44 protein-coding genes and 1 pseudogene (1 of these 45 only partly in view) are annotated in these 49,674 nt (G+C 47.8%); 7 read left to right on the top strand and 38 right to left on the bottom strand.

All coding sequences use genetic code 11. The features are described from left to right. The 14 genes from DHL47_RS00220 to DHL47_RS00155 all read right to left on the bottom strand — a co-directional run. Window positions 1–3,101, bottom strand: the 5' end (the start) of a protein-coding gene (locus DHL47_RS00220; protein ID WP_209550478.1) for a ZmpA/ZmpB/ZmpC family metallo-endopeptidase. The gene continues 6,100 nt to the left of window position 1, outside the view; the window shows 3,101 of its 9,201 coding nt (coding positions 1–3,101); the start codon lies at window positions 3,099–3,101; its stop codon lies beyond the left edge, outside the window. A gap of 205 nt (window positions 3,102–3,306) precedes the next feature. Then, the gene (locus DHL47_RS00215; protein WP_209550477.1) at window positions 3,307–4,380 is read right to left on the bottom strand and encodes a hypothetical protein; all 1,074 of its coding nucleotides are present in this window, start codon (window positions 4,378–4,380) and stop codon (window positions 3,307–3,309) included. Further along, window positions 4,367–6,850, bottom strand: a complete 2,484-nt coding sequence (locus DHL47_RS00210; protein ID WP_209550476.1) for a phosphoenolpyruvate synthase — start codon at window positions 6,848–6,850, stop codon at window positions 4,367–4,369. Before DHL47_RS00210 ends, DHL47_RS00215 begins: the two co-directional genes overlap by 14 nt. Further along, window positions 6,850–7,749, bottom strand: coding sequence for a UbiA family prenyltransferase (locus DHL47_RS00205; protein WP_061423395.1), 900 nt, complete (start codon window positions 7,747–7,749; stop codon window positions 6,850–6,852). Before DHL47_RS00205 ends, DHL47_RS00210 begins: the two co-directional genes overlap by 1 nt. Next, window positions 7,734–8,606 (bottom strand): phosphatidylserine decarboxylase, encoded by an 873-nt coding sequence (locus DHL47_RS00200; RefSeq protein WP_128837194.1) that lies wholly within the window; start codon window positions 8,604–8,606, stop codon window positions 7,734–7,736. The genes DHL47_RS00205 and DHL47_RS00200 overlap by 16 nt, the downstream gene beginning before the upstream one ends. Then, window positions 8,599–9,231, bottom strand: coding sequence for a CDP-alcohol phosphatidyltransferase family protein (locus tag DHL47_RS00195; protein ID WP_209550475.1), 633 nt, complete (start codon window positions 9,229–9,231; stop codon window positions 8,599–8,601). The genes DHL47_RS00200 and DHL47_RS00195 overlap by 8 nt, the downstream gene beginning before the upstream one ends. Further along, window positions 9,218–11,713 carry a PEP/pyruvate-binding domain-containing protein gene (locus DHL47_RS00190; protein WP_209550474.1) on the bottom strand — a complete coding sequence of 832 codons (2,496 nt, stop codon included), beginning with the start codon at window positions 11,711–11,713 and terminating at the stop codon, window positions 9,218–9,220. The genes DHL47_RS00195 and DHL47_RS00190 overlap by 14 nt, the downstream gene beginning before the upstream one ends. Window positions 11,714–11,727: 14 nt before the next feature. Continuing rightward, complete coding sequence (locus DHL47_RS00185; protein WP_209550473.1) at window positions 11,728–12,318, bottom strand: CDP-archaeol synthase; 591 nt, start codon at window positions 12,316–12,318, stop codon at window positions 11,728–11,730. 448 nt (window positions 12,319–12,766) lie between these two features. After that, window positions 12,767–13,912, bottom strand: a complete 1,146-nt coding sequence (locus DHL47_RS00180) for an FtsX-like permease family protein (RefSeq protein WP_209550472.1) — start codon at window positions 13,910–13,912, stop codon at window positions 12,767–12,769. A 3-nt stretch (window positions 13,913–13,915) separates the two neighbouring features. After that, complete coding sequence (locus DHL47_RS00175; protein WP_209550471.1) at window positions 13,916–14,596, bottom strand: ABC transporter ATP-binding protein; 681 nt, start codon at window positions 14,594–14,596, stop codon at window positions 13,916–13,918. A gap of 1 nt (window position 14,597) precedes the next feature. Beyond that, window positions 14,598–15,170: a TetR/AcrR family transcriptional regulator gene (locus DHL47_RS00170; protein WP_209550470.1), complete on the bottom strand. Its 573-nt coding sequence runs from the start codon at window positions 15,168–15,170 to the stop codon at window positions 14,598–14,600. A 108-nt stretch (window positions 15,171–15,278) separates the two neighbouring features. Next, window positions 15,279–16,280: a UDP-glucose 4-epimerase GalE gene (gene galE / locus DHL47_RS00165; RefSeq protein ID WP_209550469.1), complete on the bottom strand. Its 1,002-nt coding sequence runs from the start codon at window positions 16,278–16,280 to the stop codon at window positions 15,279–15,281. Window positions 16,281–16,322: 42 nt separating this feature from the next. Next, entirely contained in the window at window positions 16,323–17,804 is a 1,482-nt protein-coding gene (galT, locus tag DHL47_RS00160) for a UDP-glucose--hexose-1-phosphate uridylyltransferase (RefSeq protein WP_209550468.1), read from the bottom strand. Window positions 17,805–18,030: 226 nt separating this feature from the next. Continuing rightward, window positions 18,031–19,209 carry a galactokinase gene (locus DHL47_RS00155; RefSeq protein ID WP_209550467.1) on the bottom strand — a complete coding sequence of 393 codons (1,179 nt, stop codon included), beginning with the start codon at window positions 19,207–19,209 and terminating at the stop codon, window positions 18,031–18,033. 124 nt (window positions 19,210–19,333) lie between these two features. On the opposite strand from DHL47_RS00155, the gene DHL47_RS00150 reads away from it, so the two are divergent. Then, window positions 19,334–19,471 (top strand): hypothetical protein, encoded by a 138-nt coding sequence (locus DHL47_RS00150; RefSeq protein ID WP_209550466.1) that lies wholly within the window; start codon window positions 19,334–19,336, stop codon window positions 19,469–19,471. A gap of 119 nt (window positions 19,472–19,590) precedes the next feature. Here the strand turns inward: DHL47_RS00150 and DHL47_RS00145 are convergent, their stop codons facing one another. Further along, entirely contained in the window at window positions 19,591–21,756 is a 2,166-nt protein-coding gene (locus DHL47_RS00145) for an alpha-galactosidase (protein ID WP_209550465.1), read from the bottom strand. A gap of 102 nt (window positions 21,757–21,858) precedes the next feature. Here DHL47_RS00145 and DHL47_RS00140 point away from each other — a divergent pair, with 102 nt between their 5' ends. The 3 genes from DHL47_RS00140 (at window position 21,859) to birA (ending at window position 24,749) form a co-directional block, all read left to right on the top strand. Further along, window positions 21,859–22,716 carry an AraC family transcriptional regulator gene (locus DHL47_RS00140; protein ID WP_209550464.1) on the top strand — a complete coding sequence of 286 codons (858 nt, stop codon included), beginning with the start codon at window positions 21,859–21,861 and terminating at the stop codon, window positions 22,714–22,716. 82 nt (window positions 22,717–22,798) lie between these two features. Continuing rightward, window positions 22,799–23,800, top strand: coding sequence for a LacI family DNA-binding transcriptional regulator (locus DHL47_RS00135; RefSeq protein WP_209550463.1), 1,002 nt, complete (start codon window positions 22,799–22,801; stop codon window positions 23,798–23,800). A gap of 13 nt (window positions 23,801–23,813) precedes the next feature. Further along, window positions 23,814–24,749, top strand: coding sequence for a bifunctional biotin--[acetyl-CoA-carboxylase] ligase/biotin operon repressor BirA (gene birA / locus DHL47_RS00130; RefSeq protein ID WP_209550462.1), 936 nt, complete (start codon window positions 23,814–23,816; stop codon window positions 24,747–24,749). 237 nt (window positions 24,750–24,986) lie between these two features. Here birA and DHL47_RS00125 read toward each other — a convergent pair whose 3' ends face one another. The 7 genes from DHL47_RS00125 to DHL47_RS00095 all read right to left on the bottom strand — a co-directional run bounded on the left by DHL47_RS00125 (window position 24,987) and on the right by DHL47_RS00095 (window position 31,055). After that, window positions 24,987–25,178 (bottom strand): DUF3272 family protein, encoded by a 192-nt coding sequence (locus DHL47_RS00125; protein ID WP_128837205.1) that lies wholly within the window; start codon window positions 25,176–25,178, stop codon window positions 24,987–24,989. A gap of 38 nt (window positions 25,179–25,216) precedes the next feature. Next, on the bottom strand, window positions 25,217–26,887 hold the full coding sequence (gene dnaX / locus DHL47_RS00120) for a DNA polymerase III subunit gamma/tau (RefSeq protein WP_209550461.1): 1,671 nt from the start codon (window positions 26,885–26,887) through the stop codon (window positions 25,217–25,219). Beyond that, entirely contained in the window at window positions 26,887–27,384 is a 498-nt protein-coding gene (locus DHL47_RS00115; RefSeq protein WP_128837207.1) for a GAF domain-containing protein, read from the bottom strand. Before DHL47_RS00115 ends, dnaX begins: the two co-directional genes overlap by 1 nt. A gap of 572 nt (window positions 27,385–27,956) precedes the next feature. Further along, window positions 27,957–29,066: an alpha/beta fold hydrolase gene (locus DHL47_RS00110; protein ID WP_209550460.1), complete on the bottom strand. Its 1,110-nt coding sequence runs from the start codon at window positions 29,064–29,066 to the stop codon at window positions 27,957–27,959. Beyond that, entirely contained in the window at window positions 29,063–29,488 is a 426-nt protein-coding gene (locus DHL47_RS00105; protein WP_128837209.1) for a helix-turn-helix domain-containing protein, read from the bottom strand. The genes DHL47_RS00110 and DHL47_RS00105 overlap by 4 nt, the downstream gene beginning before the upstream one ends. 108 nt (window positions 29,489–29,596) lie before the next feature. After that, on the bottom strand, window positions 29,597–30,220 hold the full coding sequence (locus DHL47_RS00100; protein WP_209550459.1) for a Type 1 glutamine amidotransferase-like domain-containing protein: 624 nt from the start codon (window positions 30,218–30,220) through the stop codon (window positions 29,597–29,599). 253 nt (window positions 30,221–30,473) lie between these two features. After that, window positions 30,474–31,055, bottom strand: a complete 582-nt coding sequence (locus DHL47_RS00095) for a GrpB family protein (protein WP_209550458.1) — start codon at window positions 31,053–31,055, stop codon at window positions 30,474–30,476. 198 nt (window positions 31,056–31,253) lie between these two features. Between DHL47_RS00095 and DHL47_RS00090 the strand changes: the two genes are divergently transcribed. Continuing rightward, window positions 31,254–32,030: a DNA/RNA non-specific endonuclease gene (locus DHL47_RS00090; RefSeq protein ID WP_209550457.1), complete on the top strand. Its 777-nt coding sequence runs from the start codon at window positions 31,254–31,256 to the stop codon at window positions 32,028–32,030. A gap of 74 nt (window positions 32,031–32,104) precedes the next feature. Here the strand turns inward: DHL47_RS00090 and DHL47_RS00085 are convergent, their stop codons facing one another. The 14 genes and pseudogenes from DHL47_RS00085 to udk all read right to left on the bottom strand — a co-directional run bounded on the left by DHL47_RS00085 (window position 32,105) and on the right by udk (window position 45,306). Further along, a complete protein-coding gene (locus tag DHL47_RS00085) occupies window positions 32,105–32,842 on the bottom strand; it encodes a DUF3307 domain-containing protein (RefSeq protein ID WP_209550456.1) in 738 nt (245 codons plus the stop codon). Then, complete coding sequence (locus tag DHL47_RS00080; protein WP_209550455.1) at window positions 32,839–33,504, bottom strand: SatD family protein; 666 nt, start codon at window positions 33,502–33,504, stop codon at window positions 32,839–32,841. The genes DHL47_RS00085 and DHL47_RS00080 overlap by 4 nt, the downstream gene beginning before the upstream one ends. A 238-nt stretch (window positions 33,505–33,742) precedes the next feature. Next, window positions 33,743–35,053, bottom strand: a complete 1,311-nt coding sequence (locus DHL47_RS00075; RefSeq protein ID WP_209550454.1) for an McrC family protein — start codon at window positions 35,051–35,053, stop codon at window positions 33,743–33,745. Next, on the bottom strand, window positions 35,040–36,362 hold the full coding sequence (locus tag DHL47_RS00070; protein ID WP_245335500.1) for an McrB family protein: 1,323 nt from the start codon (window positions 36,360–36,362) through the stop codon (window positions 35,040–35,042). Before DHL47_RS00070 ends, DHL47_RS00075 begins: the two co-directional genes overlap by 14 nt. A gap of 486 nt (window positions 36,363–36,848) precedes the next feature. Then, complete coding sequence (locus tag DHL47_RS00065; protein WP_128837218.1) at window positions 36,849–37,628, bottom strand: L-threonylcarbamoyladenylate synthase; 780 nt, start codon at window positions 37,626–37,628, stop codon at window positions 36,849–36,851. Window positions 37,629–37,726: 98 nt separating this feature from the next. After that, window positions 37,727–38,317: a 3-isopropylmalate dehydratase small subunit gene (gene leuD, locus DHL47_RS00060; RefSeq protein WP_128837219.1), complete on the bottom strand. Its 591-nt coding sequence runs from the start codon at window positions 38,315–38,317 to the stop codon at window positions 37,727–37,729. A gap of 68 nt (window positions 38,318–38,385) precedes the next feature. Then, complete coding sequence (leuC, locus tag DHL47_RS00055) at window positions 38,386–39,768, bottom strand: 3-isopropylmalate dehydratase large subunit (RefSeq protein WP_209550452.1); 1,383 nt, start codon at window positions 39,766–39,768, stop codon at window positions 38,386–38,388. 1 nt (window position 39,769) lies between these two features. Beyond that, window positions 39,770–40,036 carry a DUF1294 domain-containing protein gene (locus DHL47_RS00050; protein ID WP_209550451.1) on the bottom strand — a complete coding sequence of 89 codons (267 nt, stop codon included), beginning with the start codon at window positions 40,034–40,036 and terminating at the stop codon, window positions 39,770–39,772. After that, a complete protein-coding gene (leuB, locus tag DHL47_RS00045) occupies window positions 40,033–41,070 on the bottom strand; it encodes a 3-isopropylmalate dehydrogenase (protein ID WP_209550450.1) in 1,038 nt (345 codons plus the stop codon). The genes DHL47_RS00050 and leuB overlap by 4 nt, the downstream gene beginning before the upstream one ends. Window positions 41,071–41,086: 16 nt before the next feature. Then, window positions 41,087–42,649 (bottom strand): 2-isopropylmalate synthase, encoded by a 1,563-nt coding sequence (locus DHL47_RS00040; protein ID WP_128837222.1) that lies wholly within the window; start codon window positions 42,647–42,649, stop codon window positions 41,087–41,089. A gap of 352 nt (window positions 42,650–43,001) precedes the next feature. Further along, window positions 43,002–43,184: pseudogene (locus DHL47_RS13250) on the bottom strand (DUF2974 domain-containing protein); the annotation flags it as partial. A 30-nt stretch (window positions 43,185–43,214) separates the two neighbouring features. After that, window positions 43,215–43,889 carry a hypothetical protein gene (locus DHL47_RS00035; protein ID WP_209550449.1) on the bottom strand — a complete coding sequence of 225 codons (675 nt, stop codon included), beginning with the start codon at window positions 43,887–43,889 and terminating at the stop codon, window positions 43,215–43,217. A 73-nt stretch (window positions 43,890–43,962) separates the two neighbouring features. Beyond that, on the bottom strand, window positions 43,963–44,631 hold the full coding sequence (locus DHL47_RS00030; RefSeq protein WP_209550448.1) for a YoaK family protein: 669 nt from the start codon (window positions 44,629–44,631) through the stop codon (window positions 43,963–43,965). 39 nt (window positions 44,632–44,670) lie between these two features. After that, entirely contained in the window at window positions 44,671–45,306 is a 636-nt protein-coding gene (gene udk, locus DHL47_RS00025) for a uridine kinase (RefSeq protein WP_164828467.1), read from the bottom strand. 107 nt (window positions 45,307–45,413) lie between these two features. Between udk and DHL47_RS00020 the strand changes: the two genes are divergently transcribed. Together DHL47_RS00020 and DHL47_RS00015 are read left to right on the top strand one after the other, a co-directional pair. Continuing rightward, on the top strand, window positions 45,414–46,394 hold the full coding sequence (locus DHL47_RS00020; RefSeq protein WP_209550447.1) for a Gfo/Idh/MocA family protein: 981 nt from the start codon (window positions 45,414–45,416) through the stop codon (window positions 46,392–46,394). Next, a complete protein-coding gene (locus DHL47_RS00015) occupies window positions 46,384–47,472 on the top strand; it encodes a DEAD/DEAH box helicase (protein ID WP_209550446.1) in 1,089 nt (362 codons plus the stop codon). The genes DHL47_RS00020 and DHL47_RS00015 overlap by 11 nt, the downstream gene beginning before the upstream one ends. A 38-nt stretch (window positions 47,473–47,510) precedes the next feature. Here DHL47_RS00015 and DHL47_RS00010 read toward each other — a convergent pair whose 3' ends face one another. After that, window positions 47,511–48,908, bottom strand: a complete 1,398-nt coding sequence (locus DHL47_RS00010) for a polysaccharide deacetylase family protein (protein WP_209550445.1) — start codon at window positions 48,906–48,908, stop codon at window positions 47,511–47,513. Window positions 48,909–48,984: 76 nt separating this feature from the next. Next, window positions 48,985–49,371 (bottom strand): lactoylglutathione lyase, encoded by a 387-nt coding sequence (gene gloA, locus DHL47_RS00005; protein WP_209550444.1) that lies wholly within the window; start codon window positions 49,369–49,371, stop codon window positions 48,985–48,987. Window positions 49,372–49,674: the final 303 nt, after the last annotated feature.

The following is a 49,674-nucleotide window of genomic DNA, read 5'->3' as shown; positions in this document are numbered from 1 at the left end:
TGTGGCTTGGCCGTGCCGACCTTGACGACTTGCATCACTGGCGCCTGTGTTTCGACATTAGACAGCTCCTGACGGTCAACTTCCTGACCATTGGAGCTGTAGACGCGGGTCGTAATCGTCCGCTCGCCCTCTACGCCCGGAGTGGCAATCTCGCGGGCACCTTGCACTAACTCGTCGGTTTCCTCCTCACGAATAGCGAATGTGATTTTCTCTACACGCATTTCGTCAGTATAAGTCAGCGGGTACTCTGGCAGAGCGTCCGCTTGCGGTGCATCATTGGGCACCAGACTGGACTTGGCCGTGCCGACCTTGACAATCTGGGTCACAGGGGACAGCGTTTCGACATTAGACAGCTCCTGGCGGTCGATTTCCTGGCCGTTGGAATTGTAGACGCGGGTCGTAATCGTCCGCTCGCCCTCTACGCCCGGAGTGGCAATCTCGCGGGCACCTTGCACAAGCTCGTCCGTTTCCTCCTCACGAATAGCGAAGGTGATTTTCTCTACCCGCATTTCGTCAGTATAAGTCAGCGGGTACTCTGGCAGAGCGTCCGCTTTTGGTGCCTCATTGGGCACCATGTTTGGCTTGGCCGTACCGACTTTGACGACTTGCGTCACTGGTGCCAAGGTTTCTGCATTGGACAGTTCCTGACGGTCGATTTCCTGGCCGTTGGAATTGTAGACGCGGGTCGTAATCGTCCGTTCACCTTGCACGCCCGGAGTCGCAATCTCGCGGGCACCTTGCACAAGCTCGTCGGTTTCTTCCTCACGAATAGCGAAAGCAATTTTCTCTACACGCGTTTCGTCAGTGTAGGTCAGCGGGTACTCTGGCAGGGCGTCCGCTTGCGGTGCATCATTGGGCACCATGTGTGGCTTGGCCGTGCCGACTTTAACAATCTGGGTCACAGGGGGCAGCGTTTCGACATTAGACAGTTCCTGACGGTCAACTTCCTGACCATTGGAGCTGTAGACGCGGGTCGTAATCGTCCGCTCACCTTGCACGCCGGATGTTGCAATCTGGCGAGTGCCCTCAGCTAATTCATCAGTATATTGCTCTTCAATATCGAAAGCAATTTTCTCTACCCGCGTTTCATCAGTATAGGTCAGCGGGTACTCTGGCAGGGCGTCCGCTTTTGGTGCATCACTTGGTACCAGATTTGGTTTCCTTGTTCCAACTTTGATAATCTGATTGACTGCTGCAAGGATTTCTTCATCTGATAAAACTTGACGGTCAACTTCCTGGCCGTTAGAGGTATAGATGCGGGTTGTGATAGCTCGCTCCCCTTGTACTCCAGGTGTGACAATTTGGCGGGTCCCCTCAGGAATGTCATCTGTATACTGCTCTTCAACTGAAAAATCTATCTTTTCTCGTCTTGTTTCATCCCTTGCAGTCAGCTCTAATTCTGGCAATTCTTCTACTGGAGCAGTATCTGGAACAGCGCCATATTCAGTCGCTTCTGCTATTTCATGAACGGGTGCTGTATCAGGTGCGGTTCCATACTCGGTTGCTTCCGGAACTTCATGAACGGGTGCTGTATCAGGTGCGGTTCCATACTCGGTTGCTTCCGGAGCTTCATGAACGGGCGCCGTATCAGGTGCGGTTCCATACTCAGTTGCTTCCGGAACTTCATGTACTGGAGCAGTATCAGGAACAGTGCCATATTCGATCGCTTCCGCTATTTCATGAACGGGCGCTGTATCGGGCGCGGTTCCATACTCAGTTGCTTCCGGAATTTCATGTACTGGAGCAGTATCAGGAACAGTGCCGTACTCGGTTGCTTCCGGAATTTCATGTACTGGAGCAGTGTCAGGAACAGTGCCGTATTCGGTCGCTTCCGCTATTTCATGAACGGGCGCAGTATCAGGAACAGTGCCGTACTCGGTTGCTTCCGCTACCTCATGTACCGGGGCAGTATCGGGCGCGGTTCCATACTCGGTTGCTTCTGGTATTTCATGCACAGGCGCAGTGTCTGGAACAGTGCCGTAATTGGTTAATTCAGGCACTTCTTGGACAGGTGCTTCTTTTGGCACATAATTGGCCGCCGCAGTGCCGACCATGATGATTTCCGAAACAGGTTCGGCAGTGACTTGGTCAGAAATCAGCTCACTCTTCACAATTTGCTGACCAGCGCTGTAGTTGCGAGTCACGACTGTCCTCGTACCTGCAATACCCGCACGAATCACCTGAGACTTCCCCTGGGCCAGCTGATCCGAATATTGATACTCAGTTTGATAAGGCAAGCTCTGAGTCTGGGTGGTATCGTCACTTGTGATTTTCAGCTCGGGTACTTCATGGGTAGGAGAAAGCCGGGCAAACTGGCGTTCTTGAGCAGCAATAACTTCCTTTTCTTGCTCAGTCAGTTTTTCCGATTCATCAGTGACCGCCGTATTGGCCGTGCCAGTATTTTCTGGCTGGATAGCTGGCTGCTGATCCACTTCGACAGCTGACCATTCCTTTTGAACCGCAGGAAGCTGATGGCTTCCTGTTTGAGCTCCCTTGTCCTGCTCACCGCTCTTCAGATAGCCGATATATTCAAAGCCAGTAATATCCAAAGGCTCAGGCAGCTTGTCTCCCACAGCCAAATTCAGCCTTTGATTATAAGCAGCCAATTCAATATTGGTCACTGCAAAGACAGAAGGAGCCAGAAGGATCGAGCCCAGTCCTGTCACCAGCAAAATCGAAGACAGGTATCTCTTGCCATTTCTGCCTCTAGCGATGACCAGAACCGCCAAGGTCACTCCTGCAACTGCGAAGGTCGCTTCCCAAAGTCCTGAGTAGCCTGTCCGCGGCAGATTTTCCGATGAAATCCCCTGAGTCTTTGGACGGTAGACCAGATAATACGCATCCGCACTTTCCTCCACAAACTTTGGAAGTTCCTTCACAACTGCACTTTTCTCAGCTTCGGTCAGCTCTGACTCTACTACATAGTGATAATGGACTGGGACGGATTTATCAGCCGAAACTTCTGCAGCCTCGACAGTGCTGACATTCCCCCCTATGGCAGTGCTCAAAAAGAAGCTTCCAATCGTAGCGGAAACCAATCCTACTGATAATTTCCTAAAAGAATAGCGCTGGAGTGTATCGCCAGTGACTCTTTTTTCCATAAAATTCCCTTTTCTTTATAAAATAATCTCTTTCAAATTTTACTGGATTTTCACTCAAAATTCAATCCTTTTGCTTAAAAAAATATCTTTTATCCCTAAAAGTATTTCATTTTTGAACAGCTGAAAAACAACTGTTCATTTTTCAATACCAAAAAAAGATTCCGCAAAGGGAATCCGATGAAGCAATATTTTTTTCTCTCTGTAATCAGCTGTTTAAATCCTGTTCAAAAAGACCATACTCATGCTTCTTACCCTGCAGTTCTGCTGCATAATGGCGGGTGACTGTCTTTTGATGAATCAAGGCTCCGATAGCTGAAGCCTGTCGCTTCTGTGCTTCTTTAAAAATCGGATAGGCCAAGGCAGAGCCCAACCCCAAGAATTGCTCATCTACTCCTAGATACATAATCGTATAACGTTTTGCAAAACGCTTGGTCCAAAAAAGCTTGGCTAGGTTAAGCGGAGTCAGTTTTTGATAAACCAGAGAACCGTAGTCCGGCATGGCAATCAGAAAACCAGCTAGCTTGCCCTCCTTATAGGCCAGCTTAACCATAGAAAAATCAAGAATATACTGGTATTTTTGAAAAATCTGACTGAACTGCTGACTAGAAATTGACCGATAAATCGGAAAATCTTGATAGAGGCGATTGAGGAGCTCAAAAACCTGCAGCGAAGCTTCTTCCCACTCCTGCTTCTTTGGAGAGCAAATGGTGAAATCCGCTTCTTCAAAAGACTCAAAGCGATGAGCCAGCTTGTCCTGATGAGTTTGATTGCTGACCTTGGGATAAAAATTGGATAGATAGCGCTCCTTGATCTCAAAACCAGCTTCCTGCCATAGCTGAGGATAATAGGCTGGATTATGAGGCTCCCCTGTAAAAGGGAGCTCCTCTGTTCCAGTCAGCTGCATTCGATAACCCAGCCAAAAACTTGCCTGTACGGGACCGATAATCCTGCTAGCTCCGAGACTGCGAGCAAAACCTGCTAAATGCTCGATAAAAGCAGATGCAATCTGTTGATCATTGATCGACTCGAAAAATCCCAAGTAAGCAGCCTCATCATCTGGATAGAAGGTCAGAAGCCCTCGAATACAAGGCCGACTGTCCACATAGCCAATAAAAGCATAGGTTTCTAAGTCAGAACTCAGCGGGTGACTGCCCTCAATCAAAGCCAGCTCTTCCTCTTCCGACTGCATGAGGTGGTCTGGCTGGTAAATCTGTTTGGGCAGGGCTAGAAAATCGTCCAGCTCTGTCGTATTAGGTTTGACTGGTTTAATTTCCAGCATGGTCTTCCTCCTTGATCAGTCGAATCTTGCCAGTAAGGCCATCCATCTCAATCCAATCACCGTTTTGCAGCTGGCTGCAGGCACCTCTGACATTTACAATGGAAGGGATACCCAACTCGCGGGAAATAATAGCTGTGTGCGAGAGCAAAGACCCCTGTTCTGCAATGACACCCTTGGCTTGGGTCAGAAGATAAACCCAGCCCGGATCTGTCATCTTGGTCACGATAATCCGATCCTGAGCAGACTCAATCTCCTGCACATCTTCCACGACCAAAACCTGAGCCTTGACGCAGCCAGGTGAGCAGCCAATCCCTTGTAAGGCGTGATTAGCCGTATTATGACTGCTGGTGCGGTTTTGCGGTTTCAGGTATTTCTCAAAGACCTGTCCAGCAAAAACGTAGCGACTAAAGGTTGGAAGTTCCTTATCAGCCTCCATCTTTTCTCGACGCTCGGCTACCAAGCCACTAACATCTCTGGGCTTTCTGGTCAACTCAAACAATTCTTCCTTTGTCAGGTAAAAAACATCGTCAGGCGTAGCCAGCAGACCTTGCTCGACTAATTGCTGCCCAAGCGTTCGGAAAATCTGCCGCATCATGCCATAGATTCGTGTGCGGTTTAAGCGGGAGCTTTCCCGATATTTAACACCAGTCATGGCTCGCTTGCGAAGAAAATTCGTCCACCAGCCTGATTTTTGCACCTCTTCTTCAAGTTTCTGAGGTGCCAACTTCTTCTCCTCTTGCTGGCACATTTGCAGCAGGAGCTTGAGCAGACGCTCTGGGTGCGTTCGGAAGGTTGGAGTTTCTAACTTCAACTCTTCTGGAGCCCGATCACCAAATTCATGGATAAAATGGACTATTTCTTTGACCAAAGGATGCTGGCGACTTAGAAAGACTGCTGGACTTTCACTTGCCATGGCCTGTCTAATCGCTGCATTTTCTTCTGCTTTCAGCTGAGCTGTTAAAGCCTGCAGAGCCAAAGCCGGCCTCATACTTTCAATCTGCTCAATTCCTGCAATCTCAGCCTGAACAGCACCGCCACGACGCGACTTCTTCAGGAGTCCAGTATATACAAAAGCATAGAGATCATTGACCAGCGTAATGTCCCAGTGAGCCAGAATATCCTCTTTTAGCTTGCTGACCAAGCCAATCAAGGCCTCCGCATCTGCGTCGGGAGAAAAGCTCGCTTCGTATTCGCGCTGAATCTGGGCGAACTGCTCTTCCAATTGCCGCATTTGCTTGGGTGCTGTCCAAAATTCTCGGATGATACGGAGCATGATTTGCAGGCGTTTGAAAGCAGACAGGTGCACCGGCATCTGAGGTACCTCTGTCTCTCGAACGCCCAGCATATCCTGCCAGATAGGAATGATTTTCTTCGAAAAAGGCAGAAGCTGCAAGAGCTGATACCAGCTCTGAATCTGGTAATAAATCCGGCTGTTGACCGGCTGCAGCATATTTTGAAAGGTGGCTTCATAGGCAGCCAACTCAGGGGCATCCTTGCCAACCACGCGCTGGGCCAGACTTCGAAAAATGCTGGCATAAGCCTCTTGAATAAAGCTAATGGTCAGAGGACTGGAAACGCCCGGATAGCTCTCGACAATATTGCTGTTATCCAGAATAATCTGCTGTCCCTCTGGCAAGGTGGTAATAGGTCGTGCCTGCAAGAGATAGAGCTGACCATTTGCGAAGGTGAACTCCATATCCATATAAGGTCCGAAAAGCTGACTCACCTGACCAGCCAAGGCCTGTAACTCCGCAAGTTGTTCCTGTGATAATTCTGGTGAGTCCTTCGTCTGCTCTGTATAAAAGAGTTGGTCCTTGGGATGAAGCGTCACCATGGTTGTAGGAATCTTATCCTCGACAACCTTGTTGCCCAAGCCCCGACCGATGACAATGATGTGCTCGTTCAGAATGCCCTTGGGATTAGCTGTGAAGTAAATCCCAGACAAGCCTCCCTCCTGCATGACCTGCACAAGGCAAATCATCTGCGCTTGCTTCAACGATAGTCCTTGCTCAAATAGATAACTAAGAGTCGACTCCTGATAAAGAGAGAGCAAGGTCGCTTGGATAGCTTCTTTAAGTCCATCTGGCTTCACATTGAGCTGGCTCTCAAACTGACCGGCAAAGGAGGAGGCCTTCCCATCCTCAATGGTTGCTGATGAGCGAACCGCAAAGCGACAGTCTGTCTGAGAAAACTCCTGCCGAATCCAGTTTTCTGCTGCTGTCAGATCTTCCTGCGCAAACTGCTCTTTAGCCCAATCCTGCAATTGCTGACTGAGTTGGGACAAGTCCAACTCTCCAGACCGATAAGCTTCTTCCATCCGCTCCAAGTCAGCAGAGCTGGCAGATTCTTGAAAAAAGTCAAAAGCAAACACTGCAAAGTCAGGAATCGGCAAACCAGCAGCCTGCATTTTCAGCAAATGATAGGCCTTGCCTCCGACCTGGTCAAGCCCTGTCTGCTTGATTTTTTTCATCAAAGTACCCCCATCAAGAGATAAACAGCAACGGACAGAACCATGGTCGTCTCCGTGATATATGTATAACGCTCCACCCGCTCCCGGATATTAAAGCGAGTTGGATCCTTGATAAACTGCTCAAACTGGACAGTCATCCAGATGACATTCAGCACTAAGACCACTACTCCGACATGGGAAATATTCCAGAGAAGGGCGAAATTGGTCAAGATATCCAGCAAAGTCACTACCTCGATAAAACGAGTGGCTTTTTTGTAGCCAAAAAGCTTTGAATAGGTCACATACTCGGTCTCGTCTTTTGGCGCCCGAATCTTACGGCAGACTTCCCAGATCAGACTTGGGAAATACATGGTAAAGGCCAGCAAGACGGTCGGTAGGGACAAGAGAGGCAGATTGTACTTGTAGCAAACAAAAGAGATAGTATAGAGATTCAAAATCATCATGACTGGATTATGGGTCACTAGAGCCAGAGGCAGAGAATTTTGAATCTTGTCACGCTTGAAGAACCAGAAGGACATGAGAGTTCCGTAGATATAGAGAAAGAGGAACCAGCCGATATTGTTCATAAAGAGGATATTGAGAAGTACAGACACCGCTACGATAAAGCTGAGGGCAATAGCCAGGTCCTTCTTTTTAACCCGGCCAGATGGCAGAGCCCGATGAGGAAAGAGCCGCCTGTCGGTCTCATAGTCCTTGAAATCATCTGCAATCCGCAGAATCATCAGAAAGACAAAAATCGTAAAAATCCCAATCAACTCCTGATGGTCAAAGTGAAAGGTGGTCACTCCGTCATTGAGCAGAAGGACAAAATAAATCTCAAAAAACATAATGGCAGCCACAAAAAAGCGCGGCAACAAAGGAAACATTTCCTTATAATAAACAGCTAATCGTTTAAACATAGCTTTTCTCCAATCTTTTCACCCATTTGAATCTGGGTTTCTATTCCGAGGTCTGAGTAAGTCAAAATATCCTGATCCATGCGAATCGTGCCTTCCGGATAGAGGACAAGAATGGTTGAGCCGCCCAGACCAAAGCAGCCCTTCTCCTGTCCCCTGACCAAATGGTCCTGACTGTGATTGTATATTCTTCCGACCAAGAGAGCGCCTACTTCCATCTGCAGGACAGGTCCTAGGTCGGTATCTAAAAGACAGTATTCTCTTTTATTTTCCTTGTAAATCAAGCGCCACTTCTGGGCTACCTGCCTAACCGTATGCAAGCGGCCCTTGATTTTTCGACTTAGGGTAATTCTGCCGGATTCAGCAGCCAGATAGCGGTGCAGGTCTTCCACTCCCAAACGATAGACAAGCGCTGTTCCGCCAGTGAACAGCTGATCTAAGTCATCATCCAACAGTAACTCAGCTAGCCTGTATGTCTGCCCTTTAATCATCAGCTGCAAGTCCTGACTGATGGTAAAAACCTCTAACTTAGCATCCGCCACAGCCAGTACTTGACTATCAGAACAGACCGGACGCAGATTGGGCTTGATTTTTCTCTGGAAGAAAGCCGAGAAGCTAGAATAGGGGCCATCTTCATAGTCAGCTAGATCCAGCTGATAACTTTCAACAAAAGCTGCTATTTTCTTTCGAGAAAATGCAGTATAGTCTTTCAAAGTCAGAAGATAAGACAGGCTAGGTCGGGTCAAGATAGGCAATAGGAAGCGACCCCAAGCAGTACCATAAAGCTTATCTAACAGCCCCGCCTTGTATTCTGTCGGTTCCACTACTTGGCCAGTCTTTCTCTGATAGACCTTAACCATGCGGGAGAACCCCCAGACCAATCAGACTTGCAACAGCTAAAATTGCAAAGACCAGATAGGCCAGCTTATTGGGCTTGGGAATACGGCAGTTGTAGACAAATAGAAAGGTCAGCAAAAGAGATAGCCCCAGCCACACCCAAGCAAAGAGACCAGGTGCCAGCCATTGACAGACCAGATAGGTCAGAGGAAAAAATAGGGCACTGTAAGTCACGGGCAAGCCGATAAAATAGGAGCTCGATCCTTCATCATGCTTAGCCAAGCGGTTAAAATGCGCCAAGCGCGTAACTGCAGCCAAGACATAGAGGACAGCCAAGATGATATTGGCCGCTCCCAAGGGCAGCTGAGTCATGAGGAGCAGCGCCGGGAGAGCCGCAAAGCTAATCATGTCGCAGAGCGAATCAATCTCAATGCCAAAACGCTTCTGACTTTCAGTCCGCTTCATCCGCCGCGCCACCACGCCATCAAAGAGGTCACAGATACCGCTAACGATAAAGGCCATCATGGCCAGACGCAGCTGGGACTGAATGACGGCATAGACTGCCAACAGTGCAAAAGCGGCGCCCATATAAGTCAGGATAACAGATTTATCGTATTCACCGATAAACAAAGGTTTATTCTTTTTCATGAATTCTTATTTCTCCTCTTCTTCCATCTAAAGTAACCAGCATGCCAGTTTCTAGCAGCTGAGTTGCATTCTTGGCGCAGACCAGAGCTGGAATCCCGCATTCCCGAGCGACAATAGAGGCATGACAGAGAACTCCGCCGTACTCTGTCACAAGACCGCTCAGAATACCGAAAACATAACTCCAACCCGTATCTGTATAGCGAGTGACAAGAATTTCTCCCGGCTCAATCGTCTCAATATCGGCCAAATCCAAGAGCACTCGAACCCGACCGGTTACCTGACCGCTGCTGGCTGGCATTCCCGTCAGCAGGGCCTGACTATCATGGGCCCCCTCTTCCAGGCTCATCTCTTTGTCAGTCAAATCACCCACTGGTTCAAAATTTCGATAGGCCTGGCAATAATGCTGATTACCTGCTGCTTCTTCTTGAAGCTGGTCGGCAGTCTTTTGCCCTTCCATAAAGGCAGTCAGACTTTCTTTCTTAATGTAAAAAACATCTTGAGAATCTTTCAGAAAGCCTTGCTTTTCATAGGCTCGGCCGAGTTTGAGGCTAATCTGACGAATGAGGTGGTAATAACGCGTGGAAATGTCCTTGAACTCCTCTCGCCACCAGAGCAAGTTCCGCAGGTCTTGACTGATTTTTTCTATCTTTTTCTGCTTGACTTGAAATAGATGGGCAAGATTCAGTTTAGACTCTGAGACAGGACTGAGCGAAGCTTTGGCCGCTTGGTAATAAGCTGTATCAGCAACCAACTGTTGGACCGCTGTCAGAACCTGATGAGCATCTTCTTCATAACTAGGCACTCGCAAGTCCAGCTCCCGTGTCGAGTGATAGCCAAAAATCTTTTGAAAATCCTGAATCTTGATAAAATCTGCTCGCTCAGGATATTGTGCAGCCAGTTCCTGCAACTCTTCCACCGATAACTTCAGCCAATCGTCTGTCAGTTTCTCCTCTGCCAAAATAAGATCCGCAGCTTCCAGCATTCGAGCCAAAGGCTTGGTATGAGAAACATTTCCCAACTTAGCTATCAGTTGGAAAAATTCATCAACCGTCAGCCATTTGAGTAGACTGGTCTTTTTCATAGACAGCTGGACCGTATTGATGTAGGCCTGCCAGAAATAAGTTCCCTCACTGTCTAAATAAGCCTGATTTAGCACTAACAGCCAAAGACTCTCGACTTGCTGGAGCGGGCTTTGGTCGTTCAGTTCTCGTATTTCTTGATTTAGGCGGTTAAATTGCTGGCGCAACTCTTGCAGCTTGTCTGGCGCCTGATGCAGAAAGGTTTTAGTTACTTTTTGTGTTTTTAAAGCTACCCGCAGGAAATTCAAGAGCAAGGCTGGACTTAATTTGTTGGTAAAACCTTGACCTTGGTAGTCTTTATTAACTCCCAGCTCATCATCAAAGTCTCGCTCAATATAGCCTGGAATCTGCTCCATACCTTGCTTGACCACTCCTAAGTTCCAGAAAGGCCGAGCATAATGCAGGCGCATCAGCGGCGGCATCACACCATCTGGCTCTAGGCCAATTGCCAGCAAAAAACTGGAGAGTGCCTCTTGCCAAGAATGGCGGTAAAGGCTCCACATCAGATTTGGACAGGGCTGGGCCGCCACGCCACCATCCCGAAAATTCGCCGTCGTCCAGCGGCCACTGTCGATTTTAGTTGGTACTGTCGTGATGGGCCGAGCCTGCAGTAGATAAACTTGCTCTTGTACGGTACACCACTCAATATCCATCGGCCGACCAAAATACGCCACAATCTCCAACACCAGTTCATGCAGCTTCTGCAAGACTGCCAGAGGGATTTCAGTCTTTTCAAACTGAAGCCAGTCTGGCTTGTACCAAGCAAGAGCTAGCTGCTCAGGATTGACTTGACCGCTAACCAAACTCTCAGCCGAGCCTTTTACATACTCAAGCAGCATAGACTGGTCCTGATTAGTCGCCACATCTAGGGAAAAGCAGACACCGCTAAAGTCAGGCTCTATCTGCTCCTGAATCAGCACTGCCATGGCAAAATCCTTCTCTGCCAAACCCTGACGCTGCCAGTAGGCCAAGGCTTCAGGATTAAAGAGTGAAAGCAGACAAGAACGAATGCCCTGCTCAATTTCTGACAGTGTCCGGCAATTGCCAATCGAGTCATACTGCCCAGCAAATGACATGGTCTGCCCGTCTTCTAAAAGGGCACTGCTGCGAACGATATAAGCTTGATTTTCCTGACAAAAGTATGCTAACTGCTGTAGCCAAGCTAGCTCCAAGGGATAATGCTGCAAACGCTCCGCAATTTCCTCCTTACCCAAATGAATTAACTCTTTAAGTCCCTCTTTTGAGTATTCTGGCAGAGCTGCGCTTAGCCAATCCATTACTTGGTCCGCAGACAAAATCAAACCATTAGGAACCGAATGCCCCAGCTGACAGAGGCTGATTAACTGATTTATTTTACCGCCATAGACGGCCGAAGGCTCTTTTTCCAGCCATAGTTCTTTCATCAAAAACTCCCATCTCACATACGATTTTTTCTAAGCTTAGCCCAGTAGAGCAGACGATTGACTCCCAGATGCGTGCCTGCCCCAAGGATTAAAATACCCAACATCTGCTGCCAAGACAGAGGGATATAGAAAAGCAAGAAAATGATACAGCCAATCAAAGAATCAATCTGGTCTATCCAGATAAAAGTCCATTTCCAGCCATTCTCCGCCGTCTTGCCCTCTCTTATTTCCAACCGGCGCTTGATAAAGCTATTGGGCAGCTCAAACAAAACATAAGCCAGCCCTAAAAGAGCCCCAAGCACTAGATTAAACAGCAAGGTATTTTCGTAGAAAGCATAAACCAAGTGCAGCTTCTCTAGAGTAGGAATACACTTTAAGAGCAACCCCCAAAAGATCTGCGCCAAAGCTCCCCAGACAATCATGCCCAAGAAACCTTTCCAGGTCTTGTTAGCCCCAAAAAGCCTCTTCCCATCCTTTAAAATCAGCCCAGCATCCATTGGCCGATAAGCCGCCTCTAGCAGTGAAGACTTGCAAAAGATCATATTCAGAACTCCAGCCAGAATGACCGGCATCAGGGTGATATATAAGGCAAGAATCGAACGCATACTTATTTCCTATTCTTTTTATGAAAATCAGTTTGAAAAGATTAAGAGACTTCTCAAACTTTTATGACTTCATTATATCATAAGTCTCTAAAGCCCTTACAAAACAAACGGTCAACAATTGTCTCATCTGATAACGGCGCAAAAGATTCACTCCCAATCCCTTCAGATATACTAATAACTAGTACTAACTAAGGTTTTAAATAACATAGCAACCAATCTTTCTTTTAGTAGACTTGTTTGGAAAACGTATCCTGAGTCAGTCCGCCTTAAGCGGCCGGCACGCAGGCAAACGACTCCGTCGGTTCATTGCTAAAGGAAAAGCTAGCGAAATGGAGAGGGGATTGCAGTTAATATTGTAAATAGCAAACAGTTCGATTCATGATTTTTTCCAAATGATAGCACAAAAAGGCTTTCACACTATTTTTTTCTAGTGCAAAAGCTGTCAATATTATTCAGCCAGCATAATCTCTTTGAGACTCAAACGATGAAGATTTTGAATATGGTATCGGACTAGGCTTTCATAAAAAATGACAAAGAGCAGAAAAACAAAGGCGCAAAGCTTTGGATTAAAAGTATAATCAGGAACGCCTGCTACATCTTTTGCAAGGAATTGAAGTAATAGTTTCATCAGCATATATTGATAAAGCGTCCCTAAGGCAAAGCCAATATAAGCAAGGATTCTGTATTTAGACAGAATAACATGATTGCATTCCTTTTGGCTATATCCAAAAGTTTTCATCAAAACTAAAGCTCTTTTATTTTCCTGCATGAGTGTTCCCAAAGAAAGCAGTAAAATGGAAGCAGCTAAAGCCAGCCCAATTCCTATCATCATCATTTGAATACTGCCATCAATGAAGTCTTTCATTCCAAATGAAAGCTGCATCATAGCAGCAAAGGAAAAAGCAGAAAAGAGTACAAAGAAAATCAGCATTTTTCTGTGATAAAAGTTAGCATGGCTTAACTCTTTCAGAAATGGTCTCTCTTTTTGAAGCCTATGACGTTTTGGTTGTGCACCACTATCTTCTATTCTTTTCAGAAGATAGAGACTGGGACGATTTAGTTGGACTGCTGCATAACCGATGGCTACAATTGCAAAAAGAATCGTCGGTAAAAGGACAAAGCCTAAAAACAATTCTCCATGAAAATGAATGTCAATATTCGGCAGTATGGATTTTTGATTGCGCAGCTCATAAAAGTCCTGCATCCATACGAAAGAGGCTGCAAAACCAAGCAAGCTGCCAATAAAGACAGAAAAACTAAAAATCCAGAAATGCTTGGCTAATTGGATATTCTGATAGCCAAAGGCTTTTAAAATTCCTAACTCCTCCTTATGGCTGTCAATAAACTGCTTAATATAGAAAAAGAGCATCAAGAGAGCAAGGAGCGACAAAACTCCACCACTGATTAAAGAAACAAATTTAGCAAGAAGCAGCTGCGCATCATAGTAAGCTAGGGCAGGAGCAGATAATTCTCTAACTTCCAACTGTTGAATATCCAAATAAAAATTCGCAAATAAAGTCGATACTAAAACTGCACAGAAGCTGATAACAGCCACAACCAACAATTTTCGTACATCTTTGATACTAATCACCATCGCCTACCACCCGATTTTATCTGCATTTTTAGGATGTTCATTGACAAGAATCTCTTGAATCTGCCCGCTATTTACTTTGACAATCGTATTTGCCATCTGAGCAATCTGCTCATTATGAGTCACCATAATCAAAGTAAAACCGAACTTTTCTTTCATTTGAGAAATATACCGAAGGATCTGCCGTCCAGTTGCTTCATCCAAAGCACCTGTCGGCTCATCCAAGAAAAGCACTCTGGGATTCTTGGCGAGGGCTCTGGCGATTGCCACACGCTGCTGCTCCCCACCTGATAATTGACTAGGATAGTGGTGAAGCTTTTCCTTCAATCCCACAGCTTCAATTACAGACAAATAATCATGATTATTAGCTAGATGAGCTCCCATTTTGACATTTTGCTGGACTGTCAGCTGAGACAGCAAGTAATATTGCTGAAAAATAAAAGCCGTATTTTCCTTACGAAACTCTGTCAACTGACTCTCTGACAAAACTGCTATATCTTTCCCATCGTACAAGACTTGACCCTGATCCGGCTTTTCTAATCCCGATAAGATATTTAATAAGGTCGATTTTCCTGAGCCAGAGGCCCCCAGAATCACCAAATAATCCCCTTGACAAATCTCTAAATCAATTCCTTTCAGGACTGCCGTTGACCCAAAGGATTTTTTAATACCTTTTAATGCAATCATCTCATTCTCCCGTGATTTCCTTGAGGAAGGCTGTGAATACTTCTGTCAGCAAGCCTGTTATTTCTTCCGCTGAAAAGCGATAAATCCCTGCAGCGGTCATACTGGCAATGCCATGTGAATAGATAAACAGGTGCTGGTATAATCGTTCTGACAATTCTTTTGATAATCCATATTCTTCTTGTAGAGACGCAATCATCTTGTCATAACTATAATCTTTTACTGGTAAAAATTCAGAAAAAGCTCGAATAGGACGCTCTGGCTCATTCATAAAAATGAGTTGAAACAATTTTGGTTCTTCCGCTGCAAACTGAATATAAGCAAGCCCAACTGCTCGGAAAGCCTTCTCTTCTTGCAGAGCTGTCTGCACTCGTTCCACAAACATTTCCTCGGCCGCAATCACAATGGCGTGCGTCAAAGCTTCCATGTTTTCAAATAAACCAAAAATGACCTTTGATGAAGAGTCTAACTTCGCGGCGACCGAGCGAGCAGTAATTCCTGCTATTCCTTGCTCACGGACAATAGCCAGACAAGCCTGAAGAATTTCTTTCTTGTTAAATTTATTTCTCGGTGGCATCACTTCTCCTTTTGGAAACAATTGTTGCGCAACGGTTGTTTTATTTCATTTAATCACAATGTCCTGAAAAAAGCAAGAAAAAATCGGCTGTTCCGCCGATTTTATACATTAATTTCTGTCATCATAACCCTTTGGATGGCTGGAATGCCATTTCCAAGCAGTTTCGATGATGGTTTCGATATGGTCATATTTGGGCTGCCAGCCCAGCACTTTCCTTGCTTTTTCAGAGGAAGCAATCAGCGTATCCGGATCGCCCGGACGCCGCTCTGCTATTTCCAGAGGAATGGGATGCCCGGTCACTTTGCGGGCAGCCTTGACAATTTCTAAGTTGGAGAAGCCTGTTGAAGAGCCCAGATTGAAAGCAGCCGATTCATGGCCCTGACGCAGATAGTCCACTGCCAGACTGTGGGCCTCTGCCAGATCAAAGGGATGGACATAGTCCCGGACATTGGTCCCGTCCGGCGTATCGTAGTTGTCGCCAAAAATGGAGATGGTATCGCGCTTGCCTTGGGCCACTTGGAGAACGATGGGCAGGAGGTGGGTCTCCGGTCCGTGGTCCTCTCCGATAGAGCCGTCTGGCTTGGCGCCCGCCACATTGAAATAGCGCAAGGCCACAAACTTGATGCCGTAAGCCCGGTCAGCCCACTTCATAATAGTCTCCATCATGAGTTTGCTTTCCCCGTAAGGATTGATGGGCTGCTGCGGTGTCGTTTCTAAGATTGGAATTTCCTGCGGAACGCCGTAGGTTGCCGCCGTTGAGGAAAAGACGATATTCTTGACACCGACTTCATTCATAACCTCAAGGAGGGCTACCATACCGGCCGTGTTGTTATCAAAATATTTCAGCGGGTCAGCCATAGACTCGGCCACGAGGGAAAAAGCTGCAAAGTGAATGACTGCATTGATGGATGGATGTTTGGCAAAGACGCTACGCATAAAGTCTCTGTCAGCCAAATTCCCCTGATAAAACAAGGCATCTGGATGCACTGCCGCCCGATGGCCGGTCACCAAGTTATCTACGACCACTACCTCTTCCTTGCCTGCTTCTACCAGACGATCCACCATATGAGAGCCGATATAACCTGCTCCGCCTAATACTAAAATTGCCATGTCTTTCCTTTCTCTTTTCACGATATTCTATTTTACCATACTTCAGGAGTTTATGCCGACTGCCTCGACAAAGCGCAGAAAAGCGGCCTGTCCTGCTGCTGTCTGCTTATAAACACCGGCATCCTCCAGCACGCGGCAGAAAATCTGACCGACTGATTGCTGGACTGTTTTTTCAGCATCATCCGCCGTCATCTGGGGATAAGCCGCTTTTAGCCCGTCCGCCCATTCCTGATGAATAGCCGCGACATGGTCACGCCGGCCCAAGAGAAACTCCTCCACTTCCTTAAGCTCTTCCTTGAGCCGCGGCGGTAAAATCGCCAGTCCCATGACCTCGATGAGACCGATATTTTCCTTCTTGATATGCTGGACATCGCTGTGGGGATGGTAGATACCGTCTGGATGCTCAGCCGATGTTTGATTGTCCCGCAGGACCAGATCCAGCTCAAAGAAACCGTCTTTCCTGCGGGCAATCGGTGTAACCGTGTGGTGCGGCTCACCATCTGACTCCGCCAAAATCTGCACGCTGGGATCCGAATAGCTGCGCCAGGTCTGAAGGATTTTATCCGCCAGCTCCACCAGCTCTGTCCTGTCAGCTGATCGGAGGCGCAGCACCGACATAGGCCACTTGACAATGCCGGCCTCCACGCCCTCAAAGCCTGTGAAAGTAAAGCTGCGGGCCAGCTCGGCTATTTCCATAGGAAAAGTGTGACGTCCGCCCTGATAGTGGTCATGGGTCAGGATAGAGCCGCCGACGATAGGCAGGTCAGCATTGGATCCGGCAAAATAACCTGGAAAGGTATCGACGATGTCCAGCAGGCGCTCAAAGGTCAGCCGGCTGATGGCCATAGGGACATGCTGGCTGTGCAGGAAAATGCAGTGCTCATTGAAGTAAGCATAGGGCGAATACTGGAAGCCCCACTGGGTCCCAGCCAGATCAAAGCGGATAATCCGATGATTGGCCCGGGCCGGGTGATCCAGACGGCCTTGGTAGCCTTCATTTTCCATGCAGAGCTGGCAGGCCGGATAGGAGCTGGTCTTGGCTTTTTTAGCTGCTGCAATCTCCTTGGGGTCCTTTTCCGGTTTGGACAGGTTGATGGTGATTTCCAAATCGCCGTAGTCGGTCGGAGTCCTGAAAGCGATGTTCTTGGCAACAGCCTCGACCTTGATGTAGTCATTGCGCTGGCTGAGAGCATAAAAGTCAGCAATGGCCTGCTCTGGACTGACCGCATAAGCCATCCAGAAATCCCGATTGACCTGACTGGGGCAGGGGGTGATGAAGTCCATCAGCTCAGCTCCCAAGCTATCCTGCTCAGCTAGGGTCGGACCGATCTTGCCGGCTGCCAGAGCCGCTGCTACCAGCTCATCTTTCAGGCCGATCAGCCGATCGGCTTTGCTGGCCTGCTCAGCCGCTCCTTCTCCGACCAAAGCCATGATACGGTTTTTCAGATAAATCCGGTCCATTTCCTCATAAGAACTGTTTGAAATAATTGCCTCCGCAAAGGCATCCGCCAACTTCTTGGGCATAGAATTTCCTTTCTCCTGAAAAGGGCTGCATTTCTGCTATAGTCTTTTAGTTTGCTTCAGCCTATCATTTTGAAATAAGAAAATGATAGGAAGCGAGGTTTTGAGGTGCCAGATAAAGCTTCCGTTAGGAAGTGTCAGCTATATCCGCCTACGGCAAGCCGAGCTAAGGACCAAATAACAGATAAACTAAATGACGATATCAGCCTGAGTTCTCATTTAGCTCTCCTTAGTCCAGCACCCGACTGCCGCCGGCAATCTCCGCTATGTAAAAGCTAGGGGCATAACCGACAGCCTCTTGGTAGGCCTTATCAACATTTTCCTTAAAAGCCTCTAGGGCATCCTTGCGGACTAGGGCAATGGCACAGCCGCCAAAGCCTGCTCCGGTCATGCGGGCTCCCAGAACGCCAGCCTGCTCCCAAGCAGCGTGCACCAAGGTATCCAGTTCCAGCCCGGTCACTTCATAGTCATGCTCCAAGGAGACATGCGAAGCATTCATGAGACGGCCGAACTTCTCCAAGTCACCAGCCTGCAAAGCTGCCTGTGCCTGCAAGGTGCGCTGGTTTTCCAGAACAGCATGACGGGCACGCTTGAGACGGTTCGCATCCTCAATCAGGTAGCTGTATTCGTCAAAGGACCACTCATCCAGCTCTCCCAGTGTGGCGATAGACAGCTTGCGATTGAGTTCTTCGACTGCCTTTTCGCACTCTGCCCGGCGTTCATTGTACTTGGAGTCCGCCAGTTCCCTGCGTTTATTGGTATTCATAATCACTACAACATTTTCTTGAAGGTCCAGCGGTACCAGGTCGTAGTCTAAGCTATTGGTATCTAAGTAGATAGCCCGCTGGTCAGCCCCCATACCGATCGCAAACTGATCCATGATACCAGAGTTGACCCCGATAAATTCATTTTCTGTCTGCTTGCCAATCTTTACCAAGTCCAGCCGCTCTAGCTGCAAATTAAAAAGCGTTTCAGCCATGACACCGATCAAGAGCTCCAGCGAAGCCGATGACGACAGGCCTGAACCATTGGGAATATTGCCAAAAACATAGACATCCATGCCTCGGTCAATCTGATGGCCTGCCTCCTGCAGAAAATGCAGAACTCCTTTGGGATAGTTGGTCCAGTTGTGTTCAGGCTCAAAGTGCAGGTTTTCCAGCGGCACTTCAATGATGCCTTTGTCTGCAAAATTTCCTGAGTAAAAGCGCAAGATCTGGTCATCACGCTTGCGGGCTGCCCCGTAAGTACCCAGTGAAATGGCTGCAGGGAAGACATGGCCGCCGTTGTAGTCGGTATGCTCACCGATGAGATTAATCCGCCCCGGCGAGAAAAAAGTATGGTCTGCTTCAGCATGGAAGATTTCCGAAAAATCTGCCCGCAGCTGCTCAATAGAAAGTGTAGCTGACATATGATAAACTCCTTATCTTTGGTTTTGAAACCGTTTTACTGTCTTTATTATAAAATAAGTCCAGTAAAACTTCAATAGTTTTAGTAAATATTTACTAGAAAATCCAAACAAGTGCTGTCTGGATTTGTTGAATCAAAATAAGGGATTAGAGCAGGCTCTGTTCGGTCTCTGCATCAAAGAAATGGGCCTTGTTGAGGTCGAAGCCCAGATCAATGCCGGCACCAGCCCAGCAGCCCCAGAGCTGTCACAGCAAGCGCACTGAAGAAACCGATTTTTTTATACCATTTCATAGCTTTCCCCTTTATTCTTTCATAGCCTCTGAAGGCTGATACTCAAAACGATGAGCCTTTCTGTTCTAATACCGGCAGCTTGGAAAGTCTCTCATGATTTCCTGATGAAATGCAGCTGTCTGCTCAGATAATCTCCCTCAGGAAGGGCCATGGTCAGACCGGCATACATGAGTTCCGCTCCCGAATAAACCGCTCCGGTTTCCTGCAGTTCATAGAAAGCATCCTCTTCCAAACCTTTCAGCTTCAAAGTCCTTTCCATGACCTCAAAAACAGACAAAATCCGGACGTAGGTGACGAGGACCTGCTCTTCATAGTTAAACTGCACAGCCGCTTCATTGGATCCCGATTCAGGATTGATGAGGCGGTACTGCTGCCCCAGCTGGACAATCGGCCGGATTTTCTTATAAAAAGCAATCTGCTGGGCAATTTGCTCTTTTTCCTCTGGGCTCAGACTGGTCAGATCCAGCTCATAGCCCAGATTGCCCATCATGGCTACATGGCCCCGCGTCGCAAGCGGAGTTATCCGATTCATTTGATGATTGGGCACGGCCGAGACATGGGCACCCATGGAAATCGTCGGATAAAGATAGCTGGAGCCGTACTGGATAGGCAGGCGGGCAATGGCATCACTGTTGTCACTGGCCCAGACCTGCGGAAAATAGCGCATCATGCCCAGATCATTGCGGCCGCCGCCGCCTGAGCAGGATTCAAAAAGAATATCGGGATGGTGCTCCGTCAGATAGCGGATGACCTGATAGAGCCCCAAGATATACTTGTGAGACTGCATCTGGGTCTCCAAGTAGCTGGCACCATTGCCCAGTTTGGTGATATTGCGGTTCATATCCCACTTGATGTAGTCAATATCATAGCGGCTGAGCAGGTGATCCAAGACCTGCTGGATGTGCTCCACTACCTGCGGATTGGCATAATCCAGTACCAGCTGATTGCGGGAATAGGTGTGGTCGCGGCCCGGCACCTGAATAGCCCAGTCTGGATGCGCCTTGTAGAGCTGACTCTCCACGGAAATCATCTCTGGTTCCAGCCAGAGACCGAACTTCAGCCCCTTAGCATGGATATCTGCAATCAATGTCTCCAAGCCGCCCTCTAGTTTTTTCTCATTGACAAACCAGTCGCCCAAGGCCCGGTTATCGTCAAAACGATTGCCAAACCAGCCATCGTCCAGCACGAAAAGCTCCAGGCCGACCTGCCGAGCCTCCTCAGCCAGATCCAGCAGCTTCTCCCTTGTAAAATCAAAGTAAGTCGCTTCCCAGTTGTTGATGAGAATGGGCCGCTCTTTGCGGGCAAAACGCTTAGGAAGGATATGATGCTGTATAAAATACTGGCTTTCCTGACTGAGCTTGGTCAGGCCCTGATCAGAATAGGTCACCAGAGCTGCCGGTGTGGAGAAAGTCTGACCGGCTGGCAGTTCCCAGGCAAAATTTTCATCATTGATGCCGAGGCCTATCCGAACCTCCCCCAGCTGGCTCTCCTGCACCCAGGCCTGAAAGTTGCCGCTGTAGAGCAGCTGAACAGCCCAAGCCTGTCCGGCATTTTCAGTCGTTTCAGCATCGCAGAGAATAAGGGCAGGCGTCTGCGCGTGACCGGATGCGCCGCGATTGGAGCTCACCTTAAAAATCCCCTGCTCCACCCGATGCCGGCGGACTGTTTTCTCCCGGGCATAGGATCCCTGCAAGGTCAGAACATCATAGTCCCCTGCCGGCAGATCAGCCATAAAGCTCAAATCACGGTGAAGCACGACCGACTGCCCGCCCAGATTTTCCAAGGACGAGTAGCTGGCTATGGTACTGCTGTCCTCAAAAGCTGTAAAATAGAGCGTCAGACGAAGCTGAGCAAAGGAATCCTCCAGAACCAAGGCCAGTGTCTCAGCATCTTCTGTGCTGTGGGGACTGGGCAGGTCCTCAAGCTCAAAACCGCCCTTGATGATCCGACTCTCCGCAAAGCGGAAGTCTGTGACTGCATTATTGCCATTTTGGATTTGGATGGAGGGCTGGCGAAAGTCCCCCAGACCGTGCTGACCGAAAATCTGCCGCTGAGTATCCAGACTAAAGGCCCGGTTGTCCGGTGTCGGATTGCCGGAAAAAGCATGGTCGCGCTCACATACTGTATTGGAAAAATGATAGCTCCCAATCTTTCGGCCCAAATGTTTGAGCAAAAGATAGCCGCCTCTTTCCTCGATAATGAGACTGGACTCCTTGCTGTTAATATAAAATAAGTTATTTTCTATTTTGATGCCCATTTTTCAACCTCCATTTTTACTAATATTTTACCTAATGAAACCGTTTTCTAAAATAGAATTTTGTTAGTAAGATATGGTAAAATGTTAGGTAGGAGGAAAAACATGGACTTTTTTTCAGAATATCAGACAGGCAGCATTGATCTGGGGCTCAGCTTCTACGGCTACGAAGACTGCCAGCCCGCTTATTTCTTCGGTCCGGCTATACGGGACACCTATATTTTGCACTATATCAAGCAGGGCCGGGGGCAGTTCCATTACAAAGGCAGGATCATGGACCTGCAGGCTGGCGATTTCTTTCTTCTCAAGCCAAATGAGCTGACCTTCTATCAGGCAGACCGTCAGGATCCTTGGTCCTACTACTGGCTGGGCATCAGCGGCAGCCGGGCTTTTGATTTTTTCAGTCAGTCTCAGATTGAAGATGACTGCTATCTGCTCGCTGGCAGAGATGCCGGTTCAGACTCTGCAGGAAAAATCATTGAGAATCTGGTCCATTTTGCAGAGCAGACCAAGTCCAGCCAGCTGGCCCAGCTCCATATCATGGGCCAGCTCTATGAGCTCATGTTTTGCTTAGGGAGCATTGCCCCCAAGCCTGACAGCAGCAAACTCTCTCCCAGCCGCCAGCTCTATCTCAGCTGCAAGCAGATTATTGATACCCAGTATCCCCTCCCCCAGCTCAGCATTCAGGAAATCGCCACTGAGCTGTCCGTCCACCGCAGCTATCTGACAACCATTTTCAAGAAGCAGCACCAAAGCTCTCCCAAGGAATACCTGCACCATGTCCGCATGCACCGAGCCAAGCAGCTTCTGGAAAATACCCGCCAGCCCATTCAGTTCATCGCTTATTCCGTTGGCTTTTCAGACCCCCTCTATTTCTCCAAAGCCTTTAAAAAATTCTTCAGCTGCAGCCCCAGTCAGATGCGGGGAAAAGAAAAGGCAGCTGAAAACATGTCTCTTTGCTGAAATTTACTAAATTACTTTTTGTTTTTTACTAACATTTAAGTTATAATAAGATTAGGACCATTCCCAAGAAAAGGACAAAAAGATGACGACGATTAAAGATATTGCTCAGGCTGCAGGCGTCTCTCCTGCTACTGTATCACGGGTTCTCAACTATGACCAGTCCCTGTCTGTCAGCGACCAAACCCGCAAAAAAATCTTTGATACGGCTGAGCAGCTCAACTACAGGAAGCTCAGAAAGAAAAGCAAGAAACAGCGGTCCCAGACCCAGCGCATTGCCATCATCGAATGGTACACCGAGCAGGAGGAGCTGGACGATCTCTACTACCACTCTATCCGCTTAGGCCTTGAAAAAAAAGCCCAAGTGCTGGGCTATGATATTGTACGGATTTTCAACAATGACTCGCTGAGACAGCTGGAAGAAGCGGACGGCATTGCCGCTCTGGGGAAGTTCAGCCCCAAGCAGATCCGCGAACTGCAACAGTTCCGACGGCCGCTGGTCTTTGTAGACAGTGACACGCTGAGCCAAGGCCACAGCTGTGTGACGACGGATTTTGAGCACTCTGTCATAGAGGTACTTGATTATTTCCTCGCTCAAGACCTCAGTGGCATCGGCATGATTGCCGGTCAGGAGCAGACTGCGGATAAGACTGTCCAGCTGCCAGACCAGCGTCTGACGACCTTCCGCACTTACCTGAGCGAAAAGGGCCTTTACAGACCGGATTGGGTCAAAGCAGGCCGCTTTTCCTCCGAATCCGGCTACCAGCTGATGAAGGAGCTGATCGAGCAGCAAAGTCAGCTGCCTCCTGCATTCTTTATCTCCAGTGACGCCCTGGCCGTCGGTGCTCTTCGCGCCCTGCAGGAGGCAGGGATTTCTGTCCCGCAGGAGGTGCAGATCGTATCCTTTAATGACACCTCGCTGGCCAAGTATATCTTTCCCACTCTCAGCACTGTCACCGTCTTTACTGAAGAGATGGGCCGGCAGGCTGTCAGGATTCTGGACCAAGAGCTCAAAAGCGAGACTGAAACCGTGCCTTATATGGTCAAGCTGGGCACCAAGCTGACCATCCGTGAAAGCAGCCGATAAGTTAAGGAAAACCATGAAAACATATGAAAAACTATTTCAAATCCTCCATCAGGCAGACGATTATGTCAATGGGGAGCAAATAGCCCAAGACTTGGGCATTTCCCGGACTTCTGTCTGGAAAGCCATTCAAACACTAGAAAAAGAAGGCGTCGTGATTGAGTCTGTCAAAAACCGCGGCTACAGACTGAAGGCAGGCGACCTGCTCATTCCCCAGTGGATTGAGCAGGAAGCACCGATAGCCGTTTCTTTCAATCCTGACTGCCAGTCCACCCAGATGGATGCCAAGGCCGGCATCGAAGCAGGCGCTGCAGCCGATACTCTCTATCTGGCAGCTGCTCAGTCAGCCGGCCGCGGCCGTTTCGGCCGGGCCTTCTTCTGCCCCAAGCAGGGCGGATTTTACATGTCCCTCCATCTCAGGCCAGACCTGCCTTTTGACCAGCTGCCTTCTTATACCATTTTAACAGCCGGGGCTGTTTACAAGGCTGTCAAAAATCTCTGCCTCATCGATGTGGACATCAAATGGGTCAATGATATTTACTATAAAAATAAGAAAATTGCCGGTATCCTGACCGAGGCCACTACCTCAGTCGAGACCGGTCTGGTTACCGATGTCATCATCGGAGTCGGCTTTAACTTCTCTATCCATGACTTTCCGGAGGACATCAAAGAAAAAGCCGGCTCCCTCTTCGAGCAGGAGCCGCCCATCAGCCGCAATGAACTGATTGCTGAGATTTGGAACTGCTTCTATGAGAGCGATCCGGAAGAACTGTTTTATCTCTATAAACAGCATTCACTGGTCCTGGGCCGGCAGGTGACTTTCAGCCAAAAGAAAACCGACTGCACAGGGCTGGCCAAGGACATCTCCAGCAGCGGCCAGCTGCTGGTCCAGCTGGCTGACGGCCAGGAAATCTGGCTCAGCAGCGGCGAAATCTCCCTGACCAGCTGGTAAAAAGGAGGATGCTCTCGCAGGGAGTCCTATTTCACGCTTATAGTCTTTCTATTTAAACTGACACGTCGGCGGCTGCGGCTGGCCGGACTCAACTGAGTTCAGTCGAAACAAACGACAGTTGGCCTGGATTTTCGAAGCACCTGAAAGATCTGCCAAACGACCATAGACAAAAAAGATGCTGGAACAAAAATCGAAGACTCCGTCTGACCGATTTTTGTTCCAGCATCTTTTTCACTGTCATTTATGTCCCAAATGTTTGTCAATTTCATCTACAATGCGGCCCATGACATAGGAAACCTGCAGGTTGCGCAGTACCAGAAAAGCCCAGAAAATGGCCATGAAATAGTGCCCTGACATAATAGATTCATTGAAAAAATAGGTTTCTAAGGCCGTAAAAACAGCCATTACAATAAATTGTTGTCTATTCATACCTCTATTATAGCACGATTGCTGATAAAATACTCAGTTCAGTCCTCCTGAATCGTGATTTTTTCTGCTAAAAAGTCATAACCTTCCGGAATCAGGCTGTCTTCTTCTTTTTCTTGGCTTTCTTCTGCCTTGCCTTTGCGGCTGCGGGCGGAAAAGTCTGCCCGGATTGCGGTCCATTCTTCCAGAGAAATAGCCAAGATTTCCGGTGAAAAGCCGGCCGCATTGCTGAGGATATTGCCAAACATGGTATTGAGATTGTCCCGCTTCATGGTCTGCTCAGCATTGAAGTTAGACTCAAAAGCCAAAATGGCATGACGCTCATTAGCAGCCACCGGCTGAGAGCCGACCAGCAGCGCCTTATCAGCGCCTACCAGGCTTTCAATAATCTCTCCCCAGGCATTCTGCAGTTTGGTCAGATTGCTGCGGGCAAGACTGGGATTGTCCACTGCTTCTTCAAGAATAGCATTGACCTTGCTGCGGTCTGCCCGATAGGCTTTGGACTTCTGCGGCCGAACATCTGAAGTCTTGACAGCCGCGGGCTTGCTTCCAACAGCTGCCAGCTGGCCTTTGAGAGCCTGAATCTCCTCTTTGAGGGCAGCCAGCTCCCCAGCCAGATTAGCCGGAATCTCTGCAGCGGCAGCTTTGTCCTCTGCTTCTGCCAGACGAATGGTCATCATCTCCGTGTAAATCTTAGGCTGCAGGCTGTTTTTGATGTCTGACAGACTGGCCGTTGCCGTTTCAATCATGGCAAACAGCCTCTCCTGGGGCGTATGGAGATTTTCCAGAAAGAGCTCACTGGCATGAGTATTCTCACCGCCTGTCTGGACGATGAGCAGATCCCTCAGATACTGCAGGAGGTCCGTCACAAAGCGGGCCATATTCTTGCCGCTGTCAAAGATAATATCCAGATTTTCCAAGGCTGCTGCCGTATCGTGCCCCACCAAGGCCGCCACGTAGCTGTCCAGCGCTCCCAGACTGATGGAACCAGTGATTTCTTCGGAAATAGCCGCCGTCAGATGGCTGTCCTGCGTCAGACTGAGGGCCTGATCCAGGATAGACAGGGCATCCCGCATGCCGCCCTCAGCCCTGCGGGCAATCACCTGCACTGCTTCCTTGTCAAAGTCAATGCCTTCCTGCTCTAAAATCCACTCAATATGGCCGACAATCTCCTTGGTCTTGATGGACTTAAACTCAAAACGCTGGACCCGAGACAGGATGGTAGCCGGAATCTTGTGCAGTTCTGTCGTCGCTAGGATAAAGACCACATTTTCCGTCGGCTCCTCCAAGGTCTTGAGCAAAGCATTGAAAGCTCCTGTCGAGAGCATGTGCACCTCATCAATGATATAGACCTTGTGCTCGGCCAGACTGGGTGCATAGGTGGATTTGTCGCGAATATCGCGGATTTCATCCACGCCGTTATTGGAAGCGGCATCAATCTCGATGACATCTTCCAGACTGCCCTCTGTAATGGCCTGACAGATATAGCAGTCATTGCAGGGCTCGCCGTCTACTTGATTGGGACAGTTCATCGCCTTGGCAAAAATTTTGGCAACACTGGTCTTCCCGGTACCTCTGGGTCCTGAAAAAAGATAGGCATGGCTGATTTTGCCCTGCTCAACAGCCTGCCGCAGGGTGGTTGCGACCACCTGCTGACCGACCAGCTGACCGAAGGTCTGGCTGCGGTATTTTCGATATAAAGCTTGATACATTAGGCTTTTTCTCCAAACATTTCAAAATTCCAAATCGTCTTTTCCAGCAATAACTGGACAAAGTCTTGCAGATATTTCTTGTCAATGGCATCGTAATCTGCCTCCACCCGCGAATCCAGATCCAGCACGCCCAAGAGCCGGCCGTCTTTGACCATGGGCAGGACAATCTCGCTTCTGGCTGCACTGTCACAGGCGATATAGTTGGCATGCTGGGTCACATCTTCCACGATCAAGGTCGCCCGCTTCTCCGCCGCTTCCCCGCAGACGCCCTTGCCCAAAGCAATGCGAACACAGGAAACGCCGCCCTGAAAAGGCCCCAAGACCAGCTCAGCACCATCAAAAAGATAAAAGCCAGTAAAGACCGAACGCGGCAGGGCATGATTAAGCAAAGCACTAGCATTGGACAGATTGGCGAGCACGTTGTCCTCGCCGTCCAAGAGCGCCTCCAGCTGGGCCAGCAAAAGCTGATAGTTAGAAATTTTTTCTGATTGATTCATACTCTCTATTATATCAAAAAAGGCGATGGGACAGAACTAAATTTTTAAAAATTTAGTTCTGTCCCACCCCGCGAGGCTCTCCCAGTCTGGGGGACTGTGAGAGGTTGGGGATGAGGAAAACAGAGTTTTCCTCAATGTAGGAGCTTTTTGGAGTCTAAAAGACGAACAGTCTTGACACATCCTAACGGATGTTTCATCCATAACCTCAAAGCAGTGCTTTTGTTGCTTCCTCTCGGAAGCTCTATCTATAACCTCAAAACCTCCACTGGAGCTTTTGAGCAATCAGCTACCGCGGCAAGAGTTTTTTACCAAAACAAAGGGAGGCTGAAGGACTTTTTATACGGTATCTTCCCAAAGGTACATCCCTCTGTGGGTGAGGACGCAGCCATCATGGGAGTCTGTCTCAGCCTCCTATTTTTCTGTCCTTTTGCCTGATAAAAAAGCGGGGCAGTACGGCTGCTGCAAGCAAACAGTTAGAATAACAATCAAAATCAAACTAGGCAGTGAGAGGCAGGCATGAGTGAGGCAGCTCAAAACGAAGGAAGGTTGATTTTCCGCGAGTATGAGCCAAGCTACTGGGCCTGCTTGACCTTTTTCTGCAAATCCTTCGAAGCATGGATAAAGATGTCTGGTTTTTCAGCATGAATATCGTGACCGCTCTTGATATTGTCAATCAAGGTGTTTGTTGGCAAAAGTTTATCCGCTCGTTTGGCATCTTTCTCATCCATCGCACTCAGGAGGATACCATTTTTATCGTAGTATGTTTTCTGATTCGAAGGGCGAGCTACATGCAGTAATATAGACGGACACTGAACTTTTTTCAAGGTCTCTTCCTGATGAAATCCCTCAAACCAAGAAAAATCGTAAAAAGCATTGCCAAAACGCAGATCATAATTCCCTGTCCCGTCCTGCAAATTAGCTGTCAAATCGTATATCGTATTGACCTGCCATTCCGGCGGATAATACCAAATTCTAGGAATTTGACCCGGATGATTTTTCATATAGTTAAGAGCGGGCTGGCTGACGATTTTATTGAAATTTTCCCGGCCGAAAAGTGTCCTCAGATAAGTGTGCTCTAAAAAATAGGCTGTATAATTCTTTTCGCTGCTTTCTAAAAAGTCGTGCATATCTTTAAAGGACAACCAAGAATAGGTTGAAGGGGCGCGATTGGGCTCTGTTGAAAAGAAAGGCGCATCTTCAATCAACAGTCCTAAAACCCACTTCGGTGCCTCAGCTGCCACAAGCGTTGCCAGCAAGCCGCCTGATGAATGTCCCGAAATCAGAACCGGTTGCTGGATAACGTTTTGGATAAACCAAATAAAGTCCTGACTATTTGCCAGTGCTGTATATTTAGCCGGATTTTTGCTGGAGCCGCCATGTCCGTAGCAATCCACTGCATAGACATGAAAATGCTTGGACAACTCTCCCAAAACCTTAGCATAATCCTGCCAGGAAACCTGCTGGCCATGAATCAAGAGCAGGGGCTGGCCGTGATTAGGACCTTCGCCATAATTGATAACAGAGCCATCTGGTAAGGTCGCCTGCTTTTCGACTATCCCAGCCTGCTGGATTTGACGAAGGTTAGCCTTGTCATAGTGAAGATTGCGATAGGCAAAATACCCTATGCCGATTCCTAAAAAACTTATCAATATCAGTAAAACTACCATCATTTTCCTTTTCATTCTGCCACCTGCTGCTTTTCTGAGAAATGCTTGGGAGCTTCTAGGAAAAAACTTGGATCCAGCAGTGCCAATCCTTGATTTTCATCCCCCAGCAAGAGCAGCTGATCTCCCGCTTGTATGTGAAAAACATTTCTCGCCCGAGGCGGCAAATGAATTTCTCCCCGCTGCCCTACCGTTACTGTCCCAAAAATATATTTGCCCTTTCCATTAGGGGCCGTCAACAAATGGGACTCCAAATGTACCAGTTCATCCAAACTCACATCAAAAAAATCAGCCAATTGGGCGGAATGAAGCACATCTGGGACACTTTCTCCCGCTTCCCACTTGGCAATGGTTTGCCGCGATACACCTATTGCCTCTGCTAATTTTTCTTGAGAAAGGTTCTCTCTTTTTCTTAGAGTCGCAATATTTTCAGCAATCATTTTTCAATCTCCTTTTCCTATTCACATCACTAGTATAGCAAAAAAGCCGGTTTCTTCAACCAAGCTTTTCTTACTTTTTCTGCACTTTTTGTTAAAAATCGTGGCACATTATTTAGCTTCTTCCCTGACGTGCACTTCATTTTCCTCCACGATTACTGCCTGGCTGTTGGTCAGCGGCAATAAATGGAGTTGGTCTTGGTAAGTGTCCAGGGTCGTCTGGGCACTTTCGACAAAAGGCTCCTCACCGACATGCGGCACCACATAAAAGTCCGTCTCAGCCAGCGCGCTATAGTCTGTCAGCTGGTCAGCAGCCGTTTTGTCATCCATGATTTGATTGTAAAGAATGTCAGAGCTGGCAATAATCGCGCCAGCGGATTCACCTACATAGACCATACCGTCCGCAATCTGCTCCTTTATCAGACCCAGCAGCTGCTTTTTCTTCAGCTCCTGCAGGAGATAAAAGGTATTGCCGCCGGAAATATAGAGCAGCTTGGTCTGGAAAATCTTAGCCTGAGCTGTTTCTCTATCGCTTTGGGCCAGATCAAAAACATCCAGCTCAAAGCCCAAATCCGCAAAGACTTCCTTTGCTTCATCAATGTAGCCTGTGTACTCCTCTGCATTTCCCGCTGTGGGGATAAAGAGGACATGGCCGCTCAGCCCTTTCTGCTTAGCATAGTTTTGAAACAGGTCCTTGACTCCTGCAAAATACGAACATAAAAATAATTGCTTCATAGGACACCTCCGTTAATTTTTTACGATTTTAGAAAGAGGGCTGAGACAAAAGTGTTTCAGTCTCGCTTTGTTCTGGTTAAAAACTCATAACGCAGCAGCTGATTGGCAGCCCACCTGACCATGGGCAGCTAAACCCGATTCCAGAGTTTCATCATCCAGATACCCAGCCAGCCCGTCGGGGATTTAGATTGTCTGATTAGATGTAGAAATAGCAGGCTCAGCAAAAGAGCAAAGCCAAGCATAACAAGGTAAATCATATCTTCCCTTTCTCATACCGCCCGCCGTACAGCTGCTTGGCTTCCTGAGTGTATTTTCTGATAAAGTCTGTCTTGGCCTCCGTATAGGCATCGCGGTTGTGCTCGTATTTCTTCCAAAGTTTCAGCTTTAAAGCCTCATAATCCTTGGCAGCAGCTGGGTGCTCCTGCAGGTAATCACGGAAATAAAGCTCGTCATGGTCGCCTTCAGGGCGCAGATGCAGATGAAAGACCCGCTCTGCAAAGCCCTCCGGCGTGTAGCCTCTATTAAAGGACATCCGTCCCTCGCTCTCAGACATAAGCAAGTAACCCTCTGCCAGCAGCAGGTCTCTGAAAGCTTCCATATCAGCCTCCTGAGAAATCTCCAGCAGAATATCGACAATAGGCTTGGCCCAAATGCTTTTCAGCGAGGTCGAGCCGATATGACTGACCCGAACCAGCTTTTGCGCAGGCAGAAAGCTGAGCAGCCGGTCACGCTCTTCCTTATACCAAGCAGCCCAGTCTGTGCTGTGCTCTCTCAGCTCGATGGGAAAGAGCTGCCACAATTCTTCCAAAGACATGTCTTCCAGTTTCTTCGCCATAATCCCTCCGTATCTCATTTTCTGCTTTTCTCTACATTTATTATAACAAAAATGCAATCAAATTCCGAAAAATAGAATAAAAATAAATCTTTTTGGCTATTTTCGACACATTTCTGTAATCTGTTCGTAACTTTCACTTGTCAAACAATACATTTTATAGTAGAATGAAATCGGATACATATTATGGAGGAGAATAATATGAAAAAGTTTAGGATAGCTCATTGGCTAACGCTGTCAATGAGTGCTCTTCTTGTGCTTTCGCAAGCCCTTGATTATCAAGCTGTGAAAGCCGATCAAAAGGATAAAACCAGCGTGCAGCTCCTCAGTGAAGCTGACGAAACCGAGATTGGGACCTTGCGTTTCACTGGAAATTATCAACTAAGACTGGGGAAAAAGGATAAGTACGGCCGAGCAACGGCTGCACACATTCAGCTGCAGGCCAGAAATATGCCGCACAAGAAAAGGGAGACCAAGATTACTTACAGCCCTATCGGCTGGCATAACTATAAGTTTTACTACGGCAAGGGCGGAGAAAAAACTTGGCTCATGAGCCGCGGCCACCTAATTGGCTACCAGTTCAGCGGACTGAGTGACGAGGGGAAAAATCTCGTTCCCATAACAGCTTGGCTGGACTCAGGAGCCTCGAAAGGCAGCGACAGAAACAATCAGGACAGCATGTTCTATTATGAGCAGCGCCTGCAAAACTGGCTGACCGACCATCCAGGCCATTGGCTAGACTATAAAGTGACACCGATTTATGTGGAGGATGAACTGCTCCCCCGCCAGATTGAGCTGCAGTATGTCGGCTTTGATGCAGACGGAAATATTGTCTCGATTGAGCTGGGCGGCAGAGAGATGCTGGACCAGGACGGGATGACCCACGTCCTGCTGGACAATCTTTCACCCAATGCAGAGATTAACTACAAAACAGGCACTGCCAGCAATACGATGGACGAAAACACAAAAACAGACTGAGCTTTTCAGTCTGTTTTTTATTCCTTGACCTCTTCGATTTCCTTTGACTATCAGGCCATCAACAAAAACCGCTGTTACCAATACAAAAGAGCATAAACCAACAGAACGCTAATCATACTAAAGAGGGAGCCAATCAGATAGTATTCTGCAAAGGACTGGCTTTCGGAAATCTTATTGTAGCGGGCAATGGACTTGGCCGTAAAGACCAAACCAATCGAGGTAAACTGGCCGAAAATAAGAGAGAGCCCCATCATCAGCCGTTCCAAAATCCCTATCATAGCTCCAGCTCCGGCAATGGTTTCCTCGTGATTGTCGCCAGCCTGATACTTGCTGAAGAAAAGTTTAAAAAGGATATTAACCGGCTTGCCGGTCAGAGCCAAGAACAGCAGGGCCTGGAAAAGCTGATAGCGCTCCGTCAGCCAGTTAGGCAGATTGGCCTTGCCCCCAAGCAGCAAAAAGTAAAAGAGCAAGATAAAGACTGTATGCAGGATCTGATCCAGCAGAAAAGCTGCCTTGTGCCAGCGCTGCCGAACCACTAAGGCATTCAGCCTGTATTTGAGAAGGTCAATGGCCGCATGGCTGATCCAGACCAAGGCAAAAAAGAGGCTGTAGGCAGGCAGAAAGACTGCCAGAATAAGCAGCGGCAGAAAGACAAGAGCCAAATGACGAATGAGAACCTTCAGATCCCGGACTTTTAAATCTGCCATTTTCTGACTTTGAAGCTGAAAATCTGCCAAAACATGGGCCAGCAGGGTCAATACGATAAGGGGATGCTGCATGAAAAAATCTGATAATCCGATAAAATTTGTCACTGCTCACTCTCCTTCACTTCCTGTAAAATCATACGCATGGCCAAATGCCGGTTTCTCAGATAAATCTTAAGCCCGGATGATTTGAGCCGCTTGCTGAGAGCACTGGAGCTGATGTGCAGCAGCTCTGCCACTTCGCCATGGGAAAAGTCTTCGTCATAGATATATTCCAACAGCATCCGCTCCAAGACCTCTCTCTGGCTGGTATTCCACTTGCTCTGGATAAAGGAGCAGGCTGACAGCACTGTATTGACTGCCTGACTGCTGGCATCATCTCCCAATGAAACAGCGATGCGGCTGGTGCCATAGTCGTTTTTTTCATGGACAGCATTAATGGCTGCGCGGGCTCGCCAGTAAGCCGGACCGTCCGCCCCGATGCTCTGCTCAGGATTGATGTCGGTCAGGATCTCCCCCAGCCCCAGACCAAAGCGGATAGGATGAGGGAAGCCCAGAGCAATCTGGTCCAAGATCTGCATCAGCTCGGGATTGGGCCTGAATAGGGCCTGAAACTCGTCTCCCGTCGTCACTGTAAAAGGCGACACCAGATAAGCCTGATAATCCTGATTGAGCACTGCCATCATATCCTGCAGGTCCTTCTGCGCCTGCTTGCGGTTTTTCAGCTGCTTGGACTCAATCAAATCTCCGATAAGGGCAATATAAAGCATACTCCACCTCCTTCAAGTCCATTATAACGGAAAATTTTAAAAATGTCCATTATAACGGAAAATTTTAAAAATGTCGGTTATTATAGACTTTGTTTACAGATATTGGGACTTTTATCCACCAAAAATAGAGGTTGCTGAATCAATTTTGATCCATTGCTTGAATATGTACCATTATAACAAAAAAGGAGGCCAGAAAGAAATATTTCCAAACCTCCTACTTTTGACCAGACTCAGTCTCTCAGTACAGGTGCTGCTCTAGCACGCCCTGAAAAGAAATTTCTGACTGCCTCATGAGCTGAGCAAAATCATCGTAGTTTTCCGCTTCTTGAGGAATCCGGATAGACCACTTTTTCAAGAGTGCCCCGTAACCTGCTAATTTGCCTATGTCATTGTCAACAGCCTTTTCCGCGCTTGGGAAAATAAGACCGGCTGTTTTTGACTCTAGAATATAAGAATAAGAAATTAACTGATATAAATCTTCGCGGTTGATACCCGTTTCTGTCAATTCCAGTTTTTTATATTTGGCATCTAAAACAATTCCGAGTTTTCTACTGTAAAAATCTGGGTAAACTGTCCGAGTGCGAGAGCTGAAAACTGAAATTCCTCCTGACTGTTCCTTATTCCGAGGGTGGACAAAGCCGTCTGGCAAGAGAGTATTGACATACTCCTCCCATAGCCAGGCCACGTCAAAAAGCAAGCCGTGAATTTTTTGCTTCTGAGCCCCAAGCCCGTGCTTGCTGCGACTCAGAAGCATCAGACACAGCTGCTGCAATTTCCTATACTCACGATAGTAAGCATGGCGGACAGGTTTGGTTTGATTCAGGCGGATTATTTTAGAACGGTCCGATAACTTATAGGAGGGCGTCACGCGCACAATTTCCGCTGCATTTTCTCGAGTTGAAGCCAAGCTGGATAAGATTTCCCTTCCGCTAGATGCCTGGCTCTGAATAAACGCAATGGTATGCCGAATCAACTGCATGAGCGAATTGTCAAAAGAAAATTCTCTGGTCGAATAGGCAATCTTCCCCATAAAAGGAATATTCTCCTTCAGATGGCGAGCGGTATCCATCACACCTTTGACATGACTGTCATTATAGGAAAAATGCTGATATTCCTTATAGAGCCCCTTGCGCAAGGCCGCCTGCAGATACTTGGGAAAGAGGTAAATCAAAAGCTGGTATAATTTTTCATCTTGTGACAGCCCAACATCGAAACTTGTGAGATTCAAATTGAGAACTTTTTGCAACAAATAATGCAGAAAATAGTCATTTCCATCATTGGAAAAACGCGAAGAAATGGTCAGCCTTTCTTGACCGCAGCCCAGAAAGCCAACAATATTGCCTGTCTTGACTTGCTGATTGACAGACTCTAAAACCTTGCACTCCTTATCCAAATCAGGAGAATTCAGCAAGTCATTGGGAAAAATGAAAATGCCGTCCTCTTTAGAAAGGTTGTCCAGCGTCCTATCCAAAAGAGCTGCACTGATGTTGGGATGGCTATTCAGCAAATCGCTTTTAGAAAACTTTTGCTGATTATCAGTCAGTCTCATCAGCTTCTACCTTGCTTTCATTGCTATAAGCTGCTTTCAGCCCGGCCAGTTTCTCCGCTTCATCGTAAGCCCCGCGCAAGTAGTCTTCCAAGAGCGGCTGCAGATAGTCAGACCAGAGCAAATCATAGTTAAAGTCCAAATCCTTTAAGGCTAGGAAATAGCTTGGCCCAATATGATAATGGCTGTTTAAGCCCTCTATCTCAGAAATAGCCTGATTAAGCCTGAGCAAACGAGCCTTCGCTTCTTCGGCACCATCTCCAAGAGTCTCATCAAGCATGCTGAGCTGACTTTCAGCCGTGACTTCGACAAAGCGGAAACGCCGCCGCATGGCAAAGTCAAAAGTATCCACTGAGCGATCAATATCATTCATCGTCCCGATAATATAGACATTTTTTGGAATGTAAAATTTCTCATCCGTCTCATGCAGATTGGCATACTGGGTCGAGACCTCCCCATCTCTCCCACGATAGCCCGGATCAATGGAGAAAAAAAGTTCCCCAAAAATCTTAGAAATCTCTCCCCGGTTGATCTCGTCGATGATGAAGACGAAGTTTGGAACTGCTTCATTATCCCGACCACCAATCTTCTGCGCAGTCTTGGCCTTCTCACAAAACTGTTTAAAAATTCCATCCTGTAATTCAAAACCAATCTGCCCATCATCATTTGAAACCGGCCTCAGCCCTTCTAAAAAATCCGTATAATCATAGGAAGGATGAAACTGAACAAAACCGATTTGCTCCTCATTTCCTCCAGTCAATTCCCTTGCAATCTGTCTGGCTAAATAAGTCTTTCCAGTACCCGGCGCACCGCGGAGGATGAGGTTACGAGATGATAGTAGTTTATTTTTAAATTTATTAACACTTTGACCCGTTACTTCGCCAGTCATACTATCTCCTTCACCATTATAAAAACTAATAAAATTATTATAAAATTGTACTAAAACATCGTTTGGCTCTTGCTCTGAATCTAGCTCTAAATCTTTCATAGAATACAGAAAACCTAAATCATCGTCATGTCCATCAGGATGCCATTTTACAATTTTTAATTCTTTAACTTCAAAATTTTCAAAAATAGCTCGTATATTAATCCAAGTATTCTCTACTTCACTATATTTATATCCGAAATATGGTAATTTTATAGAGCCGTTTCCGCTCTTGGGACCGTAGTGTCCAGTATTTATCATTTCAACCTTATAAGAAATGCCACCAATAACTAAAGCAGGATATATCTTTGTCATACCCTTTAATTTTGTTTTTCTTTCCTTTTTCTCTTGTGAATTATTAATATTGGCTTGTTTTACAAATTCCATTAAGAATTCTCTAAATTCTATATAGCAATCTGCCTCTACTATGCCATGTGATTCTCCGATAAAAGGTAAAACTTCTTTAAATTCATCTTGTTTATCCATAAACAATCCTCCAACTTTTTTCCTATACATATATTAGTAGTTTCTGAACTTTTTTAAATTCAAACTAAACTTTTTAAAGTCTAAATTTTCCGCTGTGGTAAAAGTTCTATAACAGCAAAGCTGTTATAGAACCAGGAAATTTTGAGACTTTAGGCTCAAAATTTAGCCATGAAACCGCAGGTTTGCTGGCGTCCTTACCACTCAGGGGAAATTTAGGATAAAAAAGTTTATAGAAATAAATTTAAAATTCAAAAGCTTAATATATAACCTCTTCTATCATAGCACCATCATAGGAAAAACACAAATAATTATACAAGAAAAAACCCGGTATAATAAGGTTGCAACCCCTCTCACACCGAGCTCTTGTTTGTTTATCTTTGATGAATTTTAATAATACTCACCCTGACGGTAATCCCATGAGTTAAAGGTATCGGACAGGTGCATCATGATCTTATCGATGTCCAAGCCCTTACGGATAACCACTGGTGCAGGTGAGATGGAGCGTTGGCCGCCTTGTTCTGGGACCAGTTTGCCATCCTTGTCCACCATAGAGACCATGACGCCTTGTTCGTAGCGGGTTTCGATGGTCTTGTCCGGCTGAATAGACGCCACATAGTCGTCAGCTTCGATGACCAAGTCAACAGCGTTTTCGATACGGTCGCCAATGCCTTCAACCTTCCCGCGATTTCCTTTCCCGGATGGGTTGGCTGAGGAAGCATAGACCATCTGGCCTTCTTCCCAGAGCTTGGCCGCCAGCTGCTCGCCGGCCTTCCCAAACTTAATGACAAAACAGCTGGTGCCACGGACATCAGTCATCAGCTCCTCACGTCCATCACCAAAAGCTTTGAGCTTTTCAAAAGCTTCTGGCTTCCAAGGAAGGATACAGCCCAGAAGGATATCTTCATCCCAATGCTTTTGATAAAAAGCTTCAATTTCCGGATTCAGCTGGGCCAAAGCGCGGAGCTCATCCATGCTGCCGCAGAGGACAACGCCTGGCTTGTTGCGCTTGCGGTCCTTGGCTTCAAACTTCCGCTCCAGACCTGCCTTATCGCTGGTCATGATGATGTAGCCAACCTTGGTCGGGCAGACGATACAGCCACCATCACCTTTGAGAATATCATAGCCCTCTTGTGAAAGTTGTCCGTTCCATTGAATGTGTTTTGTCATAAGTGTTTTCCTTTTCTATTATGTTAAGATTTATTTTACCATATATTTCCAGTATAGACAAGCTTTTTCAGAATTTTCGCAATATAGCAAAAATAACCTTACTGCCAATAAGAAGGCCGGTGCTTCTCATACTCGGCAATCAAGTCTTCATACTGCAGGGTAATGCCGATGTCATCCAGACCGTTGAGCAGCTTGTGCTTCCACTCGCCGTCAATGTCAAAGGAAAATTCTCCTACCGGTGAAAAAATCTTCTGCTGGGCTAGGTCCACCGTGACCTCATCCGTAGATTTGAGGCCAGCCAGAGCCTGACGGACCTCCAGCGGCTGGACAATCGGCAGCATGCCATTATTGAGCTCGTTATTGTAGTGAATATCTCCAAAGGAGCCGGCAATGACCACCTTGAAACCATAGTCAGCCAGCGCCCAGGCGGCGTGCTCCCGAGAGGAGCCCGCTCCGAAGTTATCGCCTGTGATGAGAATGGTCGCCTTGCGGTATTCCGGCTTGTTAAAGATAAAGTCCGGGTCTTCTGTATAGCGGCTGTCCAGATAGCGCCAGGCGTACATCAGGTACTTGCCAAAACCCTTCTTGTCAATCAGCTTGAGAAACTGCTTGGGCAGGATTTGGTCTGTATCGATATTGTCATTCATAAGCGGGACCGTCGTCCCAGTGTAAACTGTGAATTTCTCCATAGAGCCTTTCTAAAATCGAATCAAATCGAAAGAAATGAACTGTTTCCTTCACCAAAGGCAGCTGCAAGCTACTGCACTTCCGGCAGCTGACGCACATCCACAAAGCGGCCGGCTATGGCCGCTGCTGCTGCCATAGCTGGACTGCAGAGATGGGTCTTGGCCCCAAATCCCTGCCGGTCCTCAAAGTTCCGGTTGCTGGTGGAAGCGCAGTGGACGCCGTCTGGCACCTTGTCAGGATTCATGCCCAGACACATGGAGCAGCCCGGATCCCGCCATTCAAAGCCCGCATCGATGAAAATCTTATCCAGCCCCATTCGCTCTGCGGCCCGCTTGACCGGACGAGAGCCCGGGACCACGATGGCTGTCAGGTTGGGCGCAATGTGCTTCCCCATGACAAACTTAGCTGCCAGCTGCAAATCACTGAGCCGGGCATTGGTGCAGGAGCCGATAAAGATATAACCCAGCTCGATGTCTTCTGCCTTTTCTCCCGGAGACAGGTCCATATAGTCATAGGCCCGCTCGTCATTCATGTCCCGGATTTCCGGAAAAGCGGCACCGAACTCTACGCCCATAGAGGGGTTGGTCCCCCAGGTCACCATAGGAGCTAGCTGTGACACATCTATATGAATGACTTTATCATACACCGCATCCGGATCAGACACCAGCGTTTTCCAGTCAGCTACGGCTGCTTCAAAATCCTCAGGTGCGCTGGGCCGGCCCCGAACATAGTCGAAGGTCTTTTGATCAGGATTCATAATCCCCATCTTGGAGCCGAACTCAATGGACATATTGCAGATGGTCATGCGCTCTTCCATAGTTAAATAGTCGACAGCATCACCAGCATATTCCACTACATAGCCGACACCTGCTGCCACGCCGTATTTGGCAATAAGAGCCAAGATGAAGTCTTTGGAGTAGACCCCCTTAGGCGGCACTCCTGTAAACTGGACCAGCATTTTCTTGGGCTTGACCTGCCAGATGGTCTGAGTGGCAAAGACATGCTCCACCTCCGAAGTCCCAATCCCAAAGGCAATGGCCCCAAAGGCCCCGTGAGTCGCTGTGTGGCTGTCGCCGCAGACGATGAACTTGCCCGGCTGGGTCTTGCCGGTCTCCGGACCCACCATATGAACAATGCCCTGCAGCTCAGAACCATGAGCTGCATGCTCAATGCCAAATTCCTTGACATTATCCGAAAGCTTGTCAATCTGCGCCTTGGAAATGACATCGCGAATATCATAGATATTGACCGTGGGGACATTGTGGTCAAAGGTTCCGAAGGTCAGATCCGGACGCCTGACCTTGCGGCCTGCATCGCGCAGTCCCTGAAAAGCCTGCGGACTGGTCACTTCATGAATATAATGCTGATCCACATACATGAGCTGGGGCTGACCTTCTTCGCCAGTGACGACATGTCGGTCCCAAAGTTTATCAAATATCGATTTTCCAGCCATACTAGCTTCTCCAAATGTAATACAAAATTCCGATTTCTATGATGAGGCCGCAGATCCAAGTCAGCCAGAAATACCATTTTCTAGTCTTGTGGTGAAAGATTCGGCCGCCAAGGAGCGCTCCCAGCCCACCGGCTGCAAGAGCCGATAGCAGCAAGGTTTTCTCCGGAATCCGGTACTGGCCTCTTTTAGCCTTTCTTTTATCCCAGCCATAGAGGAGAAAGACGATGAGATTCCACATTAGGCAAAGGCCTGTTACAATCCATTTCATAAGCTGCTGATAATCGCCTCCGTCATTTGTGCTGTTGTCGCCTGTCCACCCAAATCCTTGGTCAGAATGCCCTGAGCAAAAGCCGCTTCTACAGCCTGCTCAATCCGGTCTGCTGCAGCGGTCTCGCCAAAGCTATCCCTCAGCATCATGGCCACAGACAAAATCATGCTGACTGGATTGGCAATGCCCAGTCCTGCAATGTCCGGAGCCGATCCGTGGATAGGCTCATACATGCTGGGACCGCTCTCCGAATGGCTGGCAGAAGGCATCACCCCCAGAGTGCCAGACAGAACGCTGGACTCATCAGACAGAATGTCGCCGAAAAGATTTTCCGTCACCAGCACATCAAACTTAGCCGGATGGGTAATCATGAGCATGGCGGCGCTGTCTACCAGCTGGTGCTCCAAGGTCACATCCGGATAGTCTTTTGCCACCTCATCTGCCACCTTGCGCCAGAGTTTGGAAGTCGCCAGCACATTCTGCTTGTCAATGCTGGTCACGCGCTTCTTGCGGCCGCGCGCAATCTCAAAGGCCTTGCGGACAATCCGCTCCACCTCATCATAGCTGTAGTCATTGATGTCCCGCGCAGCTCTTTCCTCTAAAATATGGTCGCCGAAGTAAATCCCGCCCGTCAGCTCCCGCACCACTACAAAGTCTACGCCGGCAATCCGCTCGGCTTTGAGAGGCGACAAATGCTTAAGAGCATCAAAAATCTTAACTGGACGGATATTGGCATAGAGCTCCAGCTCCTTGCGCAAAGCCAGCAGTCCCTGCTCAGGTCGAACTGCTGCATTGTCATACTGAGGGCTGCCGATAGCTGCCAGAAGAATGGCATCTGCAGCCTGGGCCGCCCTTAAAGTAGACGCAGGCAGAGGGTGGCCAGCCGCATCAATGCCGGCCCCGCCGAAAGGCAGCTCCTCAACTTCATAGGAAAAACCGATGCTTTCGGCTGCGGCCTGCAGGACCTGCAGACCGGCTGTCATGATTTCCGGACCGATCCCGTCACCAGCCAGCGCAACTATTTTCTTGGTCATAACTCTTTCTTTCTAATCAGTTAGCAGGCAAGTCCCGATAAGAGACTTGATGGCCGATTTCTCCGGCGTTTTCCTTTTGCACAAAAGCATTGGCATGAATATAGGCAATAGCGCTGGCTTTCAATACGTCAAAATCAATGCCGGAAGAGTTGAAAATGGTGTCCGTATCCATATTTTCAACCGCTACCAGAACGCGGGCCTGAGAGTCAATACCGTCTGTCACAGCCTCGATATTATAAGACAGAAGCTGAACAGACTGGTTGAAGAATTGGTCGATGGCATTAAAGATAGCCTCTACACTGCCCTTGCCTTCTGCCACGCAGCTGACTACTTCGCCTCCTGCATTGACCAGCTGTACATCTGCCGTAATGGTCTGGTCGTCATTGGTCGTCAGCTGCAGGTCATCAAAGTGGAAGCCTTCAGGATTTTCAACCGTTGTGCCGGCAATCAGGGCCCGAATATCCGCATCGGTGACTTCGTTTTTCTTGTCCGCCAAGACCTTGAACTTGGCAAAAAGCTCCTTGATTTCAGATTCTTCAAAGTCCAGAGCCAGCTCTTTCAGCTTTTCGACAAAGGCATGACGGCCAGACAGCTTGCCAAGCGGCAGTGAGTTGCTCTTGACACCGACCAAGTCAGGTGTGATGATTTCGTAGGTCAGCGGATTCTTGAGAACGCCGTCCTGATGGATACCAGACTCATGGGAGAAGGCGTTGCCGCCGACGACTGCCTTGTTCTTCGGCACCGGAATACCTGAGAAGCGGGATACCAGCTCAGAAGTGTTGATTGTCTCATTGAGTACGATGTCTGTCTCAACCTGATAGTAGTCCTGACGAATCTCCAGTGCAACAGCTACTTCTTCCAAGGCTGCATTGCCGGCCCGCTCGCCGATTCCATTGATGGTGCCTTCCACTCGTCTTGCTCCGTGCTTAACAGCCGTCAAACTATTGGCCACTGCCATGCCCAGGTCATCATGGCAATGAGGGCTATAGATAATCTCACGATCTGTCTGAACATTGTCAATGAGATACTGGAAGATATGGCCGAACTCTTCTGGTGTCGTAAAGCCGACCGTATCCGGGATATTGATATAGCTGGCACCGGCATCCACCGCGGTCTGAATCACTTGCAGCAGAAAGTCCAGCTCTGTTCGTGTCGCATCTTCCGGTGAAAACTCGACAATATCGAACTTGGAACGTGCGTAAGACACATGCTCCTTGATTGCTTCCAAGATCTCTTCCTTGGACTTTTTCAGCTTGAACTCTCTGTGAATCGGACTGGTCGCAATGAAGACATGAATCTGCGGATGCTTGGCGTCCTTGAGCGCTTCATAGCAGGCATCAATATCAGACTTGACCGAACGGGCCAGACCGGTGACAGAAGCTTTTGTGATGACTCTGGCAATCTCCTGCACCGCCGCAAATGAATCCGGACTGGCAGCAGGAAAGCCAGCTTCAATAGCCGAAATGCCCCACTTCTCTAACTGCTTGGCAATAGCGACCTTTTCCTTGATGGAAAAATTCACTCCTGGTGTCTGCTCACCATCCCGGAGGCTGGTATCAAGAAACTCAACTTTGCGCATAAATCTATCCTCTTTCTAATGCTTAGAGCAAGTTGCGGCTGTGATTTTTGAAAAAACTTCCCAAAAATCAGCCTGTCAAAGAAAAAACATCTCACTTGGAACCAAGCGAGATGTTGATTTACTCCCGCTTGGTAAGCCAAACAGGACTAATGCTTTCGCACTAGCCCGAGTAACGCAACAACAGGTTAAAGTTTGTAAATTGTGCTGACTTCATGTCTGACTGACTCCTTGTAAAGACGTATCTTATTGATTAGTATTTTAACACAGCATCATAAGGCTGTCAAGAAAAAGTTATTATTTTCAGAAAATTTTTAATATGCTGGATTATTGATGGGATTTTCCATTATCAGAAAGAACTTTTACTGTCTCCCTGAAAGACACCAAAATCATGGGCACTCTCGGAATCGAAACTCTGAGAGCAGTACAAAGGAACAACGATATTAGTGTTACCAACTGGTTTTTTCAGCGGATCCGCTTTATCTCCAGGCAACTTAGTAATGGTATTTTCACGATTGAGCATACTCACCCTATCAAAACTAATCATTTATAAATAGCAATCGATTTTTCACGAATGTTGTTTCCCTTTTGATACTTCTGCAAATCTCACTTTCCCCTGCTCATACTTCCGCACAGCTAACAACCAGCGGATGGGGTTGTTTTGGAATAAGAAAAGGTACAACAAGGCAGGAAAAAGGCCTATCAATAATGAAAATAAAATTTGTGCATCAAATTTCTCCTGCCTTATAAATGAATTTACAATATTTGGTATGGTAGCAATTCCTATAAATGCTAAAAATATAATTACTAACTGTATTATTAGAAAAACTATCATCTTCCCAAACGTCGCTTTTTTCTTACTAAAATTTTCCCAAAACAGATTTGAATCAACGGCTTTCGCAAACTGTTGAGAACTTGCCCCCTGAACCTGCTTCACTTCTTTATACAAGGCCTCTTCCATCATCCATATAAAGCCAAAGCAGACAAAGAGCTGGACAGCTATATAAGGCGGGACCATCCAGCTGCTGTAGCGAAAACCGGAAAAAGCTGGTATGGCCACTATTTCTCCAATCAAACCCAAGAAAATGAAAACCAACATCAAAGGAATAATGGCCTTATTGGTCTTCCTAGCCCCTTCCGTATTTAAGAGGGTACTCTTATCGGCTACCAGAGCTTCTTTTGTTCGTGTGTTGTAATAGACAGCCTCATCACCGCTCTGCCCGATAAAAATTATGTTTCTCATTTTTCTTTCTGTTCTTACTGATTATTCTATAATCTTGCTTCTCAAGCTTCTCCATTCTGAAGCTTCTCTCCCCTCACCTCCGTATATACTGAATGCCTCGGCAGAGCAGAAAGGCCGTTAGGATTAGGGAAACCAGCCAGATGGTTTTCAAAAGGTAGAACTGGTCCAGGTAAGCGGAGAAAATAGCCCCAGCAACGAAGCTGCCCAAAAGGGCCACGAAAAAGAGACCTTCCCGCAAATAAGAACGGTCCTTGCTGCGGGCATATCTGCCGAAGGCCACCATGGTTTTCTTGATGTTGCCGGTCATAAAGGAGTTGTTGTAGACAATGCCGTCTACCTCTCCAAAGGCTGTCGCTACTACTCCCATGCAGAAAGCCAGCGGCGGGACAATGTAGATATTGGGAACAGCAGCCGGCAGCAGTCCGGCCAGACCGGTTGTTACAATCAGCGGCACAATGCTGGCCAGCCGCCACCAGGACTGCTCAAAGCGTCCCTGAAAAACAGTCAGCAGGAAAATCCCCAGCATAAAAGCCACCATGGTAGCCAGCTTGACCTCTATCGCCTGAGATTCACGATTAATCAGCTCCACCGACAAAAAGACCACATTGCCTGTCTGACCGGCTACCAAAGTGCCGCCGCGCTCGATAAAGGTATAGGCATCAATAAAACCGGCACAAAAGGTAAGCAGGCAGGCAAAAAACTTTGAGCGAGAGTGGAATTCTCTTTTGGTAAACTTTTTCATCACATTTCCTAAAAAGGGAGGCCTTCGCTCCCTTCCTTTCTATCCTTCTCTAGCTTCCTGCAGAATTTTCTCAATCTTGGTCGTAATCAGGTCAATGGCCACCTTATTGGAAGCTCCCTCAGGAATAATGACATCCGCATAGCGCTTGGTGGGCTCGATAAACTGGTGATACATGGGCTTGACCACACCTAGATACTGCTCAATGACACTGTCAAGGCTGCGGCCGCGCTCCTCCATATCCCGCTTAATCCGGCGGATAATCCGTACATCATCATCCGTGTCAACAAAAATCTTAATATCCATCAAATCGCGCAGGCGCTGATCCTCCAGTACCAAGATTCCTTCGACAATAAAGACATCCTGCGGGTCCTGCCGGTAAGTCTTGCTGCTGCGGGTATGCTCGGTATAGTCATAGGTGGGAATGTCCACTGGACGTCCAGCCAAGAGCTCCCGCATCTGCTCGATCATCAAATCCGTATCAAAGGCAAAGGGGTGGTCATAATTGGTCTTAACCCGTTCTTCAAAGGTCAGGTGGGACTGATCCTTATAGTAAGAGTCGTGCTCAATCATGGCAATTTTTTCATTGGGAAAGTTGGCTAAAATCGCCCGGGAAACACTGGTTTTTCCGCCTCCAGAGCCACCAGTAACACCGATAATAATAGGTCTGTTTTGCATGTTCTGCTCCATCACTTGTAATCCTATCTATTTTACCCTAATTCATGTTATAATGAAAGAGCTAAAGCAAAAAAAGTATTGATCCAAAATAGAAAAAGGAGGAGCCCATGCTAAAACTAGGCATTATCGGTACAGGCGCCATTTCTCATGAATTTATCAAGGCTGCTCAGCTCAGCGGTGGCTACCAGCTGGCTGCCGTTTACTCTCGGACGCTGACTGCTGCTGAGCGTTTCGTGAAAGCCTACGAAAAAGTCGCGCTCTACACCGACATGGTAGAATTTCTGTCTGCTGACTTGGATGTGGCTTACATTGCCAGTCCAAACTCGCTCCACTTCAGCCATGCCAAAGTAGCCATTCTGGCCCGCAAGCATGTCATCGTGGAAAAGCCGGCCGTCTCTCTTCCTGCCGAGTGGGCAGAGTTGGTCAAACTGGCTGCAGAACATCAGGTCTATGTCTTTGAAGCGGCCCGCAACTACCATGAGGAGGCCTTTGCGACCATCCGAGAATTTCTCAGGGATAAGACTGTCTGGGGGGCCAGCTTCACCTATGCAAAGTATTCTTCCAAAATGCAGGCCCTGCTGGAGGGACAGGAACCCAATGTCTTTTCGGCAAAATTTTCCGGCGGAGCGCTGATGGATCTGGGAGTTTATACCCTCTATGCCGCCATCGGTCTCTTTGGGAGACCGGAAAAAGCTCTTTACACCGCTCAGCAGCTGCCCAATACTGTGGACCTAAACGGTGCCGGCAGTCTGATTTATCCCGACTTTCAGGTCCGCATACAGGCCGGCAAAAATCTCAACAGCCAGCTGCCAGCTGAGATTTATACCGATCAGGGAACCCTGACTTTAGACGGTATTGAGTTTATCAGCTCTGCCATTTTCCAAAGACTGGACGGTCAGGAGGAAGTCCTGCCAATCGAGCAGGCGGCGCACCCCATGCTGGAAGAGTCTCAGGCTTTTGCAGGAGTGTTAGAAAACGGTGAAGACAGGACATATGCAGACTGGCAGCAGGCTACGGCGGCTGTTCACGACTGTCTGTTTGCCATGCGCAGGGAAGCAGGTATTAGATTTGAGGTTGATGATGATTAAGGAAAGATTTCCCCAAAGCTGGCGAGACCAGCTGACCCAGCTTAGCTTTGACCAGCTGACAGCTATTCAGGAAAAGATGTTTGAGCCGATTGCCGAGGGGCAGACCGTTCTCGGTGTCAGTCCGACCGGCACCGGTAAAACGCTGGCCTATCTTTGGCCCAGCCTGCTGAAGCTAACGTCCAAAAAAGCCCAGCAGCTCTTGATTTTGGCTCCCAATACCGAGCTGGCTGGCCAGATTTTTGAGGTCTGCAAGGCCTGGGCTCAGCCCTTAGGACTGACAGCCCAGCTCTTCATTTCCGGTTCCAGTCAGAAACGCCAGATTGAGCGGCTGAAAAAAGGACCGGAAATCCTCATCGGTACACCTGGACGTATTTTTGAGCTGGTCAAGCTGAAAAAAATCAAGATGATGAATGTGGAAACAATTGTTTTAGACGAGTTTGATCAGCTGCTCAGCGATTCCCAGTATCACTTTGTAGAGAAAATCTGCCGCTATGCCCCACGCGACCACCAGCTGGTCTACATGAGCGCGACAGCTAAGTTTGACCACGATAAGATTGCTGAAAATACCCTTCAAATCAGCATTGACGACCAGGCCTTGGACAATATCCAGCACTTCTACATGCAGGTCGAAAAGCGCGACAAGGTCGAGCTCCTGCGCAAACTGTCCAATGTGAAAGACTTCCGCGGTCTGGTCTTTTTCAGCGCCTTGTCTGACCTGGGCAGCGCCGAGGAAAAGCTCCAGTACCGTGAGGCCAATGCTGTCTCTCTGGCCAGTGATGTCAATGTCAAGTTCCGCAAGGTGATTCTGGATAAATTCAAAGAGCATCAGATTACCCTGCTGCTGGCGACCGACTTAGTAGCCCGCGGCATTGATATTGAGGCACTGGAGTGTGTGCTCAATTATGAGCCGCCACGTGATCTGGAAACCTACACCCACCGTGCAGGCCGAACCGGCCGTATGGGCAAGGAAGGCACCGTCATCACGCTAGTCAGCCATCCAGAAGAGCTCAAAACGCTCAAAAAATACGCCTCCGTGCGAGAGCTTGTCTTGAAAAACCAAGAACTGTATATAAATTAAAAAAATTGGAAATGCTGCAAAGCAATTTCCAATTTTTTTTAGTTTCTGCCGTAATAGATGCGATGCAGATCCAGCTGCCCTTCCAGCAGTTCATCCACCGTCACCAGTGTGTAGCCTTGATTTTGCAGATACTTAATGACGCTGGGCAGGGCATCAATGGTGGTCTGATGAATATCGTGCATGAGAATAATCGATCCGGGCTGCGTTTTAGCCACTTCCTGCATGATAGCCTTGGTATTATGCGTTTTCCAGTCCAGACTGTCAATATTCCACATGATAAAGGACTGATCCAGAGCGTTCTGAATCGTCAGATTAATGGCACCGTAAGGCGGCCGGGTAATGGTCGGTTTGCTGCCGATGACCTTGGCAAGCGCTGTCTGAGTGTCCAAAATTTCTTTCTTGGCTGCCTCTAGCGGGAGCTTGGTTAAAATCGGATGGTCCCATGTGTGAATCCCGATTTGGTGGCCTTCGGCATAGACCCGTCTGACCAAATCTTCATTGCCGGCAATATTTTGTCCGACCATGAAAAAGGTTGCCTTGGCGCCGTATTTTTTGAGAATATCCAGAGCCTGCGGTGTCGTCTTGGCTTCAGGCCCATCATCAAAGGTCAGCGCGACCATTTTCTCATGCCGTTTGGCCTCAAAGCTCTGATAAGACTCCAGATCAGCTCCTGTCAGATAGTCCGGGTTGATGCAATTGTAAAAGCTGGACAGGGGAATATCCAGACTGGTCAGTCCCTGAACCTCCTTAGGCAGGCCAATCGAAAAATGACTGTTTTCGTAGCGGAAGGTCCATTGGCTGAGCTCGGTCTGGCTTAGGCTGGTCATGACCTCTGTCTGCCCGCCCTCGTCCACCTGCCGAAAGGTCAGCTGGCTGGCTATTTCGCTGAGAAAAAGCTCCTTGGCTGCCTCGCCATTGGTAAAGAGCTGATCCAAGGTCAGCCGACTGCCGTCCTGACGGATATAGCTGGCAGCAATCTGCCGGACTTCTCCTTTGCTGATCTCCATCTTTTGGACCTGATAGTCTCTGCGATGGACCAGCACTTCCATCACATCCTTCAGGCTTGTTTCCTTTTCCTCCGTATAATAGAAGGTCAGCTGCTCAATCTTGCTGTCTTTTTTCTGATTATCCTTAATGGTCTGGCTATCTGCTTCTGCCTGCTCCTTGACTGCAGTCATGACCTGACCATTCAGCAGAGGATAAAAGGCCTCGATATAGTGGCTGCCAATCATTTTACTCTGCTTTTCGGTGTTTTCAGCATGGTACTTCTCTTCTTGGGCGATCAGCGCATCCACCTTCTCCTGCAGTTCCTTTTCCTGAAAAATCGCATAAATCCTCACTGCACCAAAAAACAGAGCAGCAAGGACCGTTAGACTCAGCAGACTGAAAACGAGGAGCTTCTTCTTACCGTTTCTCTTTTTATCTTGTCTTTTCATACACCTATCCTACATGAATGTCGCTAATAAAAAGTTTTTGGTTTGCTTGAAGCAAGAAAGCCTCCGCCGCTAAGCTTTAGAGGCTCTTCTCACGAATCACTTCCACCTTGTAGCCGTCAGGATCTTTGACAAAGTAATAGTTAGGCGGATTGCCGGGCAGACCTTTGGGATCCGTCACTTCATAACCCTTGGCCTTGTGCTCGGCATGGAGTGCCTCCAAGTCCGGCGTGCTGAGAGCCACATGGGCAAAACCATCCCCGATGATATAAGGACCGTGGTCATAGTTATAGGTCAATTCCAGCTCATAATCATCGCCGTCCAAACCTAGATAGACAATGGTAAATTTGTATTCCGGAAAATCCCTGCGGCGCAGCTCCTCAAAGCCAAAAGCCTCCGCATAAAAAGCAATCGATGCTTCCAAATTCTCCACACGCAAACAAGTATGTAACATTTTTGATGCCATTATTTCACCTCTTTGTTTTCATATTTATTATTATACCCTATTTTAGGCAAAATGGATATTAAATTTTTAAAAAAGCAGATAAAACATATAGAAGGCGGTGGGACAGACTCCCATGATGGCTGCGTCCTCACCCACAAGAGGGATGTATCTTTGGGAAGATACTGTATAAGACTCTCATGATGACTGCGCCCTCACCCACAGAGGGAGCTATCTTTGGGAAGATACCGTATAAGAACTAAATTTTTAAAAATTTAGTTCCCTTCACTCTTTTGTTTCTAAGCTCAGGCTGAAAAGGTTCCCCAA

The organism is Streptococcus panodentis (genome assembly GCF_017884005.1).
In the GTDB taxonomy this organism is placed as follows: Bacteria; Bacillota; Bacilli; order Lactobacillales; family Streptococcaceae; genus Streptococcus; species Streptococcus panodentis.
The sequence above is the reverse complement of the archived record's forward strand: the minus strand, read 5'-3'. Positions and strand labels throughout refer to the sequence as shown.

Excerpts from the sequence above, each read along its gene's own strand:
- DHL47_RS00070 (WP_245335500.1), bottom strand. The coding sequence starts at position 36,362 with ATGGAATTTGTAAAACAAGCCAATATTAATAATTCACAAGAGAAAAAG.
- DHL47_RS00170 (WP_209550470.1), bottom strand. The coding sequence starts at position 15,170 with ATGCCACCGAGAAATAAATTTAACAAGAAAGAAATTCTTCAGGCTTGT.
- udk (WP_164828467.1), bottom strand. The coding sequence starts at position 45,306 with ATGCAAAACAGACCTATTATTATCGGTGTTACTGGTGGCTCTGGAGGC.
- DHL47_RS00190 (WP_209550474.1), bottom strand. The coding sequence starts at position 11,713 with ATGAAAGAACTATGGCTGGAAAAAGAGCCTTCGGCCGTCTATGGCGGT.
- DHL47_RS00095 (WP_209550458.1), bottom strand. The coding sequence starts at position 31,055 with ATGGCGAAGAAACTGGAAGACATGTCTTTGGAAGAATTGTGGCAGCTC.
- DHL47_RS00175 (WP_209550471.1), bottom strand. The coding sequence starts at position 14,596 with ATGATTGCATTAAAAGGTATTAAAAAATCCTTTGGGTCAACGGCAGTC.
- DHL47_RS00155 (WP_209550467.1), bottom strand. The coding sequence starts at position 19,209 with ATGTCAGCTACACTTTCTATTGAGCAGCTGCGGGCAGATTTTTCGGAA.
- DHL47_RS00195 (WP_209550475.1), bottom strand. The coding sequence starts at position 9,231 with ATGAAAAAGAATAAACCTTTGTTTATCGGTGAATACGATAAATCTGTT.
- DHL47_RS00040 (WP_128837222.1), bottom strand. The coding sequence starts at position 42,649 with ATGCGCAAAGTTGAGTTTCTTGATACCAGCCTCCGGGATGGTGAGCAG.
- DHL47_RS00030 (WP_209550448.1), bottom strand. The coding sequence starts at position 44,631 with ATGAAAAAGTTTACCAAAAGAGAATTCCACTCTCGCTCAAAGTTTTTT.
- galE (WP_209550469.1), bottom strand. The coding sequence starts at position 16,280 with ATGGCAATTTTAGTATTAGGCGGAGCAGGTTATATCGGCTCTCATATG.
- DHL47_RS00145 (WP_209550465.1), bottom strand. The coding sequence starts at position 21,756 with ATGGGCATCAAAATAGAAAATAACTTATTTTATATTAACAGCAAGGAG.
- DHL47_RS00200 (WP_128837194.1), bottom strand. The coding sequence starts at position 8,606 with ATGGTTAAGGTCTATCAGAGAAAGACTGGCCAAGTAGTGGAACCGACA.
- DHL47_RS00035 (WP_209550449.1), bottom strand. The coding sequence starts at position 43,889 with ATGAGAAACATAATTTTTATCGGGCAGAGCGGTGATGAGGCTGTCTAT.
- DHL47_RS00140 (WP_209550464.1), top strand. The coding sequence starts at position 21,859 with ATGGACTTTTTTTCAGAATATCAGACAGGCAGCATTGATCTGGGGCTC.
- DHL47_RS00100 (WP_209550459.1), bottom strand. The coding sequence starts at position 30,220 with ATGAAGCAATTATTTTTATGTTCGTATTTTGCAGGAGTCAAGGACCTG.
- DHL47_RS00180 (WP_209550472.1), bottom strand. The coding sequence starts at position 13,912 with ATGGTGATTAGTATCAAAGATGTACGAAAATTGTTGGTTGTGGCTGTT.
- DHL47_RS00105 (WP_128837209.1), bottom strand. The coding sequence starts at position 29,488 with ATGATTGCTGAAAATATTGCGACTCTAAGAAAAAGAGAGAACCTTTCT.
- DHL47_RS00050 (WP_209550451.1), bottom strand. The coding sequence starts at position 40,036 with ATGAAATGGATTGTAACAGGCCTTTGCCTAATGTGGAATCTCATCGTC.
- leuB (WP_209550450.1), bottom strand. The coding sequence starts at position 41,070 with ATGACCAAGAAAATAGTTGCGCTGGCTGGTGACGGGATCGGTCCGGAA.
- DHL47_RS00080 (WP_209550455.1), bottom strand. The coding sequence starts at position 33,504 with ATGCTTTATATTGCCCTTATCGGAGATTTGATTGAGTCCAAGCAGCTG.
- DHL47_RS00075 (WP_209550454.1), bottom strand. The coding sequence starts at position 35,053 with ATGAGACTGACTGATAATCAGCAAAAGTTTTCTAAAAGCGATTTGCTG.
- DHL47_RS00065 (WP_128837218.1), bottom strand. The coding sequence starts at position 37,628 with ATGACAAAACACATTCAATGGAACGGACAACTTTCACAAGAGGGCTAT.
- DHL47_RS00185 (WP_209550473.1), bottom strand. The coding sequence starts at position 12,318 with ATGCGTTCGATTCTTGCCTTATATATCACCCTGATGCCGGTCATTCTG.
- DHL47_RS00210 (WP_209550476.1), bottom strand. The coding sequence starts at position 6,850 with ATGAAAAAAATCAAGCAGACAGGGCTTGACCAGGTCGGAGGCAAGGCC.
- DHL47_RS00125 (WP_128837205.1), bottom strand. The coding sequence starts at position 25,178 with ATGAATAGACAACAATTTATTGTAATGGCTGTTTTTACGGCCTTAGAA.
- leuC (WP_209550452.1), bottom strand. The coding sequence starts at position 39,768 with ATGGCTGGAAAATCGATATTTGATAAACTTTGGGACCGACATGTCGTC.
- gloA (WP_209550444.1), bottom strand. The coding sequence starts at position 49,371 with ATGGCATCAAAAATGTTACATACTTGTTTGCGTGTGGAGAATTTGGAA.
- DHL47_RS00215 (WP_209550477.1), bottom strand. The coding sequence starts at position 4,380 with ATGCTGGAAATTAAACCAGTCAAACCTAATACGACAGAGCTGGACGAT.
- DHL47_RS00010 (WP_209550445.1), bottom strand. The coding sequence starts at position 48,908 with ATGAAAAGACAAGATAAAAAGAGAAACGGTAAGAAGAAGCTCCTCGTT.
- birA (WP_209550462.1), top strand. The coding sequence starts at position 23,814 with ATGAAAACATATGAAAAACTATTTCAAATCCTCCATCAGGCAGACGAT.
- DHL47_RS00020 (WP_209550447.1), top strand. The coding sequence starts at position 45,414 with ATGCTAAAACTAGGCATTATCGGTACAGGCGCCATTTCTCATGAATTT.
- leuD (WP_128837219.1), bottom strand. The coding sequence starts at position 38,317 with ATGGAGAAATTCACAGTTTACACTGGGACGACGGTCCCGCTTATGAAT.
- DHL47_RS00205 (WP_061423395.1), bottom strand. The coding sequence starts at position 7,749 with ATGTTTAAACGATTAGCTGTTTATTATAAGGAAATGTTTCCTTTGTTG.
- DHL47_RS00115 (WP_128837207.1), bottom strand. The coding sequence starts at position 27,384 with ATGAATCAATCAGAAAAAATTTCTAACTATCAGCTTTTGCTGGCCCAG.
- DHL47_RS00135 (WP_209550463.1), top strand. The coding sequence starts at position 22,799 with ATGACGACGATTAAAGATATTGCTCAGGCTGCAGGCGTCTCTCCTGCT.
- DHL47_RS00110 (WP_209550460.1), bottom strand. The coding sequence starts at position 29,066 with ATGAAAAGGAAAATGATGGTAGTTTTACTGATATTGATAAGTTTTTTA.
- DHL47_RS00090 (WP_209550457.1), top strand. The coding sequence starts at position 31,254 with ATGAAAAAGTTTAGGATAGCTCATTGGCTAACGCTGTCAATGAGTGCT.
- DHL47_RS00015 (WP_209550446.1), top strand. The coding sequence starts at position 46,384 with ATGATGATTAAGGAAAGATTTCCCCAAAGCTGGCGAGACCAGCTGACC.
- galT (WP_209550468.1), bottom strand. The coding sequence starts at position 17,804 with ATGCCCAAGAAGTTGGCGGATGCCTTTGCGGAGGCAATTATTTCAAAC.
- dnaX (WP_209550461.1), bottom strand. The coding sequence starts at position 26,887 with ATGTATCAAGCTTTATATCGAAAATACCGCAGCCAGACCTTCGGTCAG.